Source organism: Clostridium sp. AF21-20LB, from assembly GCF_003478795.1.
Lineage (GTDB): Bacteria > Bacillota > Clostridia > Lachnospirales > Lachnospiraceae > Otoolea > Otoolea fessa.
This window is the reverse complement of sequence record NZ_QUGD01000019.1, coordinates 1-53,619: the sequence shown is the minus strand read 5'-3', so window position 1 is coordinate 53,619 and position 53,619 is coordinate 1. Positions and strand designations below refer to the sequence as shown.

Annotated in this window: 54 protein-coding genes, 5 tRNA genes, 1 rRNA gene and 2 pseudogenes; 8 read left to right on the top strand and 54 right to left on the bottom strand. The window is 49.0% G+C overall.

Annotated features, from left to right (window positions below; translation table 11 throughout):
* Nucleotides 1-155: 155 nt before the first annotated feature.
* The 5 genes and pseudogenes from DWX76_RS10245 to DWX76_RS10225 form a co-directional block, all read right to left on the bottom strand.
* On the bottom strand, nucleotides 156-476 hold the full coding sequence (locus DWX76_RS10245; protein WP_118570604.1) for a hypothetical protein: 321 nt from the start codon (nucleotides 474-476) through the stop codon (nucleotides 156-158).
* A gap of 203 nt (nucleotides 477-679) precedes the next feature.
* Nucleotides 680-865, bottom strand: coding sequence for a hypothetical protein (locus tag DWX76_RS14505; protein ID WP_243022533.1), 186 nt, complete (start codon nucleotides 863-865; stop codon nucleotides 680-682).
* Between the two features lie 65 nt (nucleotides 866-930).
* Nucleotides 931-1,935, bottom strand: a complete 1,005-nt coding sequence (locus DWX76_RS10235; protein ID WP_022358522.1) for a PDDEXK nuclease domain-containing protein — start codon at nucleotides 1,933-1,935, stop codon at nucleotides 931-933.
* 110 nt (nucleotides 1,936-2,045) lie between these two features.
* Complete coding sequence (locus DWX76_RS10230; protein ID WP_243022532.1) at nucleotides 2,046-2,681, bottom strand: type IV toxin-antitoxin system AbiEi family antitoxin domain-containing protein; 636 nt, start codon at nucleotides 2,679-2,681, stop codon at nucleotides 2,046-2,048.
* Between the two features lie 212 nt (nucleotides 2,682-2,893).
* Nucleotides 2,894-3,256, bottom strand: a pseudogene (locus DWX76_RS10225) (TnpV protein).
* Here DWX76_RS10225 and DWX76_RS10220 point away from each other — a divergent pair.
* Entirely contained in the window at nucleotides 3,143-3,739 is a 597-nt protein-coding gene (locus DWX76_RS10220) for a LysR family transcriptional regulator substrate-binding protein (protein WP_118570605.1), read from the top strand. The pseudogene DWX76_RS10225 and the gene DWX76_RS10220 overlap by 114 nt on opposite strands.
* Before the next feature lie 27 nt (nucleotides 3,740-3,766).
* Here DWX76_RS10220 and DWX76_RS10215 read toward each other — a convergent pair whose 3' ends face one another.
* Nucleotides 3,767-6,610, bottom strand: a complete 2,844-nt coding sequence (locus DWX76_RS10215) for a translation factor GTPase family protein (protein ID WP_118570603.1) — start codon at nucleotides 6,608-6,610, stop codon at nucleotides 3,767-3,769.
* A 333-nt stretch (nucleotides 6,611-6,943) separates the two neighbouring features.
* Between DWX76_RS10215 and DWX76_RS10210 the strand changes: the two genes are divergently transcribed.
* The gene (locus DWX76_RS10210) at nucleotides 6,944-8,314 is read left to right on the top strand and encodes an MATE family efflux transporter (RefSeq protein ID WP_118570602.1); all 1,371 of its coding nucleotides are present in this window, start codon (nucleotides 6,944-6,946) and stop codon (nucleotides 8,312-8,314) included.
* Between the two features lie 192 nt (nucleotides 8,315-8,506).
* On the opposite strand, the gene DWX76_RS10205 is transcribed toward DWX76_RS10210, so the two are convergent.
* The 5 genes from DWX76_RS10205 to DWX76_RS10190 form a co-directional block, all read right to left on the bottom strand.
* A complete protein-coding gene (locus DWX76_RS10205; protein WP_182429130.1) occupies nucleotides 8,507-9,073 on the bottom strand; it encodes a DUF975 family protein in 567 nt (188 codons plus the stop codon).
* Nucleotides 9,074-9,102: 29 nt separating this feature from the next.
* Entirely contained in the window at nucleotides 9,103-9,348 is a 246-nt protein-coding gene (locus DWX76_RS10200) for a hypothetical protein (RefSeq protein WP_147353559.1), read from the bottom strand.
* A 276-nt stretch (nucleotides 9,349-9,624) separates the two neighbouring features.
* Nucleotides 9,625-10,269 carry an AAA family ATPase gene (locus tag DWX76_RS10195; protein ID WP_118473028.1) on the bottom strand — a complete coding sequence of 215 codons (645 nt, stop codon included), beginning with the start codon at nucleotides 10,267-10,269 and terminating at the stop codon, nucleotides 9,625-9,627.
* Nucleotides 10,270-10,299: 30 nt separating this feature from the next.
* The gene (locus DWX76_RS15145) at nucleotides 10,300-10,605 is read right to left on the bottom strand and encodes a hypothetical protein (protein ID WP_412694047.1); all 306 of its coding nucleotides are present in this window, start codon (nucleotides 10,603-10,605) and stop codon (nucleotides 10,300-10,302) included.
* 13 nt (nucleotides 10,606-10,618) lie between these two features.
* Nucleotides 10,619-11,587 (bottom strand): galactokinase family protein, encoded by a 969-nt coding sequence (locus DWX76_RS10190; protein ID WP_412694046.1) that lies wholly within the window; start codon nucleotides 11,585-11,587, stop codon nucleotides 10,619-10,621.
* Between the two features lie 545 nt (nucleotides 11,588-12,132).
* Here DWX76_RS10190 and DWX76_RS10185 point away from each other — a divergent pair.
* Nucleotides 12,133-13,071, top strand: a complete 939-nt coding sequence (locus tag DWX76_RS10185) for a TIGR01212 family radical SAM protein (protein ID WP_118492487.1) — start codon at nucleotides 12,133-12,135, stop codon at nucleotides 13,069-13,071.
* 2 nt (nucleotides 13,072-13,073) lie between these two features.
* Here the strand turns inward: DWX76_RS10185 and DWX76_RS10180 are convergent, their stop codons facing one another.
* The 5 genes from DWX76_RS10180 to htpG all read right to left on the bottom strand — a co-directional run bounded on the left by DWX76_RS10180 (nucleotide 13,074) and on the right by htpG (nucleotide 19,103).
* Entirely contained in the window at nucleotides 13,074-14,333 is a 1,260-nt protein-coding gene (locus DWX76_RS10180) for a CapA family protein (protein ID WP_243022531.1), read from the bottom strand.
* A gap of 69 nt (nucleotides 14,334-14,402) precedes the next feature.
* Nucleotides 14,403-15,245 carry a DegV family protein gene (locus DWX76_RS10175; protein ID WP_118570600.1) on the bottom strand — a complete coding sequence of 281 codons (843 nt, stop codon included), beginning with the start codon at nucleotides 15,243-15,245 and terminating at the stop codon, nucleotides 14,403-14,405.
* Between the two features lie 261 nt (nucleotides 15,246-15,506).
* A complete protein-coding gene (locus tag DWX76_RS10170; RefSeq protein ID WP_182429770.1) occupies nucleotides 15,507-16,574 on the bottom strand; it encodes a type II CAAX endopeptidase family protein in 1,068 nt (355 codons plus the stop codon).
* A 48-nt stretch (nucleotides 16,575-16,622) separates the two neighbouring features.
* Entirely contained in the window at nucleotides 16,623-16,889 is a 267-nt protein-coding gene (locus DWX76_RS10165) for a hypothetical protein (RefSeq protein ID WP_117796879.1), read from the bottom strand.
* Nucleotides 16,890-17,099: 210 nt separating this feature from the next.
* The gene (htpG, locus tag DWX76_RS10160) at nucleotides 17,100-19,103 is read right to left on the bottom strand and encodes a molecular chaperone HtpG (protein WP_118492490.1); all 2,004 of its coding nucleotides are present in this window, start codon (nucleotides 19,101-19,103) and stop codon (nucleotides 17,100-17,102) included.
* A 355-nt stretch (nucleotides 19,104-19,458) separates the two neighbouring features.
* Here htpG and DWX76_RS10155 point away from each other — a divergent pair, with 355 nt between their 5' ends.
* Entirely contained in the window at nucleotides 19,459-19,953 is a 495-nt protein-coding gene (locus tag DWX76_RS10155) for a DUF5721 family protein (RefSeq protein ID WP_107001332.1), read from the top strand.
* Between the two features lie 43 nt (nucleotides 19,954-19,996).
* Here DWX76_RS10155 and DWX76_RS10150 read toward each other — a convergent pair whose 3' ends face one another.
* Together DWX76_RS10150 and DWX76_RS10145 are read right to left on the bottom strand one after the other, a co-directional pair.
* Complete coding sequence (locus DWX76_RS10150; protein WP_147353853.1) at nucleotides 19,997-20,527, bottom strand: MurR/RpiR family transcriptional regulator; 531 nt, start codon at nucleotides 20,525-20,527, stop codon at nucleotides 19,997-19,999.
* Entirely contained in the window at nucleotides 20,467-20,862 is a 396-nt protein-coding gene (locus DWX76_RS10145) for a MurR/RpiR family transcriptional regulator (RefSeq protein ID WP_118492494.1), read from the bottom strand. Before DWX76_RS10145 ends, DWX76_RS10150 begins: the two co-directional genes overlap by 61 nt.
* A gap of 254 nt (nucleotides 20,863-21,116) precedes the next feature.
* Between DWX76_RS10145 and DWX76_RS10140 the strand changes: the two genes are divergently transcribed.
* The 3 genes from DWX76_RS10140 (at nucleotide 21,117) to DWX76_RS10130 (ending at nucleotide 24,729) form a co-directional block, all read left to right on the top strand.
* Nucleotides 21,117-21,959: a carbon-nitrogen hydrolase family protein gene (locus tag DWX76_RS10140; protein ID WP_233430262.1), complete on the top strand. Its 843-nt coding sequence runs from the start codon at nucleotides 21,117-21,119 to the stop codon at nucleotides 21,957-21,959.
* The gene (locus DWX76_RS10135) at nucleotides 21,960-23,528 is read left to right on the top strand and encodes a BCCT family transporter (protein WP_107001330.1); all 1,569 of its coding nucleotides are present in this window, start codon (nucleotides 21,960-21,962) and stop codon (nucleotides 23,526-23,528) included.
* A gap of 250 nt (nucleotides 23,529-23,778) precedes the next feature.
* Nucleotides 23,779-24,729, top strand: coding sequence for a DMT family transporter (locus DWX76_RS10130; protein WP_118492498.1), 951 nt, complete (start codon nucleotides 23,779-23,781; stop codon nucleotides 24,727-24,729).
* A gap of 88 nt (nucleotides 24,730-24,817) precedes the next feature.
* Here DWX76_RS10130 and DWX76_RS10125 read toward each other — a convergent pair whose 3' ends face one another.
* The 16 genes and pseudogenes from DWX76_RS10125 to DWX76_RS10045 all read right to left on the bottom strand — a co-directional run bounded on the left by DWX76_RS10125 (nucleotide 24,818) and on the right by DWX76_RS10045 (nucleotide 39,396).
* Entirely contained in the window at nucleotides 24,818-26,200 is a 1,383-nt protein-coding gene (locus tag DWX76_RS10125) for a sodium/glutamate symporter (RefSeq protein ID WP_107001328.1), read from the bottom strand.
* Nucleotides 26,201-26,346: 146 nt separating this feature from the next.
* Nucleotides 26,347-27,174 (bottom strand): DUF6282 family protein, encoded by an 828-nt coding sequence (locus DWX76_RS10120; protein ID WP_270228527.1) that lies wholly within the window; start codon nucleotides 27,172-27,174, stop codon nucleotides 26,347-26,349.
* A 33-nt stretch (nucleotides 27,175-27,207) separates the two neighbouring features.
* A complete protein-coding gene (locus DWX76_RS10115; protein WP_107001326.1) occupies nucleotides 27,208-28,173 on the bottom strand; it encodes an alpha/beta hydrolase in 966 nt (321 codons plus the stop codon).
* 259 nt (nucleotides 28,174-28,432) lie between these two features.
* Nucleotides 28,433-29,605: a M14 family zinc carboxypeptidase gene (locus DWX76_RS10110; protein ID WP_107001325.1), complete on the bottom strand. Its 1,173-nt coding sequence runs from the start codon at nucleotides 29,603-29,605 to the stop codon at nucleotides 28,433-28,435.
* A 347-nt stretch (nucleotides 29,606-29,952) separates the two neighbouring features.
* A complete protein-coding gene (locus DWX76_RS10105; RefSeq protein WP_118570597.1) occupies nucleotides 29,953-31,089 on the bottom strand; it encodes a sodium ion-translocating decarboxylase subunit beta in 1,137 nt (378 codons plus the stop codon).
* Between the two features lie 518 nt (nucleotides 31,090-31,607).
* On the bottom strand, nucleotides 31,608-31,997 hold the full coding sequence (locus DWX76_RS10095; protein ID WP_118468531.1) for an Asp23/Gls24 family envelope stress response protein: 390 nt from the start codon (nucleotides 31,995-31,997) through the stop codon (nucleotides 31,608-31,610).
* A gap of 307 nt (nucleotides 31,998-32,304) precedes the next feature.
* Complete coding sequence (locus tag DWX76_RS15140; RefSeq protein WP_412693878.1) at nucleotides 32,305-32,598, bottom strand: SpoIIIAH-like family protein; 294 nt, start codon at nucleotides 32,596-32,598, stop codon at nucleotides 32,305-32,307.
* A complete protein-coding gene (locus DWX76_RS15135) occupies nucleotides 32,595-33,035 on the bottom strand; it encodes a SpoIIIAH-like family protein (protein WP_412693875.1) in 441 nt (146 codons plus the stop codon). The genes DWX76_RS15140 and DWX76_RS15135 overlap by 4 nt, the downstream gene beginning before the upstream one ends.
* Nucleotides 33,036-33,049: 14 nt before the next feature.
* Complete coding sequence (locus DWX76_RS10085) at nucleotides 33,050-33,730, bottom strand: stage III sporulation protein AG (protein WP_118570595.1); 681 nt, start codon at nucleotides 33,728-33,730, stop codon at nucleotides 33,050-33,052.
* Entirely contained in the window at nucleotides 33,705-34,361 is a 657-nt protein-coding gene (locus DWX76_RS10080) for a stage III sporulation protein AF (RefSeq protein WP_118570594.1), read from the bottom strand. The genes DWX76_RS10085 and DWX76_RS10080 overlap by 26 nt, the downstream gene beginning before the upstream one ends.
* 3 nt (nucleotides 34,362-34,364) lie before the next feature.
* A pseudogene (locus DWX76_RS14500) lies at nucleotides 34,365-35,290 on the bottom strand (stage III sporulation protein AE).
* Between the two features lie 330 nt (nucleotides 35,291-35,620).
* The gene (locus DWX76_RS10065) at nucleotides 35,621-36,007 is read right to left on the bottom strand and encodes a SpoIIIAC/SpoIIIAD family protein (protein ID WP_118570591.1); all 387 of its coding nucleotides are present in this window, start codon (nucleotides 36,005-36,007) and stop codon (nucleotides 35,621-35,623) included.
* Nucleotides 36,008-36,179: 172 nt separating this feature from the next.
* Entirely contained in the window at nucleotides 36,180-36,374 is a 195-nt protein-coding gene (gene spoIIIAC / locus DWX76_RS10060; RefSeq protein WP_022359269.1) for a stage III sporulation protein AC, read from the bottom strand.
* A 13-nt stretch (nucleotides 36,375-36,387) separates the two neighbouring features.
* Nucleotides 36,388-36,909 carry a stage III sporulation protein AB gene (locus tag DWX76_RS10055; RefSeq protein WP_118570590.1) on the bottom strand — a complete coding sequence of 174 codons (522 nt, stop codon included), beginning with the start codon at nucleotides 36,907-36,909 and terminating at the stop codon, nucleotides 36,388-36,390.
* A complete protein-coding gene (locus DWX76_RS10050) occupies nucleotides 36,900-37,955 on the bottom strand; it encodes a stage III sporulation protein AA (RefSeq protein ID WP_118570589.1) in 1,056 nt (351 codons plus the stop codon). The genes DWX76_RS10055 and DWX76_RS10050 overlap by 10 nt, the downstream gene beginning before the upstream one ends.
* Before the next feature lie 55 nt (nucleotides 37,956-38,010).
* Nucleotides 38,011-39,396, bottom strand: a complete 1,386-nt coding sequence (locus DWX76_RS10045) for an MATE family efflux transporter (protein ID WP_117796871.1) — start codon at nucleotides 39,394-39,396, stop codon at nucleotides 38,011-38,013.
* Between the two features lie 138 nt (nucleotides 39,397-39,534).
* Between DWX76_RS10045 and DWX76_RS10040 the strand changes: the two genes are divergently transcribed.
* On the top strand, nucleotides 39,535-39,756 hold the full coding sequence (locus DWX76_RS10040) for a hypothetical protein (RefSeq protein ID WP_107001315.1): 222 nt from the start codon (nucleotides 39,535-39,537) through the stop codon (nucleotides 39,754-39,756).
* A gap of 27 nt (nucleotides 39,757-39,783) precedes the next feature.
* Here DWX76_RS10040 and rlmH read toward each other — a convergent pair whose 3' ends face one another.
* From rlmH to DWX76_RS09940, 20 genes are all read right to left on the bottom strand, one after another.
* Nucleotides 39,784-40,263, bottom strand: a complete 480-nt coding sequence (rlmH, locus tag DWX76_RS10035; RefSeq protein WP_118524089.1) for a 23S rRNA (pseudouridine(1915)-N(3))-methyltransferase RlmH — start codon at nucleotides 40,261-40,263, stop codon at nucleotides 39,784-39,786.
* A complete protein-coding gene (locus DWX76_RS10030) occupies nucleotides 40,260-41,288 on the bottom strand; it encodes an alpha/beta hydrolase (protein WP_107001314.1) in 1,029 nt (342 codons plus the stop codon). Before DWX76_RS10030 ends, rlmH begins: the two co-directional genes overlap by 4 nt.
* A gap of 83 nt (nucleotides 41,289-41,371) precedes the next feature.
* A complete protein-coding gene (locus DWX76_RS10025; protein WP_243022530.1) occupies nucleotides 41,372-43,348 on the bottom strand; it encodes a DUF6320 domain-containing protein in 1,977 nt (658 codons plus the stop codon).
* Between the two features lie 91 nt (nucleotides 43,349-43,439).
* Entirely contained in the window at nucleotides 43,440-44,141 is a 702-nt protein-coding gene (locus tag DWX76_RS10020; protein ID WP_022359279.1) for a response regulator transcription factor, read from the bottom strand.
* Nucleotides 44,142-44,172: 31 nt separating this feature from the next.
* Nucleotides 44,173-44,952, bottom strand: coding sequence for a helix-hairpin-helix domain-containing protein (locus DWX76_RS10015; protein WP_118524088.1), 780 nt, complete (start codon nucleotides 44,950-44,952; stop codon nucleotides 44,173-44,175).
* A gap of 85 nt (nucleotides 44,953-45,037) precedes the next feature.
* On the bottom strand, nucleotides 45,038-45,469 hold the full coding sequence (locus tag DWX76_RS10010; protein ID WP_022359281.1) for a DMT family transporter: 432 nt from the start codon (nucleotides 45,467-45,469) through the stop codon (nucleotides 45,038-45,040).
* Nucleotides 45,470-45,651: 182 nt separating this feature from the next.
* The gene (locus DWX76_RS10005; protein WP_118570588.1) at nucleotides 45,652-46,467 is read right to left on the bottom strand and encodes an SIMPL domain-containing protein; all 816 of its coding nucleotides are present in this window, start codon (nucleotides 46,465-46,467) and stop codon (nucleotides 45,652-45,654) included.
* 112 nt (nucleotides 46,468-46,579) lie between these two features.
* Complete coding sequence (locus tag DWX76_RS10000) at nucleotides 46,580-47,434, bottom strand: bifunctional 5,10-methylenetetrahydrofolate dehydrogenase/5,10-methenyltetrahydrofolate cyclohydrolase (RefSeq protein ID WP_118570587.1); 855 nt, start codon at nucleotides 47,432-47,434, stop codon at nucleotides 46,580-46,582.
* A gap of 72 nt (nucleotides 47,435-47,506) precedes the next feature.
* Nucleotides 47,507-47,839, bottom strand: a complete 333-nt coding sequence (locus DWX76_RS09995) for an AzlD domain-containing protein (RefSeq protein WP_118524759.1) — start codon at nucleotides 47,837-47,839, stop codon at nucleotides 47,507-47,509.
* Between the two features lie 41 nt (nucleotides 47,840-47,880).
* A complete protein-coding gene (locus tag DWX76_RS09990; protein ID WP_117796867.1) occupies nucleotides 47,881-48,627 on the bottom strand; it encodes an AzlC family ABC transporter permease in 747 nt (248 codons plus the stop codon).
* Between the two features lie 34 nt (nucleotides 48,628-48,661).
* On the bottom strand, nucleotides 48,662-48,970 hold the full coding sequence (locus tag DWX76_RS09985) for a hypothetical protein (RefSeq protein WP_118570586.1): 309 nt from the start codon (nucleotides 48,968-48,970) through the stop codon (nucleotides 48,662-48,664).
* A 5-nt stretch (nucleotides 48,971-48,975) separates the two neighbouring features.
* Nucleotides 48,976-50,688 carry a single-stranded-DNA-specific exonuclease RecJ gene (gene recJ / locus DWX76_RS09980; protein WP_118492520.1) on the bottom strand — a complete coding sequence of 571 codons (1,713 nt, stop codon included), beginning with the start codon at nucleotides 50,686-50,688 and terminating at the stop codon, nucleotides 48,976-48,978.
* Nucleotides 50,689-50,724: 36 nt separating this feature from the next.
* Nucleotides 50,725-51,303, bottom strand: a complete 579-nt coding sequence (locus DWX76_RS09975) for a M48 family metallopeptidase (RefSeq protein WP_333491457.1) — start codon at nucleotides 51,301-51,303, stop codon at nucleotides 50,725-50,727.
* Nucleotides 51,266-51,691, bottom strand: coding sequence for a hypothetical protein (locus tag DWX76_RS09970; protein ID WP_022358685.1), 426 nt, complete (start codon nucleotides 51,689-51,691; stop codon nucleotides 51,266-51,268). Before DWX76_RS09970 ends, DWX76_RS09975 begins: the two co-directional genes overlap by 38 nt.
* Nucleotides 51,692-52,312: 621 nt before the next feature.
* Nucleotides 52,313-52,386: transfer RNA gene (locus tag DWX76_RS09965), tRNA-Arg, on the bottom strand.
* A 156-nt stretch (nucleotides 52,387-52,542) separates the two neighbouring features.
* Nucleotides 52,543-52,615 (bottom strand) — tRNA-Val (locus tag DWX76_RS09960).
* A 61-nt stretch (nucleotides 52,616-52,676) separates the two neighbouring features.
* Nucleotides 52,677-52,750 (bottom strand) — tRNA-Asp (locus DWX76_RS09955).
* Nucleotides 52,751-52,788: 38 nt separating this feature from the next.
* Nucleotides 52,789-52,862 (bottom strand) — tRNA-Ile (locus DWX76_RS09950).
* A 22-nt stretch (nucleotides 52,863-52,884) separates the two neighbouring features.
* Nucleotides 52,885-52,957, bottom strand: a tRNA-Asn gene (locus tag DWX76_RS09945).
* A gap of 502 nt (nucleotides 52,958-53,459) precedes the next feature.
* Nucleotides 53,460-53,619 (bottom strand): 23S ribosomal RNA (locus tag DWX76_RS09940); the annotation flags it as partial.

Here is a 53,619-nt window from a genome sequence, read left to right as displayed (position 1 = left end):
AGTCTTGAATAGTTTCATATATATTATGTACTACTTCACTCGGATAGCTATATTGATTTTGTTTTACACTTCTATAATATTATATTTTTCCGAATAACTACTTCCCGCAAAAATAATTTTCAGTACTTTTGTTTTTAACTTGTCTTCCATGATGCTCAAAACAAGAGGACTAGGTCTAAATTCTTTCTGAGGAAACTCAACTCAAATAAATATGGTAAATCATCCGGTTCATCATCCTCTAAACAGTGTCTTGTATCATTCTCATTTTGTAAATCAATTATGACCACACTATATTCATGCAAATTACTTATCATACTATATTCTAGATCAACATATCTCTTATTCACATATTCTTCGTACTCAACAGTTTTAGCCACTCCCAGATCACCAGTTGCAACAATATAATTCTGACTCAACCTTTCTGTTATTTCTTTGTTATTAACTATATATATTTGTGGTTCTTTATACTTTTCCATTTATCTTTCATCTCCAATCATAAGAAAGTATTATTCACATTCGTTTGTCTCTTTATATTTTAATCTAAGCAAATACAACATTGCATAAGCACGATTATACAAGTATTCGATAAACAGTGAATCATTTAACGCCTCTCTCTTTTCTTTTGCCGCATTCAAATAATCATTGTGTCTTACATCAAAATACTCATTAGACAATTTCATTAATTCTTCCAACTCTTTTTTACAACAGCATAAACTTTGCCATCCATATTATCACTCACACTCAAAGCCAATGTTTTATACTGCTCATTTCTACTGTCTCCTTGAGTAGATATAAGATATTGCAGTGCATTAATAATAAAATCTAACGCACTTTTCTTTTCCATCAAATCTTTGCTATTAATCATATCTTCCGAAAACTGTATTTTACGCTCAAACATCCTATAATTAATAATTTTATCAATTCTTATGTTTATTTAATCCGTTTCTGAATATCTTCAACAGATGGCAGCTGCTTTTCCAGATTATCCGGCAAACTACTAGTTATTTTGTATTCGCTTACACCAATCGGCTTTGAAATATCTTTGAGCGAATATTCTGCGACCACATTATTTTTGCTTTTGCACAGAAGCAAACCAATGGACGGATTATCCTGCTCTTTTTTCAAAATGCCGTCCACGGCTGACAGATAAAAGTTTAGCTGACCAGCATATTCCGGCTTGAAATCACCGGTTTTCAATTCGATAACTACATAACAGCGAAGATTCAGGTTATAGAACAACAAATCAATGTAAAAATCATCGCCGCCTACATTCAGGTGATACTGGTTTCCCAGAAATGCAAACCCTGTTCCAAGCTCCAGAAGGAGCTTGGTGACATCCCTAACAAGTGCCTGCTCAATATCCCGTTCGAGCATATCTTCCCGGAAAGGAATAAAATCAAATACATATGGGTCTTTCATTGTCTGCACCGCAAGTTCACTTTGCGGAGACGGTAAGCGGTGATCAAAATTTGTAACTTTATCTGCCAGAACCTGTCTCTGATACAAGTTGCTTTCAATCTGATGAACAAGAACATTTCGAGACCAGCCGTTTTCCGCTGACTTTTTAATATACCATTTACGTTCATCCATATCAGCGACCTTATCCAGAAGAACTATATTGTGACCCCATGGAATTTGTGCAACAACCTGTTGCACAAATTCTCGGTCTGGATAAATCTCTGCGAATTTTGCCATATACTTCAAATTACGAACAGAATATCCTTTGCTTTCTGGAAAAGCAATTCGAATATCTGCTGCAAGGTTATCAATAAACTTGTTTCCCCATGATTTATGTTCATTGATTACGCAACCAATATCATAATAGAGAAGCAGCATATCTGCATTCACATGAACTGCCGCACGATATTGTGCCGCAGTAATTTCACTCTTAATATTTTCGATAATGGAAAGATACTCAGCCGTATTCATTAACATACTCATCGCCTCACTTTCACATAATTCCTATCATTATTTTCTCTATATAAGATGCTCATATACAATTTTTAAATAATTCAGGTAATCACATGAGCACAGATACAACCATATTAGCCATTCAGCAGCACCGACATCAATTCGTTGACCTTCTTGTACACCCTTAGCTTTTTCGCATATATGGAAAGATTTTGCAGATTCTTCTTCTCATCCTTTACATAAGCATTCAATGCCTTGCTAAATATTTCATGATCAAGCCTTGAACGATATTTGAAGCAATCACAAATTGTGCGCTCCCGATCATATACGGAAAGCTTAATCCCTGAAAAATCATCCGTTACTCTCCCCAGTTCATATATTTCTGGTTGAACATAATACGTTTGCAAAGCCAGTGCATCTACTTCCAGTTTTGTCCGGGACATAGATCTCGGTACAGCAATAGACCATTTACGAGGTGCAAAGTCACTATAGCCATAATGAAAAAGAGCCGATTCCACACAAATAATTGCCTTTGGAATCAATGCTGCAATGAGTTGTTCTTCAGAAGATGTATCCGCCTCAGCAAGTTGATAATATCCGTGTCGAATGCGATCAAGGTATCCGGCATTGCACATGTTTACTACATCAGCAGCATGAATTCCTGCCTGAACAAAATCTGCTGCTTTGGCAATGCCATCCTTTTCTATAATAACTTGTTTTGCTATCGTTCTAATATCCACGTGTTCACCAACTTTCGTTTTTAAAATCACTCACATTTGTTTTCTTTCTGTGTATGTATTTATTATAACAGATGTGCTTTAATAAGCAATAATTTTACGCACATTTATTCAAGATTTGTAAGTGAAATTTTGCATTAATTCGCATTAAAATATTTCACATACAAAAAAGTAAGCTTTTTTCAAAAAAGACTGGATGCAATCTCTCGTAGAATAACATCCAGTCTTGCTTATTTTACTCTTTATTACAGAACCAACTCATGAATCACAATCTCTTCTGCCCGGTTGTAACTGTTGTTCATAGCTTGTACCCATGCCATCTGATTCTGTTCTTTCAATTCGTCCGTTACATTCTCCGTTTCCTGCATCTGCTTAATAATAAACTGTAATCAGTTCTCTGCCTGCTCGTTCAAATCGGCAAGGTAAGTCCAGAGCTGGCAGTCCAGAACCAAATCATTGAACATCATTGAATTGTGCTCCTTCAGATACTCTCGGTGCATCCACCCATAATTCCCGATAGGGCATTCCTCATTGGGAAGCTTCCGATCCGGGATGTAGCAATCTCCAACCAATATGTATTCGATATTGTTGATACTCTTAGCTCCCATCTGTGCAGCCTGCTTCAGGAACAGGCGCTTAATTTCTGTATCATCAGCCGCCGCGATGGGATCGATACCTTCATTCCACTCTGTGAGGACACAATCTGCATCTGGGTTCCGCAGTCACACCCGGCGGTTGAGATGGGCATTTATCCGCTTCAGGATCTTGCCAATGAAAATTATATTTCCATTCACCCCAACATGGAAACAGATAATTCCCGGCTTCTGGCGAAGCACCACATCACGCCCCATATCTGCGCCTCGACTTCCGATGTCCCGGCTGCATGGACGATGGTCGCCGCAGGAATGGGCGTTACCCTGATCAACCGCATTTTATCCCGACAATGGGATGGACCGGTTGTGACACTGCCGCTCGACACTTCCCCGTCCTTTGAGATCGGCATCGCCGCCCCCGTACGGGAAATGCAGTCGCCTGCGGCAGCAGAACTGATGAAATTTATGCAGAAAGATCTGATTCATGCCTTCGAGTAATCTATACGAACATCCGCTTTTTATACATTATTCGTCCTTCTTCACCTGCCGCAGCACCTCTTCCGGCACCGAATCCAGCAGATAATTTTTATGTCCGCTATGCGGTCGGTTGGTATGCTCACGTGTCTGATTCTTCACACGGTCTACCTCTTCCTCAAAATCCCGCGCCGAATACAGCCCGCAGCCCTGCCCACGGATGATGATCTGTTCCAGACGGTCGGAGGTCGCTACCATCACCGTATATTTCCGCCCATTTTCATGGGCAAATTTCTCGATGTACTGGTCAGCTGTCTCCGCCTCTTTCGTAAAGACTACATGAATGTTGTGGTAATCCGTCACCTCCGTCCGGTGTCCCTGCACCCGGTAAGCATCGAACACCGCTATCACCTCGATACCGCGGCTTCCCTGATAATCGCATAGAATATCCAGCAGCTTACCACGGGCGCTGTCAATGTTGATCTTTGCCAGCTCATTTAACTCGTCCCAGGAGAAAATAATGTTGTAGCCATCTACCAGCAGATATTCCCGAACCGCTGATTCCATTTTTTCTTTGGAGCTGCCAGTTCTGCTGCCCTGTCTGCCACTTTCCGGCGCTTTCCCTGCATGCTCAAATCCCCCTGCATTTCCAGCCACGGATCCTCCTGATTTTCCCACATTTCCAAATGTCGAAACTCCAGCTGTCCCGGCTTTCGAATCGCTCTTCTGTCTCACCGCTTCCTGTCTCCGCGCCGTCTCTCCATACACGCCCGCGCCGTACTGCTGCACTGGTCGTTTACTGGTTCCGCCCCAGCGGCGTTTTCCGCCGTCTTCCTTTTTATTGGCATGATAGGTGCGCGCCAGAATCGCATCGACCTCATCCGTTCCAATCCACATTTCCTCGACAGAACCTCCGCCCTGTCCGTCGGAGGAACGTGCGCCTGCCTCAATCGCCTCCATCCGCCGCTTTCCATTGGACGCACCCAGGCAGCTTTCCAGATGCATGTAATCTTTGACCTCGTCCCAGTTGACGACAAATCCGGCTCCGTGCGTACAGAAAACAGATCCGCTCGGGTTTGCCAAATCCGCATCCGGATCATACCCAGCTGCCGCAATGATTTCTTCTTCATTGTGGCATGGTCCGTAGCCATCAAGCGTGCAGATCATCTGTCCCAATCCGCCCGTGTACGCCGTCACCTCCGTCTGATATCCATCGAGTGCCGATACCGGGGCACGTCCGGTTAATATTGCCTGCCCGTCCTCCAGCGCCGGTCCCTCAAAGACGGCAAACCGCCGCTCCAGATCGGTCATTGCACGTCCCACCATCTTGTCCGGTATCGTCAGGTGAAAGGCATAAAATGGTTCCAACAGCACCGAATGCGCCTGCATCAGTCCCTGACGGACCGCCCGGTACACGGACTGTCGAAAATCGCCGCCTTCTGTATGTTTCACATGGGCGCGTCCCGATTTCAGTGTAATTTTCATATCCGTGATCGGCGCCCCAATCAGAACACCCCGGTGTACCTTTTCTTCCAGATGCGTCAGCACCAACCGCTGCCAGTTTTTACTTAAAATATCTTCACTGCAATCGGTATCAAATACCAGCCCGCTGCCCGGTTCTCCCGGCTCCAGAAGCAGATGTACCTCCGCATAATGGCGGAGCGGCTCAAAATGCCCGACACCCTCGACCGTATCGGTGATCGTTTCTTTATATACAATGCTGCGCCCGCCAAACCGGACATTTACCCCAAAACGCTCTGCAATCAGGCTTTTCAGAATCTCCATCTGGATCTCGCCCATGATCTGGGCGTGAATCTCTTTCTTTTCTTCCTCCCAGACAATATGAAGCTCCGGCTCTTCTTCCTCTAATTGAAGCAGTTTCGGCAGCATCGCCGCCGCATCCACGTCCTCCGGAAGCTCGACGCGATACGTCAAAACCGGCTCCAACACCGGTTCCGCGCCCATTTCACAGACTCCAAGCCCCTCGCCCGGTTTCGTGTGCAAAAGTCCCGTTGCCGCACAAATCATACCCGCCGGTGCCTCGCTCACCGCCTCATACTTATCGCCTGAATACAGGCGGAGCTGATTTACCTTTTCCTCGCCGATCCGGTCTTTGACATGCAGCACGCCGCCCGTGATCTTCATATAAGTCAGGCGTTCGCCCTGGTTGTCGCGCACAATTTTAAATATTTTCGCCCCAAATTCGTCCGGATACACTGGTTCCAGCGTATATTCTTCCAAACCGCGCATAAATTCTTCCACGCCCATATTTTTGAGCGCCGAACCAAAATAACACGGAAACAGATCCCGGCTGGCAATCCGGCTGCGGATCGCATCTTTAGACACCTGTCCCGTCTCCAGAAATTCCTCCAATTCCGCTTCGCCGCTGACTGCTGCCTCTTCATAGAAACTTTCCGTCCCGTCCGCACCAAAATCAACGAAGTTGCCGCCCAGCGACTCTTTTAGGTCGCGCAGGACCTCCTGTTCCCGTCCCGGCGCCAGATCCATTTTATTGATAAAAAGGAACGCCGGAATCTGGTAGCGCGCCAACAGCCGCCACAGCGTCCTTGTATGTCCCTGCACGCCGTCTGAACCGCTGATGACCAGCACCGCATAGTCCAGCACCTGAAGCACCCGCTCCATTTCCGCTGAAAAATCCACATGTCCCGGCGTGTCCAAGAGCGTCACATCCATATCATCCCATGCAAGCCGCGCCTGCTTGGAAAAAATCGTGATTCCGCGCTTTTTCTCCAATTCATATGTGTCCAGGAACGCATCGCCCTTGTCCACCCGCCCCAGATGGCGGATCATGCCGCCCGCATAGAGCATCGCCTCTGATAATGTTGTCTTCCCCGCATCTACGTGCGCCAGGATTCCCACCGCCAGTCTCTTCATGTATGTTACCCTCATTTCCGTTCTATATAAAAATCACTCTATCTGTTATGATACCATGTATGTCACTGATTGTAAAATACCGCGTGCTAACCAGCTCGCAGCTTCTTCACAATTCCGTTACTGTTCACGCATGTGTGCTCAGTAACACAATTCATACATTCCATTCTCTACTCAGAAAGCTGCTATCCGCAGACACTCCTCTCTTCTATATCACAAAAAAAGTGCCTCTATTTTACTTTTTTTCGTGATTTTTCGGATTGCCAATTTTATGTATTTCTTATAAAATCTACTCTCAGAGTTTTATAATCGTTTTTTAGAAAGGATGGTTTTTCCATGAGCCGCTCTTCGCAACGCTCTACCATAAAAGATATGACAAACGGGAGCCCGGCAAAGCTGATTCTGGGCTTTGCGGTTCCGATGCTGATGGGACTTCTGTTCCAGCAGTTTTACAGCATGGTCGATACGATCATTGTTGGAAAATTTCTCGGTGTCGATGCACTGGCTTCGGTCGGTTCCACCTCCGCCATCAACTTTATGATTAACGGTTTCGTCATCGGCGTCTGCACCGGGTTTTCCATTCCGGTTGCACAGCGGTTCGGCGCACAGGATTACAAGGACATGCGCCGTTTCGTCGCTAATGCCGGATGGATCGCCTCCTGTTTTGCCGTGGTCATGACCGTGATCGTCTGCCTGATGACACGCCAGATTCTCGTCTGGATGCAGACGCCGGACAATATCATTGACGGCGCGTACAGCTACATTTTCTTCGTATTCGCCGGTATTCCGGCAACCTACCTGTACAATACGCTGGCGGGCATCATCCGTGCGCTCGGCGACTCCAAAACGCCGGTCTATTTCCTGATTTTATCCAGCCTTTTAAACATTGCGCTGGATCTGCTTTTCATCGTACAGATCGGAACCGGCACCGCCGGAGCTGCCTATGCAACTGTTATCTCTCAGGCAGTATCCGGTATTCTCTGCCTGATCTATATGAAGAAAAAATTTGAAATCCTGCATATGCACCATGAGGAAACGCGCATCAGCGGCAGACACATTTACATTCTCTGCAAAATGGGTGTGCCGATGGGACTCCAGTATTCGATTACCGCGATCGGCTCGGTTGTCATCCAGACTGCCATCAACTCCTTAGGTTCCATCGCGGTTGCCTCCGTCACCGCAGGTCAGAAGATCGGCATGTTCTTCTGCTGCCCGTTTGACGCGCTGGGCGGCACGATGGCAACCTACGCCGGACAGAACGCCGGTGCCGGAAAGGTAGACCGCATCCGCCAGGGCGTCCGGTCCGCGACTCTCATCGGCGGCATCTACTCCATTGCGGCGTGCATCGTGCTGACCGTGTTTGGCGGCGTGATTCCGCTTCTCTTCGTCGATGCCTCGGAAACAGTTGTAATCCATCAGGCGCACCAGTTCCTGACCTTCAACTCCCTGTTCTACATACCTCTGACAATCGTCAATGTATGGCGTTTCACGATTCAGGGAATGGGCTACAGCCTGTTCGCCATCCTGGCAGGTGTCTGCGAAATGATCGCCCGCGCCATGGTCGGCTTCCTGCTGGTACCGATCTTTGGCTACATCATCATCTGTTTTGCCTCGCCGCTTGCATGGCTGCTCGCCGATGCATTTCTGATTCCGGCATTCTTCTATTGCCAGAAACATTTGCTGTCTGAGAAAGCACGGATGGACTAAAACAAAATAAATAATACAACTCAAAAAAACTCCTCAGAAAGCTTTCATTTTGACCACTTTCTGAGGAAATTTTTGATTACAGATTCTTATTTTGGCTTTCGCCAATTTGATTTTCAAAGATTTTTATTGTTCCGTCTATCCTTACACAAGCACAGTTCTATGCAAATGATTTCATTTTTGTACAGACAGAGTTCACGCATTTTCACTTTTCTCCGGCTCATTCTCACTCCACTTATCCCGCATTTCTATCTCTTCTATTTCCCTCTTCTCATCCCGCACGTCCCTATAAAATGCCGCAAATGCCGCCTCCTCATATGGGCGCAGAAACAGATAGCCAATATTGAGCGGTCCCATCAGCCCTACCAGAAACAGCACGGTCACACCGCTGAGCCTTCCCTGTGTATACAAAAGAACCGCTGGTATTATATATTGAATGCTGCAGATCAGCCGCCAGCCGATAAAGCTAAAGGTCAGGCAGAATAAATTCCATTTTTTCCCATCCATCAGGCGGCGCGACTCGGTGATCGCCTCGTTGGCGGAATATTCTGGATGTTCCATCAGCACATATGGTGTCATCGCATAGCTGTACGTCTTTATGAAACCCGGAACGAAAAACAGGCAGGTCCAGCAAAATATATAAAAGCCGCGCACAAATACCATCGCCACGCCATCTGTGATCCGCGAAAACTGGGAAAATAAATCAGAAAAGGATGCTTCCTTTTTCTCTGCCAGATTCAGATGGAAACGGGCGTATCCCATCTGCCCCGCACCTCCAATAATAACCACCATCAAGCCCCAGATAAGCAAAAGCACCAAGGCAGAAGCATGCTGCGCATCAGAAATACCTGCGTCAGCACATTCTTCACTTCCGGTCGTGCCTGTATCACTTTTTGCAGCTCTGATATTCCATTTGGCGCCGTATCGGCAATCTCCGCACCAATCAGGGACGCTGCTAATCCCGTTCCCATCGCAAGTTTCCAGTTTCCGCGCAGTGTCTCACGCGCCATTTGCCTAAATTCAGATGCACTTCTCATGCTTTTGCCCCCTTTCTTTCTGAAATCATTGTATCATTTTTCCATTTTAACCGTCAATATGCCACTTCAAACCGTAAATAATTTGTAATACGGTCGTAATGATTCTACTGTCGTCAAAGGAAAATTCAGAATGCCGGAATCACTCTCCCAGCATTCTGGGAGCTGATTGAGCTGGCGATCCGCTGGCACTTCTCATCTTCCAAATCTGCCCTGCTTCCCGCAATCTTCAACTGAAATTTTTAGCCTGCATCACAGACAGGTTGTTTTCATTTACCCCTACTTCATATACCCGCGCAGCTTCACATATTCCTTGATCAGCTCCGCCGTCTCGTCCAGTCCGAGGCGGGTCGTATTGATCGGAAGATCGTAGTTCTTCATATTTTTCCAGTCATTTCCGGTAAAATATTTATAATAATTCTTCCGCTCATTCTCAATCTTCCGGATGCGCTTCTTCGCTCTTTCTTCACTGATGCAGTCTACTTCCATAACGCGCTGCACGCGGCGCACACGGTCGGCATAGACAAAGATGCGGACCAGATTTTCGATCTCCTCGTCCTGATCCAGCACATAGCCAGCCGCACGGCCTACAAATACGCACGGTTCCTGTTCTGCCAGCTCCCGCATCACCATCGCCTGGAATTTAAACAGGTTATCCGGCGATGTCACATCGCCTTTCAGGGACGGCTTTCCGAACACATCTGCCTTCTTCGCGCCAGTCAGACGGTGAAGCAGGTTGTTTCCCGCTTTCTCATCCGCTAAACGGAAAAATTCCTCTCCGACCGCACTCTTCTCCGACGCCATCTTTAAGATCTCATCGTCGTAGAAATGAAGCCCCAGCTCCTCTGCCAGCTTGCGTCCCACAATACGTCCTCCGCTTCCGTACTCCCTCTCGATTGTGATAATCAGATTTTTATTTCCCATAAATTCCACCGCCTTTCCAGGTCCCAATTTTTAGATGCGCTCGCTCACGCAGATCGCGCCGTGCGGGCGGATGCTCATGCGGTATACATTGCCCTCTCCGATCGCATTTTCAATATATTCTGTATACTCGTCCACCAGATCGTTCGGAATCATCGCCATGATAACACCGGCAAAGCCGCCGCCATGAACCCGGCACGCGCCGCGTCCTTTTTTCGCGATAAACAATTCCGTCAGCGCCAGTGCAATGCTGATGCCCTGCTCCTGCACGTCTGCAGTCGTGTATACATTCTGAAGCCATTTCCAGGAAGAATTGCCCGAAGCTGTGATTCCCTCCAAAAAGGCAGCAAAATCATTTTCCCGAAGCCTTTACTTCCTGCTCCACTCTCTTATTTTCCTCAAAGAAATGGAACGCACGCATCACGGAACGATCTCCCGCAAATGCACGCACTTTCGCCAGGTTTGCGATCACCTCTTCCTCGAAAATCTCCGCGCAGACCTCTTTGCCAAAGTACTGCGCTACTTTTTTCATCTCGTTTGGAACGGAAGAATAATCTGCGCTCAGATCCGCGTGGCCTTTTCCCGTATTTACAATCATCAGGCTGTGATCCTGCGCGCCGAAATCAAAATCAATCTTCTCCACAACCGGCGCTTCCGGATTTTTAAAATCGATCGTAATCAGACCGCCGACCGCGCATGCCATCTGATCGAGCAGACCCGACGCCTTGTTCCAGAACTTGTTTTCTGCATATTTTCCGATGTGGGCGTAGGTGACAACATCCATCTTTCCCTCGTTAAACATCGTATTTAACATAGAGCAGATCAGCATCTCATAGGAAGCCGAAGAGCTGACGCCCGCCGCGCTGATAACATTGCTGGTAATGTATGCGTCAAATCCGCCGACCTTGTATCCTCTCTCCTCAAAGCCCTTTAAAATGCCCTTTGTCAGGTCGATGGTGCCGCTCATACCCGTGCTCGGTTTCAGATCGCTTAAATGGATGCTGAAATTTTGATGAAATGTCTCACTTAATATGCGGATCGTGTCGGTTCCGTTCGGTGCCGCCGCGCCGACACAGTCCAGGTTGATGCTGCCCGCCAGCACCTTGCCATGATTGTGATCGGTGTGGTTGCCGCTGATCTCCGTCCGTCCCGGGGAAGTAAACAGCTTGATATCACGTTCCCCATATGTTTTCTCAAAGCGCTCTGCCACGTAGCGGTAACGCGCCCGGTTCTCCTCCGCTTTCTCTGCCCCGTATAATTCTGCCATCAGTACTTTCGTTTTCTCAGATTCCAGCTGTTTCAGTGTTTCTTTGACTGACATATCCCTTCTCCTTTTCCCCAAATTGTTTGTTATTGTTCACGCATACGTGCCCAGTAACGGAATTTGCCGTGGCTTCGCATTTTAATACGGCAAATTCCTGCTGCCACCACATTTTCTTACGGCACTTTCGGTTCCAAAAGTGCCTACCCGGGAACATTAACAATTGTTCCCTTTATATGATTATGATTTCAGATATTTTGATTCAATCTGACTTCTTGTATGTATTATATCATAACTCACGAACCCGCGCTATCGCGCTCTACCGCCCTGCTTCGCATGGCTGTTCGTTCGTTAATGGCGCAAGAAAAGAATATGTCTGCTTCGCAGCCGCATTCTTTTCTTCTGCGCTCATTATATCATTTTCCTCAAAATGCCTCAATACGATATTCTTTCGTGTATTTACAAAATGCTGTGGTTCTGGTAAGCTTTCATTTATATAGTAAAACACAGGAGTCCGTATGAAGCAAACCACTCAAACATACCTATCATTACCCGAAACATTCCATCCTGCATCCACCACCTCCGGCAAACAGCCGGATTCCTCCATGCCCCGCTGCTACTCCGACGGTCGTCCCTACTATTCGTTAAACGCATGGCTGAAAGACCAATTTGGGCAGAAAATCTACAAGCTGGCGCTCGACGGCGGCATGACCTGTCCCAACCGGGACGGTACGCTGGGAACGGGCGGCTGTATCTTCTGCAGCCACGGCGGTTCCGGCGATTTTGCAGAGCCGGCTCACACTTCCGTGACCGAACAGATCGAAGCGGCAAAGGCGCATGTCGCAAATAAAATAAAGGGTGGAAAATATGTCGCATATTTCCAGTCCTACACAAATACCTATGCGCCTGTCTCCTATCTGGAGCCGCTTTTTTCCGAAGCAATCGCCCACCCGGACGTGGCTGCCCTGTCCATCGGAACCCGCCCGGACTGCCTGCCGCCGGATGTCCTGGAGCTTCTCGCCCGCTTAAACCGCCGAAAACCGGTCTGGGTGGAACTGGGACTTCAGACCATCCATGAGGAAAGTGCTGCGCGCATCCAGCGCGGTTATTCCCTCCCAGTCTTTGAAAATGCCGTCCGTGAACTGAAATCCGCCGGTCTGACCGTCATCGTCCATGTCATTCTGGGGCTGCCTGATGAAACGAAAGCTCAGATGCTCGATACCGTCCGCTATCTGGCCGATTTCCAGCCTGCTATCGACGGCATCAAACTTCAGCTTCTCCACATTTTACGCGGCACGAAGCTGGCAGAGCTCTACGAACAGGCACCTTTTCCGGTCTTTTCAATGGACGAATACATTGAGCTGCTGATCGAATGTATCCGCCTGCTGCCGCCCGATATGGTCATCCACCGGATCAGTGGCGATGGACCGAAAAAATTGCTGGTCGCACCGGAATGGAGTGGAAATAAGCGGGCGTTTTTGAATACGTTTTCCAAGGCACTGCGGGAAAGCGGGTGTTTTCAGGGGCAGGATTTCACGAATTGATTTTACTGCACCTGCACTTTTCCATTCTCATCAATCTGCACGCCGTCCGAAAGCCCCTGTATCTTCTGGTAAAACGCCTCTTTCTTCCCCACATCCAGCTCTCTCGTATATCCGGCAGATGAAGTTGCAGGCACAATCGAAAGCGCCGTCTCTCCCTGTGCATCTAGCGACGCCTGCACCAGCATTGTCTCCGGAATCGAACTTCCGAACACAAAATTTCCCAGACTGTACAGAATCCATTTTCCATGATACAGCTCAATCCCCTGCAGCACATGTGGATGGCTGCCAACCACCAGATCAGCGCCCGCGTCGATGTACTGATGTCCCATCTCCCGCTGGTACGCCTCTGGCTGCGTGTTCCGCTCGATACCCCAGTGGACATAGACAACCAGATAATCACACTCTTTCTTTACCTTCTGGATCTCCTGCACGACCGAAGCCGTGTCATACGCCGAAAACATGCCCGGATGCGACGATCCTGCCGCCCATCCGCCCGTCGGAAAGACGCGCGACGCGCCCAGAAAACCAATCTTTTTTCCATTTTTCTCAATGATCTGCGGCTGTTTCGCCTCTTCCAGATTTTTTCCCGCCCCAACATGCAAAATCCCGGCACTGTCCAGCGTATCGCACGTGTCCAGCAGTGCGTCCGTGCCGTAATCTAGCGCATGGTTGTTCGCCACCGTCACGATGTCTGGTCCGATCTCCTGTAAAATAGACACGCGGGACGGCGATACCCGGAACGTAAACTGTTTATCCGCCGCCTGTGTTCCCCGGTCGCTGAACGGAAATTCCAGGTTTGCCATAAAAATATCAGACTCCGCGATCGTCTCCCGCAAGCTCTCTCCGAGGACGCCACCGATACCTCCCACACGGTCGTAGGCATTTAAAACATGGTTGGAAAAATAGATATCTCCGGCAAACAGAAGCGAACACTCATTTGAATCATTTTCTCCCGGTTCTGACTCAAGTTTGCCGGATTCACCCTGCCCCTGCATTTCCACCCTCAGTTCCGCGCCATCTACCTGTTCTGACTCCACCTGCCCGTCTATATCTGTTTCCGGATCAAGCGTTTCTTCCGATACCGTTTTGTCTTTTGGCTCCAATGAGATTGTCTCTTTCCATATGGAACCTCCCGCCTGGCATCCGCCAAGCAAAAGCGTCATTCCTGCCAAAATTGTCAAATTTCCAATTCTGGATAAAAGAAATGCCGTCCGGTATCTGAACGGCATTTTCGTGCATTTACTAAAAAATGTATGCTTCATTTTTCCTCAATCAATCGCAGCTGTCCGGCGTTTTCCACCTTTCCAGCTGTCATCACCCACTCTTTCTCCCTACAGTGTCATAATGATTCCGCCGTCGCCCGCATATACGGTTGCAACGCCAGCCGTATTCGTGATCACTACCTCACGGAAGTTTGCCCGTTTACACATGATCTCTTTCACGTGCTCAGCACGTTCCGGGTTATTACAGTGTGCGATCACCAGACGTTTGCTTGTGGTATCGCCGCCCTCTTTGCACGCAATCTCCGCCATCCGGTCGAGCGCCCGGGTCATGCCGCGCGCCTGATCAAGCTTGATGATCGTACCGCTGTCCGCGCCCATAACCGGCTTGATATTCAGCGCCGACGCGATAAAAGCCGTCAAACCGGTCAGACGACCATTTTTCTTTAAGAAATCAAGTGTCTCAATGACGAAATACGTGTTCATCGAATCCCGATATGCCTCCGTCTGCCTGCAGATCTCCTCAAACGGAAGACCTTTCTCGCACAGATCCCGGATGAACAGCGCAATATTTAACTCGCCCGCCGACGCCGACAGGGAATCAATGACTGCAATCTTCTTCCCGTCCGTTCCGTTCTCTTCCTCATAAAGGCGTTTTGCCAAAGCCGCCGAGTTGTAGCAGCCGCTCAGATGGTTCGAAAGCGTTACCACGAAAATATATTCTGCCTCGCCCTCAAATGCTTCCTTGAATCTCTCCGGTGAAGGGCACGCCGTCTTCGGGCACTCGGGACTTGCCTTTACCTTTGCCAGAAACTCCTTCTGGTTAAATGTCTCATCATCCGTTACCTTGTAATCCCCTATCTGCAGGGTCAGCGGAATCATCTGAAAATGCGGATCCAATTTCAGTTCCTCCGTCAAATCCATGCAGCTGTCACCAATAATTTTATATAACATAACGTCCTCCCGTTACGCAATTCACATCACGTAGTATTCATTACTATTTATTATAGTAATCACACAGTAGGAAGTCAAGCATAATCCAGTGAAATACACGACAAACACGTGAACAGCGTTACTGTTCACGCACACGTGCCCAGTAACAGATTTTACCGTGGCTTCGCATTTAAATACAACTAATTCCTGCTGCCACCACGTTATCTTACGGCACTTTCACTTCCAAAAGTGCCTGCTTGTGAACAGCAACTGACCACCACATCATCTCGACAAGAAAAACGCCATCGTAATCAAACTTACCAGAATAAATGCCACTGTCCCGAGATTCCCATACATTGCCCCACATATATTGCGGAATTTCACACCCTCTGGGAGTGCCCCATCGGACAGCCGGATTTTCCGGAAATTGAAAATCAGCAGAACAAACGCCCCGATGATCGTGCAGCCCATAAACCCGGTCATCAGAAACGTGATAAACAGCGGCAGCAGCGTATCCTGTGTTCCAAGCATCGCTATCACTAACGACCAGCTGTTGATCAGAATATGCAGCAGACAGTTATAACGCATCCGTCCCGTCTTCACCGCCACATATCCCAGAACCACGCCAATCACCGCCGCATAGAGAAACTGCGTCACATTTCCGTGCATCAGACCAAACATCAGCGCCGTGTAGGTGATAGCCGCCTTATCGCCAAAACGGCGCAATCGGTTTAAGAGTTTCCATCGAAAGATATATTCCTCAATAATGGGTCCTAAAAACCCTACATATAAAATCATTACCGGCGAGAGCGAATCCAGCATCTCGTTGACCGGGTTCATCGCGGATGCATCGCCGCCGCTACTTGCCGCCACCGCATCATTGATTGCATTTCCCAGCAGGTTAAAGATAGTTCCAAATCCCTGTGCCAAAATAAAAAACATACAGAACTGCAGGAAACTAATCTTCATTTTCTCTGCCCGTTCTTCCGGGACAAGGCGCAGAATTAAAAATACGAATGGAAGAACCAGCGCATATATGACCAGCGTGCTTCCGCCGTCCTCATACCACGCTGCATTTACCATCCGGTTCAAAAACGTACTGATCACGCCTCCGTCCGCCCATACGTTGCCAGCCACTTCCAGAAGTATGCTGACAAGCACCGTCATCACGCTGAAAAATGCCAGCGCCCAGCCGAGGGCATTGCAGACACGGCGCACCTCGCGGCGGCAGGTTTTTCGGATTTGTTTCGGATTCTGAACCGCATTCTGCAGCTCAGGTTCCGTTTGCAGACCATTTTCTTCTGCCTCCCGCTGCCAAAGATCCGATTCATTCCATTTTCCCTCTCCCATTTTCTCTCCTTCGTCATTCAGGTCTTTCATTCCCAGAAAATACCTGTTTTATCTTCCGGCGCTTTCTATCACACGGCGCGCCTTTTCCTCCTCTGCTTTCTGCACATAAAACAGATATTCCCGTTCCGATGCCGCATTTTCTCCCGCACTTCCCAGCCTCGCCCGCTGATTGCCGGAAAGCACGCCCGCTTTCAGACGGTTCTGCACCTTGACCTGATACTCAATTCCCGCCTGTTCCAGCTGCTCCCGGATCGCCGCCTGCCGTTTCATATCAAACGTCGCGCCAACCTGTTTCCATCCTCCGATTCCAAACATACACGCACCTCCCCGTCAAATCTGAAAAAACCTTGCTAAGTGCTCCTATTCTATCATAAATACTAAATTCGTGAAATAGTGAATCCCATTTGCTCTCTTACGACAGGTAATAAAAGAGCTGCCACATTTACGTGCAGCAGCTCCGTTATCATATCATATATGATATTTTAACATATTTTCCTATATAAAACAGTCCTAAACCAGACGCCCTTAGTTCAGCATCATACCCATAATCTCATTCGACCGTGCGATAAACTTCGTCATGCGCTCCGGTGTCAGGGAACCGTGGCTGAGCTGTGCCAGGTCGTAGAGCTGTTCGCAGATCTTCGGCGTATTCTCGCCATCCGTGTGCTCTAAGACGTACTGAACGAGCTTGTTGTTCGCGTTGAGTACCAGCACCTGACCGCTGCCGCCGAACATCGACGCGTCCATGCCCATGTTGTACATCTTCATCATATCCTGCATACGGCGTGTTTCCTCCGACAGGGTGATCATCGAAGAAATCTCAGCATCCTTCAGCTTCTCAACCTTTACCTGCAGCTTATCATCGCCCAGTGCTTTCTTGAAGGTCTCTGTCAGCGTCTCTTCCTGTTTCTTGAGCGCTTCCTTGTCCTCTTCCTTCACTTCCTCGCGCAGCGTGTCATTGACATCGGCATCAATACGCAGGAATTTCAGGTTCTCATGCTTCTGCTCTTCCTGGCTGATGAATGGATTATCAATGCTGTGAGACATGATGATCGCATCCTGTCCGTTTGCCTTGAACATGTTGATGTACTGGCTCTGCTCTTTCTCATTTGTTACATAGTAGATCTGGTTCTCATGACCTTCCTCTTTCGCCTTATCCATGCAGTCTTTCAGCGTCAGATATTTTCCGTCCAGGTTCTTGTAGATGATGTAATCATCCATCTTCTCAGCAAATTTCTGATCCTTTAAGCAGCCAAATTTGATAAATGGAGCGATATCGTCCCAATATTTCTCATAGGTCTCACGGTCTGTCTTGCACATACCGGTCAGCTTGTCCGCTACCTTCTTGGTGATGTAATCGGAAATCTTCTTTACAAATCCATCATTCTGCAGCGCACTTCTCGATACATTCAACGGCAGATCCGGGCAGTCGATCACACCCTTTAAGAGCATCAGGAACTCCGGAATGACCTCCTTGATATTATCCGCGATAAATACCTGGTTATTGTACAGCTTGATGGTGCCCTCGATGCTCTCATACTCCATGTTGATCTTCGGGAAGTACAGGATTCCTTTCAGGTTGAACGGATAATCCATGTTCAGGTGAATCCAGAACAGCGGTTCCTTGTAATCCATAAATACCTTGCGGTAAAATTCTTTGTACTCTTCCTCGGTGCACTCGTTCGGATGCTTGTTCCACAGCGGGTGAATGTCATTCAGTGCCACCGGACGTTTCAGGATCTTATATTTCTCGGTTCTCGGAGATACCTCCACGGTCTCTTTCGTGCCGTCCTCTTTCTCCTTTTCCTCGGTCTTTGCTTCCTCGACCACCGTCTCAACGATGGTGTCCTTATCGGTCAGCTGATCCTTCTCGATCGTCTCATACTCCGGCTCTGCCGTTGCATTTTTCAGGTAAATCTCAACCGGCATGAAAGAGCAGTACTTCTGGATGACTTCACGTGCGCGATACTCATTGCAGAACTCAGTGCTGTCTTCATTTAAATAAAGGACAATCTTGGTACCATTGCCTTCCTTATCGCCCTTATCCATCGCAAACTCAGTGCCGCCCTCAGACTCCCAGTGAACCGGCTCTGCGTCTTTCTTATAAGAAAGAGTATCGATCGTAACCTTGTCCGCTACCATGAATGCAGAATAGAAACCTAAACCGAAATGACCGATGATCTGGTCTTCGTTTGCTTTGTCCTTATATTTTGCCAGGAAATCCTGTGCACCGGAAAATGCGATCTGGTTAATGTACTCTTCCACTTCCTCGGCAGTCATACCGATACCATTATCCTCGACGGTAATCGTCTTGTCCTCGGAATTGACGGTAACCTGAATCTTATACTCCGTCTCCCCCGGCTCCTCATACTCGCCCATCAGCGCCAGCTTTTTCAGCTTCGTGATCGCGTCGCATCCGTTGGAAATCAGCTCACGATAGAAAATATCATGATCGGAATAAAGCCATTTCTTAATGATCGGGAAAATATTCTCGCTGTTGATTGATAAACTTCCTGTTTTTGCTGCCATATCTATACACTCCTTTTGATTGCAAAATACAGTGGATATCCGCTCCCGGAAATGGAGTCTGGCAGTTTCACTCTGCCGCGTCCAATCCTGCTATCCAGCTACATAAATATACGCTTGTAAAATTCTTTTTTTGTGATTTTCCATCACCGTGACTCTTATTTTAATACCAGCGTTCCAAGATGTCAATAGAAAATTAGCACTCATTTTTGTTGAGTGCTAATAAATTTTAAAATTCTCCGTCTTGCCAATAAGAAGTCACTTGCGTCCCCCTCCCGCCTGCGATAAAATAGAATCTACGTTATTGTTTCTACATTACACAGAAAATAACGAATTTACCATCTCAGCGAGGACACATATGATTGCCTGCAATATCTGTGATATAAAATTATTTACCAAGAAACTGTTCATCGGAGAGACATTTGACCGCTTTCTGCTCAAGGAAGCGGAGATCGTAACGTTCAACACCTTCTCCATCGACGGACGCGTCCATAAAAGCTTTTATTCCGAAGAAGAGCGTGCCGAGGGGCAGATTGAAGAATATTCAACCTGGAAAACTCTGCGCCCGTTCTGTTTTTCCCTCATAAAAGGAAAAAAGCTTCCGGAGCGCTTCTCCATCATTTTGAAGCTTCCGAAAGCTGCCACCGAACAGTTTCTGACCGCCCGCAAAAGCCAATGGCTCCCGGAGCAGGTCGGCGGACTGTTCTTAAATATTCATTATGAAAACCAGCATTTAAGCTGTGTCACCGGGCTGTCGCTCAACCAATTTACGTTAGACAAGACGCTGGAACGCGAGTGGGACGAGTCGATCCGGACATTTTTGCGAAAAGAAGAGCTGCCGTTTGAGGAATAACGGCAGCCCTGTTTTATCGGAATTTCCAGTTACACATCTTCGATTAATTCTCCCAGAGAATCAGTCCATTGTCATTCAATGCCTGTTCGATCTTTTCAATATTCTTCATGGATTCCGGTGCGGTCCGTCTTCCCAGTTCACTCATGAGCGCCTCCGTTACCAGCATCAAAGCAGTATCACCGCTCGGATGGTTCACAGAATTCGTATCAATCACTACATCTGCGATCTTTACCAATGGATTTAAGCTTGTATTTGTGATCAGTATCATCGGGATTCCCAGGTTATGTGCTAACTCTGCCACACGAATCGTCTTTTTCGTACATGGCCAGACCGAATACACTAAAAGCACATCCTTCGGCGTCGTATTGATTGCAATCCGGTCATAGACAAACTCTTCCTCCCGGCTGAGCTGGCGGATATGCGGATAAAAGCGCTCTGCCACATATTCAAAATACAGCGCCAGCGCCTTGCTGGAACGCATTCCCAATATATAGAGCTGATCTGATTCCAGCATCAGCTGGATTGCCGCCTCAAACTGGGAAATGTTTGACGGCGTACAGAGATTTTCAAGCACCTGGATTCCGTCCGCGATCGCATATGGAACGTATCCCGGCTCGCCGTCTCCGAGGTACGGGAAAATTCTTGCCGCAGGCTACGGTACGGCGTTGTATTTTTCAAAAGCGATTCCTGTGCCAATGCTTTCTTAAATGTAGTGTAGCTGTCAAAGCCCAGAAGCTGTACCAGACGCATGACCGTCGTGCTTCCCACACCCGCATTTTCCGCCAGTTCCGCCACCGTCATCACGCCGATCTTTTCATAATTCAGCGCCAGATAATTGCAGAGAATTCTCTGTTTTTTCGGTACGGCGTCCTTGATTTTTATGATCTGTTCCAATACTTCATTGCCCATCGTTTATCCTCATTCATTCCAAGATTCTCACTCGATTTTCGTTTGGTTTTATTATATACTTTCCTTACAAATTCGTCAATTTGACATTTGTTTTTCGTCAAAGCAGACAAATTTCGGAGGATTTCTTTGTAAAAAAGGTAAATTTTATTCTTTATTATTGTATTTTGGTTGATTTATTCCTTTACAAATTCTATAATCATATCATAAATGTCGTTTATGGAATAAATATTCTATTTTAGGAAAGGGATACTCAAATGCAACAAACTCGATCACCTTACCAAATCGCCATGCTCCAGATGAACTGCGATTTGTTCCATGTTTCTAATAATCTTGACAAAGCAGAGAAACAGATCCGGGAAGCAGCCGCTCACGGGGCAAAATTGATTTGTCTGCCAGAGGTATTTAATGTCGGCTATCTCGGCACCTGCATCCCAGATATGATGAAGCTCGCCGAAATCGAAGATGGACCTTCCTTGACACGGATGCGTAGTCTGGCAAAGGAACTTTCAGTCTTTATTCTGGCTCCGATTCTTTTTTCCACCCCATCTGGAGTCGAAAACTCTGCTTTTTTGATCGATGATACCGGCACGATTCTCGGGCATTATTCAAAAACGCATCCCGTCGGAGACGAACGAACTTATCTGCAGCGCGGCACCCAGTACCCGGTCTTTGAGACAAAACTCGGAAAGATCGGCGTCGTCATCTGCTACGACGTATGCTTTCCAGAAACCGTCCGCCTGCTGACACTGGCCGGTGCCGAACTGGTTTTAGTCCCGGCCGCATGGCGCGCCAGCTACTATTTCAAAGAATGGTGGGATTTAAACCTTGCGTGCCGTGCCCTGGACAATCTTGTATACATAGCCGCAGTCAACCGCTGTGGATTGTCCGGCGATGAGATCTTCGCAGGAAAAAGCCAGCTGGTAAGTCCTATTGGAGAACGGATTGACAGCTGCGGCGTCCAGGAAGAAGCTATTTTATATGGAAGCGTTGATTTAAACCGGATTGCAAAAGAACGTGATTTTAATACCGTTCTGACCGACCGCCACCCGGAGGACTATCGTCCTATCTGGGATACACCCTACAAGGAGGAATCATAAATGACTGATAAAAATGCTAAAAATGAAAACTCAAAAATTCGCATCATGACCTTTTTCCCGCCATTTATTATTCTGGTCGCGTTCCTTGTTTTAAGCCTTGTCGATCAGGAAACTTTTCTGGGAGTCATCAATAATATCAACAACTGGATCATCAAAAATCTCGGCTGGGCTGCCAGCATTCTCGCCCTTGCAATCGTAATCGTCGCCGTTGTTGCCATGTTTTCCAAATTTGGCGATGTACGAATCGGCGGTGAGGACGCCAAACCAGAACTGAGCAATTTTTCCTGGTTTACTATCGCCCTTACAACGACCATGGCAGCCGGTGTCCTCTTCTGGGGACCAGGAGAACCGATCGCACATTACGCGTATCCGCCGACCGAATTATACGGCGTTGAACCTTCTACCAGCGGTTCCCTGAAATTTGCCATGGAAACCATGTTCCTTCACTGGACGATCGTTCCGTATTGTATGTATACGGTTCCGGCTGTTGTATTTGCTTTCATGTATTATAACGCAAAAAAGCCGTATTCCATCGCCAGTGAAGTTTCCCCTCTTCTGGGCGACCGCTGCTACCATCCTCGCTGGATGCAAACCATCGACGCAATCACCTTATTTGCCATCGGCGCCGGTATGGCTGGTTCCGTCGCACAGGCATTCATGAATATTTCCGGCGGTATCTCTAAAATATTCGGTCTTCCGTCTAATGCCCGACTCTGGTTTATGGTTGGCATCGTGGTTGCAGCCGTTACCGTTGCAACTGCTGTTTCCGGTATCCAGAAAGCCATGAAGCACGTTTCCAATATCAATGTATACGGCTTTGCCATTTTCCTGATTTTCCTGCTGGTATTTTCAAATGCCTCCTTCCTGTTCAACCTCTCTACCGAGGCATTGGGTGGTTTCGCAGGTACCTTTATTGAACGTATCTTAATCACCGGTGAATCCGTTGGAACCCAGTGGCCGCAGTGGTGGACCACGTTCTACTGGTTCAGTTGGATGGCATGGGCACCGACCTCCGGAGCTTTCATGGGACAGATCGCTTATGGACGCAAGGTAAAACACGTTCTTGGATTATATGTAGGTCTTTGTGCTTCTGTCAGTGCTATCTGGATGGTTTTAGTCAGCGGTACTTCCCTGTGGGTACAGACCTCCGGACTGTTCGACCTCGTTGCATCTTATGACCGCGGTGTTGAAAATGTTCCTTATGATATGTTAGGCGCACTTCCACTTGGAAATCTGATCATCCCGTTATTCGTGGTTCTGATCTTCCTCAGCACCATTACCGCCTGCAACTCCAACTGCATCGCCATGGCTGGTATCTCTACACAGGGCATCAACCCAGACTCCCCGGACTCCCCGATGTGGTTAAAGCTTGTATGGTGTGTCGTTCCGATGGCAGTCGGCTATATCATGATCGCAACCGTTGGTGTCAATGGTGTCAAGATCATCGCAAACTTCGGCGGAATGTTCGCCGCCCTCATCATGATCGGCGCAACCGCCAGTCTGGGAATTCTGATTAAAAATTATAAGAAATTTGACAAAACAGACGCTGGCAGTTCTGATAAGGCATAGCCTTTCAAATTAAAAACATTCACATAAAATTTAAAAACATAAAAAATAAAGAAACCTCTGCAATTCTTCCTTGATTACAGAGGTTTCTTTAACATATATTTCCTATATTGAACCATTTATCATTATATCATAAGTACTAAATTCAGCTTTCGCCTTTGGCTCGGCTTCATTAAGTGCTTAGATATGACTCGCACTAAGTTCGAAAACACCTCACTAAGTGCTCATATTATATCATATTGAAAGGGATGTCATGAAATTTGCACAAACTAATCCAATCTTGGGAGCTATCCTATACAATTTCTTATTCGGTATCTCTTATTTACCGCTAAAAATCTTAACTGCACGCCTAAATGGAGATACTGCACTACTAATTGCGCTTCGTTTTGCAATCTGTCTTGTGATACTTTACGCCTTAAAACATACCGGACGAATTCATCTGCGTTCTCTTCGTGATATGGGCATATCTATTCTTCCTATCTGTATTTTCCAGCTGCTTAATGGCTTTTTTGAAACCACCGGCATGTGCTTCTATCCTTCTGGGAAAGCAAGTGTGGTTCTGGCATTAATCCCGCTAATTACCACCTTACTTGCCATTCCGTTTTTCCATGAAAAGCCCTCTGCAGGACAATTTTTCTTTATTCTTCTTAGCTTTTTAGGTGTTTTCATTGTTGCCGGAAATTCTGAGGATAAAGCTGCAACCGTATGGGGCTTTTTCCTGTTGTTGATGGCTGCCTTTATGTCCTCCTCCTTAAATCTCTGTATCCGGAAGCTCGGAAACCATCTGACACCTCTGGACATTACCTATGCCATGAGCTTCGCTATGTTTGCTATTTATGGAAGTATTTCTCTGATAAAGCACCTGGTTTCTAACGAGCTCACCGAATTATTTCGTCCGCTCTCGGATCCTGTTATCATCGGCTGCCTTCTTGCCTTATCCATTGGCTCCTCACTTTATGCATCAGCACTGCGGAATGTAATTTTTACCCATATGACCATGGCTACTGCATCCAGCTTCAGCGGCATCTCCACTGCTACAGCTGTACTTACAGGCGTTATTATTCTGAGAGAGCCTTTCGGCTTCCGTGAATTCTTTGGTCTTGTACTCGTACTTCTGGGGATCTGGGTGTCAATGCACTTCACCATAAAAATGGGAGATTTTCTTCCTCCCATCATTCTCCTTTATTTCACCTACATTAAATAAACTTCCGAGGCGAATTTTCTATCAATAAAAAATGTGTGGCTATTCATTTTCATGTCCAACCACACATTTTTTCATAATATACGAAAGCTTATTTACTCATAACTTCTGCTTCGCCTTCCCGAAGCTCATTCATCTTCTCCTTATGTACACCAAAGCATTTTGCACATATCAGGAAAAGTACCACCGCTATTCCCGTCTCAATCGCACCAACTGCAATACATCCCATGGAAACCGCCAAAATTGGTGTAAATGCAATGATAAACACCTCAATCACGGACTGAAGCGTGTACGAATATCCATAATCATTTAACGTTCCGCTCTTTCCTTCCGGGTCTACAATTCGAAGCAGCGTAACACCAATTGCCACAACACCCGTTGTCCATCCAAATACAAAAATAGAACGCTCAAACCAGAAATTTCGGAACAGCTTCTGTCCAACTACAAATACTAAAAACAGGGAGGTCAGCAGTCCTAATACACATAAAAGTAAAATCGGACCTGCAAATTCGAGTACAACAGAAATAGAAATAGATGCCACACCAAAGCCAACCAGATAATCGGTTACCATCGAACCAATCCGTCCTTCCACATGCTCATCAATACTGTCTTTAAAACGAGTATGCCCTATAATCGTGTTAATAATGACACCAAATATCATTGCCAGGCACATAACCGGTAATTCTACATTCGGTAAGAACTGTTTATAAAAATCGTAGAACTTATAACCACACAGTGTTGCAGTCAGCGTGAGTGCAAGATGAAATGCCAACGGATCCATACTCATTGGATTGATGGTTTCTTCTCCCATCGAATTTCTCTTACCTACTGGAACGATTCCTGTGCGGCACTCTTCCGGAAGAGATTCCGCTTTTTCTACCAGACGTGTTCCTCCATGTCTGGTTGCATAGTTAATACAGGCAATTCCTACAAACAAACCAACTAACAGGCCCACGGTTGCAAACGTCTGCCCCAGTACAACGCCATCTTCACGTCCCAGTGAATTGTTAAGTGCCGTTCCAATCGTTGAAGCATAGCCATGTCCACCGCAAAATCCAGATGGCATCAGCAGGGCAATTTCTGTAAATACATTTGGAAACAAAATTTTCATCAGTGCGCCGCCTACCAGCAGTGCAATACCAAAACAGAAAAATTCAGCTCCCATATTGACACAAAAGGAATCGCCCACCTTTGTCAGAATCTGTTTTACATTGGTTTTATCTTTTTTCCCCAGGAACAAACCGCCAAATAATACACATACCAGCATATAAGCATAACTTCCTATTTTACCGCTCCACGGAATCACGTTTAAAAACTGCGGTCCCAGGACAAGTCCCATCAGACCTGCCAGAACAGACGCTGGAATATAAAACATCTGCAAAAATTTTATACGGGAACGCAGGAACTGGGCTATAATCAGCAGCAGCGACATAAATGCAAAATCATATAGAAACGACATATTGGTATATTCCATAGATATCCTCCTTCCAGTACACTATATTATCCCTTACCTTCTTAAAAGTACTTCTCGAAAGAAATAAAAAGGTCAAGAATTCTTATAAGTAAACTTATAATTGATTTCTGACCTTTTTATTTTTTCATATTCAATTATCAAATTTACTATAACTCTCCCAGCACCTTCCGGGGCACCGTATGCGTCATCACATAAATCTCATCTTCCGTGATTCCCTCATCCAGCAATGTCTGCATAAACAACTTCATCGCTTCCACCGGGTGTTCTCTTGAAGTCTGCCCCCGATCCGTTACCATAAAACAGTGTTCTGCTCCGACTACCCGGATATGGTCTGCCATCTCCTGCGCCGTGCATTCCTTTTCTGCCACATTATACCAGCATTTTTCAATATAAACGCCCAGAGCTGCCAGCTGTTTCTGCGTTTTTACATCGACACGCGTCCGCGGAAATTCTGGATGTGTCAGAACCATACGGTTTCCCTGCCGGATTCCCTCCTGACACAGGAGAATACTTTCCTCCGGGCTGATGTGCCCGGTCGCGACTGCCGCATCATACTTTCTGGCAATCCTCAAAATCTCCAAAACCTCCGCCCTCAGCTCCCCTGTTTCGGTCAGGATAGAGATTCCAGAGCGGTCAAAGAAATCTCCCGGCATATTCCCGGAACACAAAGAGTTCTTTGCGTCCCGGGTCGGCATCCACACGATACGGCATCCGCGCTTCATCGCATTTTCAACCGCATATGGATTGAGTCCTCCGACTGGCCAGTTTAACACCAGACCGCCATAGGCTTTCGTACACGAAGCACAGTGGATATTAGCCAGAATTGCCCGCGCAATCGTGGACTCATAGTGAGATTTCAGCATAATTCCTGCCATTCCGGCTCTCCCGGCTTCTTCTAACAGCCCGTAATCATCCAAAACTCGATGAAAGGGGGACGGGGCTGCGTGCATATGGAGGTCATACGCTCCCTGCATTAAATATGCAATCTCTTTTTCTCTGTCCATAGATTATTTCTGTAAACCAAACTGGAATGCTTTCAGATTCTCCTTGTAGAATGCTGCCAGCGCGTCAGCCAGTGCCTGGAACTTCGGATCGTCGTCGAACATCCACTCATTGTGCTTGCCATCTACATAGTATAACTGCTTCGGCTCCTGTGCCAGACGGTATGCTTCTTCCGCCTCTACACGCTGATGCAGCTCGTTATAATAGCCATGACCTACAAAGACAGCACGCGGTGCGATTCTCGGAAGCAGGTCTTCTACGTTGAAACGGATGAAGCTCTCGCCGATTGCGGTGCTCATCGGGGTCGGGAACTCCTCGCCGTTATCCTTGTTGACAGAATCGCCGATACCGCCGTTGATCTCTTTTAATACATGGTCTGTATAGAAATCGCCGCTCTCTGTGATGTTCGGATAATCGGTGTACGGATGCATCAGAACCGGATCGTTGGTTGTAATTCTCTTGATACGGTCTTCTCTGAGGCGTGCAACGCTCTTTCCAAACTTATCATTTCCCATGCCGTCACGCATCCAGCGCTCGCCATTTACAAAGCTGTTCAGGGTTGCAATCGCTTTTACTTCCTTGTCACGCGCTGCAACGGTTACGCATACAGCACCGCCGACACCCCATCCAAGAAGTCCGCAGCGTTCCGGATCTACTTCCGGCTGAATCTGCATAAAGGTAAATGCGTTTGCCACGTCTTCAACCTCTGTCTCAAGGGTTGTGTACTTCGGCAGGCATGGATGAACATTCTCACTCGGCTTAAATCCTCTGTAATCGAAGCCCATGCATACAAATCCTCTTGCTGTTAAAGCTCTTGCAAACAGTGCCGGATAGCACTTATTAACGCCGGTCCATCCAGAGTTACACAGAACTGCTGGTCTCTTCTCGCCCTCTTTGTAATCATCCGGGAGATAAATATCTCCTACCATCTTTGCGCCTTCGCTGTAGAATACAACTTCTCTTGTTTTCATGTTGAAATCCTCCATTTCATTTAATTTGTTCTTTTTTGTCGTTTATGGAATTTTTGTTCCTTTTGTGATTTTATATTAGATCATGTTGCAGAATTTGTCAACCATATTTTCGAAAAAAGAATGTATTTTCCATTTTGTATAGTTTTAGCTTCCTGTTTTTGTTGATTCGTTCCAAATCTTGAAACAAAAAAGGATGCACGACCACTTCCAACTCCAGTCGCACATCCTTTTTCTATCTAATCTTCATTTTATTCCATCATCAATGTGTCGCCACATAATATCCCAGCGTTGCCGGGACTGCCTTATTCTGGTTCCAGATCGCCGGATATTCCGAGAAAGATACCGGGCAAGTGGAACGTCCTACCTCGATCGTGATACCAGGGATGCCTGCTGCCTGCTGCAGCCAGTCCTTCAAGCCGCCGACGCCCTTGCTTCCAAGAACGGAATAACCATTCAAGGCATGAACAGCGTTTGCCAGCGCCTTGGACTCTGCCGCTTTCTGGTTGTTCTGCGTATCCCAGTAAATCACATTTCCCATCGCATGATAGTTGATAACCGCATTGAATCCCGTTCCCTGAATCAAGTTCGCGATTGCCTGGCTCTCCGGCTCTGACAGTGGGTTGGTTCCCTTATAACCATTTGCAGACGGATGGGTTAAAGACACATTGATTCCCTCCCAGTTTGCCGCAAAGTTATAGTTCAGATCGACACCGCGTGCATTCGCCTTCCAGCGTCTCATATACTCTTCATAGCTGACCGTTGTCCGGCTGGATGCCTTGTCCGCCGCGTACGCCGCCTGCATCGTCTGGCGCAGTTCCTCCGACTGGATACCATTCTCGCCCATCTGGCTGATCGTGACTCCATCCGGATTCAGCATCGGCACAAAATGAAATGCCACCTGTCCCAATATGTTAGAAAGCGGCTGCGTCATATAGGTACCATTATTCGTAAATCCAGCTGCCAGATACTCGAGCTGCTGCATCATCAGCGGTACAACGATATACTCTCTGGCATGAATCGCCCCCTGGAACAAAATCTTCTTGGATGCGTTCGGATTGCCGACAATCACATCGTAGATATCACGTCCGTCCGCCGATTTTCCAATCGATTTCACGGTCACTGTTCCCGGATAACGGCTTGCCAGCGCCGAAATATCGTTTACCATCTGGCTATAGGAATACTTATCCACCGGATTGACAACCGGATTGGATAACGTCTGATTATAATAGGAATTATCCGCCTGCTGTCCCGCATTCGCGTTCGTGGTTCCCGGACCGCCCGGTCCGATCACTGGTGCTGCCGCTGCCGGATCATCCGCCGGTCCTGCATACGCTGTAACTGCCGATAAGCTGCTGCACACAACTGACAGGGATAAACAAGTTGCCAAAGCGCCTTTTCGCAGCAGGCGCTGAATTTTATTTCGTTGACTCATTCTCATGTCTCCTTCTAGCCCTTTCAAACTCTTACAAACAATGTTTCTATTATAGATTTACCTCTGTCGAATGTCAACGAACTGCACAAAACTGAAAGAAAAAAGAAAGATACTTTTTCCAATTTATATTTTACTTTAACTTACCTAAAATCAGCACCACTGCCGTAATAATCAGGACAACGACGAAAATTCCCGCCATTCCTTTTCCCATAATTGCCAGCGAAATCAAAAAATTATTCCACATCCGATATTTTCCTCCATCTCAATCAGTGCAATGGCTGTCTCTTGATTTTTCATCATTCAAGTGCAGCCTTCCTTTTCCATTTTATCTGCCCGACAGACCTATATTACAAATACTGGCTTACCAGCTTAATGACCAGTCCGCCCGCGATGACCGAGGCGATCTGCCCCGATACATTGGCGCCGACCGCATGCATCAGGATAATATTTCCCTTTTCCTCCTCCATCGCCAGCTTCTGCACCACGCGTGAGGACATCGGGAATGCGGAAATGCCCGCCGCACCGATCATCGGATTGATTTTCGTCTTCAAAAACAGGTTCATAAATTTAGCAAACAGCACACCGCCGATCGTATCAAAGATAAATGCAATCAGACCGATTCCCATAATCAGAAGCGTGTCAATCCGCACAAACGCGTCCGCACGCATGCTGAACGAAATCGTGATGCCAAGCAGCAGGGTAATCAGGTTTGCCAGCTCGTTCTGTGCCGTCTGGGAAAGTGCCGGAAGCACGCCGCACTCACGGATCAGGTTTCCAAACATCAGAAATCCGACCAGCGCCACCGATGCTGGAGAAATCAGTCCGACAATGATAGTAACCACAATCGGAAATACGATCTTGGTCGTTTTGGACACATTTTTCGGACTGTAGGTCATGTGAATCTGGCGTTCTTTTTTCGTCGTCACCAGACGGATCGCAAATGGCTGGATGATTGGCACCAGCGCCATGTAGGAGTACGCCGCCACCGCGATTGCGCCCACATAGTTGGAATGCATGATCTGGGAAACCAGAATGGAAGTCGGTCCATCCGCCGCACCGATGATTCCGATCGACGCCGCATCCCTGAGTTCGAATCCCATCAGCGATGCCGCACAGATCGCAAAGAAAATGCCAAACTGCGCCGCCGCACCAAATAAAAACATGATCGGCTGTGACAGAAGCGGTCCAAAGTCAATCATTGCCCCGATTCCGATAAAGAGCAGAATCGGAAGCGCCTCCGACGCGCCGATCGTCGTCTCAAACAGCCACTGTATGATACCCGGTGTCTCCCCGATGCCCTCCGTCACCTGATTAATGACGCCGGATAATGGCAGGTTTACCATGATCGCGCCGAATCCCATCGGCAGAAGCAGCGCCGGTTCGTATTCCTTTTTGACCGCCAGCCAGATCAAAAGCCCGCCGATCAGATACATCACAAACTGCTGCGGCGTGATCGCCATGACGCCTTCCCATAAAAATTCCATGTTGTTCCTCCTGTTAATTTTGTTTTCCTTCATAAATATTCTGTTTCCTGGAGCCCCTTGCCAAGATACACCTGCTCTGGCAGCTGTCTTGCTTCGCGCCAGACATGCATCCATAAAAGAATGTGCCTTGGCACATTCTCGCGCCGAGCGCGGTCGCTTGCGACATGTTTCTGCTTCGCGCGAGTGCGCATCCTCGCGGAGCGCTTTTTTGTTTCATAGAACTCAATTTCCTATGAAAACAAAAAGACTTTCAGCATACGTTTCATCCACATATGCTAAAAGTCTTGTTCCTCACATTTGAATCATACGGCACACGCTTTTTGTTACAAAAGCACACTGCCATCTGACTTACACAAGGCATGTAACCATGAGGTTTACTATCCTCAGGGTCTGTTGGTTACATGGTTATAACTACTCCCTTTTAACGCGATCATCATATCATACGGTTTTTTCCCCGTCAAGGTCAAACTGAGTATTTTGTGTTAAGAAAATGAAAAGCTACGAAAACACGAAACCTGCTATGCTTCCGCCGGCATATTGACACCCGCGATCTTAATATTAACTTCCAGAACCATCAGACCGGTCATATTTTCAATCGCTGTCTTTACTTTGTCCTGCACCTTTTCACTGACTGCCGGGATGCTGTAGCCATATTTCATATTTAAGGACAGATCCACAACCACATGATCCTCGGTTACGGTCACTTTCACGCCCTTGCTCAAATTTTTCATGCCGAGCTTTCCGACCAGTTCATTTGTGATATTGCCAGCCATCGAATCGACACCGTCTACCTCGGTCGCTGCCAGACCTGCGATGATCGCCACTACCTCATCGGCAATTTTCACTTCTCCAATGCGGTCCTTTTCATATACGATATGTGTGCTTCTATCTTCTGCTTCTCTCGCCATTCCAAATCCCTCCTGACCACTTCCATGTACGCCCGGAATCTTCTCTTCCCACAAAAAACAGATGCTCGAATACTTCCAGAAATACATTTCAATTAAGTGTTTTTATTATACCAAAAATACAGGAGTTTGCAAAGGCATTTCCGGTTCGAATCTCATCCGAGTTACTGTTCACGCATACGTGCCCAGTAACGGAATTTGCCGTGGCTTCGCATTTTAATACGGCAAATTCCTGCTGCCACCACGTTTTCTTACGGCACTTTCGGTTCCAAAAGTGCCTACCCGTGAACATTAACTCATCCGAACTTCCTCAATCTCCCAGGTTTAAAAGGGAAATCACGATATTTTCCGCCGATATCTCGGTTTTCCGTTTTACAATATCCTCGATCTGCGCGCGCTGCGGATCTGTGATGGACGGCGCGTTGACAACGACATCCACTTTTCCATCCGTGATGCTGACAACCGGATCGGCAAATCCTTTCGCCATCAGAAGCGTTTCCGCTGCATTTTCCTTCTCCGCTATCGCATTGAGTGCCAGCATATCCTGAACGGCTGCCTCTTTTGCCGACGCATCCAGATTTTCATTGTTAATCAGGGCATTCAGCGCTTCGCGGTTCTTGGCGCGGATCTGTTCACGGCTGAGCTGTACATTGCTATGTACTCTGCCACGCCGGTTCCGCCTGTCAAAACCGCCTCGCCCGGGTTATCGACTGCCGGATTGTCCGCAGATGCCTCCTCTCCGTCCGCCGCTCCCTGCGCTGTGCCCTCCTCACTGCCTGCTGCCAGCGGATCGCCCTCTCCCGGATCGTCAAGACTTGCAATCTCCTCATATTCACCGTCCGCCACGCTTCCAGACACCGCCTGATTTTCCGAATATATATCGCTATCTGAAATCTTGGTCGCCCCCGCTTCATATGTATCCGCCCCCGGCAGATCAGATTTTCCCGCATAGTTGAGATACCCCGCCGCCGCAATCATGATCGCCAGCGTCGTGATGATGATTTGATTTCTCCTGAAAACGCGTTTCATCTTCATTCTCATATTTGCATACTCCTTTATTCCACCCGCTTTAATACTTTTATTTTATGTGCCGGCAGTCCGAATAATGCCTGCATCGCTTCCGAAATTTCCTTCTGTACCGACGCATTTCCTCCTCCCTGTGCGCTGATCACGATACCGGAAATCTCCGGTGCCAGCTCTTTTTCAACTACCGGTTCCCCGCTGCCTGAACTTCCCGCCAGCACGGTGCTCTCCCGCAGCGATTCATCCGCCTGCTGCCGCGTACCACCCGAAGAATCCGTCTCCGAGGTGGCCGACCGGCTTCTCTCCTTATCCACCCGCAGCACCTTTTCCGAAGAAGAAAACAGAGTCAGCATCACATCCACCTCACCCACGCCGTCCACCTTCTTTAAAACGTCCCGGATCCGCTGCTCCAGGCGAAGCTCGTAGATGCGGTTCGTGTCCTGCCTGGATGCAGTGCCTGACAGACCTGTTTCGACATCCGAACCACTCTCTTCTGAACTTCCATTTTTGTCCTGCCCTGCTCTATTCCCAGAGTTTGTTCCTGTTCCACTCTCCGCCCATCTTTCCCCTGACTGCCAGACTCCCGTCTCACTCGTCTTCTTCCCAAACGGCGCATATAAGATCAGAATTGCCAGCCCAAGCACCAGCAAAATCAGCCATTTTTCATTTCGTTTGACCCATTCCCTGTCAAGGTTCCATCCTGACTTCCACATGATCCGCCTCCACCTGATAAAACGATGCCAGCCGCTGCTGAAGCTCCCAAATCTTTTCCCCATTCATCCAAGAAACTGCCTGCGCGGCGGCGGGTTCTCCCTGCTTCTGCTCCTGTTCAAGTGAAATTTCAATCGGGGAAATTTTTTCTATTTCAATCATCGAACTCGGATCCTCCCGTTCCGCCGCTTCCATCCCCGCCTCACTTCCCGCCACATACACCGTCACACTCCGCACCGAGGCAAATTGCTCCGACTCCGGATCTTTTTCCAGCTCTACGTCCGCCTTTTCCACGGAAAATCCCGCTTCCGCTGCCACCCGCACTGCCTCCTTGGACGCTTCCGCCTCATACTGGCTCAAAACCATATTTCTACGCCGCACCTCTATCTCATCCATCTCACTTTTCAGCTCGCCCGCTTCATTTTCAAACGAAAGAGATGTAAACAGATAATTCAGCCGCTCCTCCAGACGCAGCCCGTCCGTCAGCGGCTTCAGCACAATCAGAAGCAGGATACAGCCCGCAAACAGACGGATATATTTTTCATACTTATGTGCGGGCAAAAGCCCGGTCAGAACGGTCAGAAACACTAGATAACTGACGATATTCCCCGCCCAGTGAGTAATTACTTCCATCTTCTACCCCGCAAAATAAGCCGCGTTCGTGCTCGCACACACCACCGCGATCGAAAGCGCAAATAACACCACCGCCGAACCAGCTACTGCCAGCAAAAAATAAAATCCTTTCGCCACTGCGCCGACTGCCTCCACCACCCGGCTGTCACTGACCGGCTGCAAAAGCGCCGCGCTTCCCTGGCACCCCAGATAGAGGATTAAAAGTTTCAAAAGCGGCAGAAGCGACACCGCCGCCAGCACAAGCACTCCCCCGATGCCCACCGTATTCCGGATCAGGACGCTGCTTCCAAGAAGTACCTGCGACACTGCCGCCGCGCCCTGTCCGATTCCCGGTATCAGGCTGACCGCCCGCCGCAGCGCCGTCTGGCGCACCGAATCTGTATACGGCGCAATCATTCCCTGCAGCACATGAAAGCCAGCACCACTCCCAAAAGCGCCTTGCTGCCCCAGCGCATCCCCTGTTCCAGCAATTCCAACGCTTTTGAAAACAAATCCTTCGAGCTTAAATGTCCCGCCAGCGACAGCAGGACATACAACTGGGTGCATGGCAGAAACAACTGTAAAAACACCCATTCCGCCACATTGACAGAAGCAAGTGTCCATGCATATCCGGCTGCTGCCGAGGTACTTCCCCCGGAAAAGGAAACAGCCAGAAAAAAAGCAGGAACCAGCACCCGGACAAATTCAAAGAGCTGCTCCAACAGTGTCCGCGTGATCCGCACCCCATTCAAAAAACTGGCGGCAAGCAGTGTAAAAATCAGAAGATACGTGACATAAAAGCCCATCTCCGATACCTGACTGTCGGCAAAGAGACCCGAAAAGCTGGCGAACACCGCCCCTAAAATTCCCAGAAGGATGACCTGCCCCATCCATCTGCCATTTTCTGAAATTTCCCGAAATAGGGCTGTCCGGCAGAAATCCATCAGCATCCGAACCACACTCTGATAATTGCCAGAGAGAAGCATCGAAAGGATTTCCCGGAATGAAAACCCCGGGACTGCCGAACCTCCCGCTTCCCTTAAAAATGCTTCGATTCTGCTTAAATCCAGTGAGTTCAGAAGAGAATCCATGTTCTCTCCAGAAACACTGAAATCCGAATCTTCAGATATCTTTTCACCATTTGCCGCCGACACCGTTAAATGATTTCCTGCCATCAAATATACACTCAAGAATATAACGCTCACTGCCCGCACAACCATCTTTGTTCCCACCGTCACCTGCTCTCACCATCTCTCCGCTTTTCTGCACTTACCACTTCCCTACGCCAAAAACTGCTTCACCGTCTCCAACAATGCCAGCAGAATCGGCATACTGACCGCCAGAATGGACAGCTTCGCAAATATCTCAATCTGTGTTCCCAGCGAACCGTACCCGGCATCCTTGCAAATCCCGGAGGCAAATTCGGCAATATAAGTGATTCCCGCCATTTTCAAAAGCGCCGACAAATACACTGGACTGATCCCGATGCAGGATTCCATCGTCCGAAGTGTTTTCAGAATCACTTCCAGCTTTCCCGCCGCATAGAAAAAGAGACACAACCCCGCCGCCATCACAATGTACGTCCCATACTCGCTGTCTTTTCCCTTGAGCTGGACTGCCAGAAGAACTGCCGTGATCCCAAGAACCGATACGGTTAAAATTGACATTTTTTACCGTCCTTCCCTGCAATGTACTCTCGGAGTCTTTCCCGCACTCGCTTTTTCGGCTGATTTTTCGCCAGCTGCACCCGAATTTCATCAACATACGCCTCAGAAATTTGGGCTAAACTGACAAAAAATCATCTCACAAAATCAAGCATAGAAGGATTCCGAGAGTACATTACAACGCAAACAATTCCTTCATCGTCTCAAACAATTGATAAATATACGGCACCATCCAGAACAGTACCAAAAGAAGACCCGCAAGACTTGTGAGAAATGCCTGTTCCTCCCGCCCGCTGTGTTTGAGAATCTGGCAGAGGACGGAAACCAGGATACCGACTGCCGCAATCCGAAATATTAGATTAACTCCCATTTTCTTCCCCCACTTACATCAACAACACTGCCAGAAACAGCCCGCCTAGTATCCCAAGCCCCCAGCACAGCCGTTTCTTCTCCGGCTCTTCCCGCCGCAGCTGCTCAATCGCCCGTTCCAATTCTTCCAGATACAGTGCCAGCGTCTTTTGCTGCATTTCCAGATCGAGATATCCGATGCTGTTTCCAAACCGGCACATCAGCTCCCATTCCTCTGTTCCTAACATCGGACGAATCCCCTGCTCTTCCAGAACCGCTTCCCAGATACTCCCAAACGGACACTCTGGATTCGCTTCCAGCCGCTCTCCTGCCACCAAAAATAGTTTTCCCGCTTTTCCATCCCCGCGTGCCCCCGCCCGGCACAGTGCCAGAGGAAGAACTGCCTGTGTATACCCAATCTCTCCCTGCAGTCCCGCGGCAATCCGTTTTACTTCCTCCAAAAAACGCCTCCGGCCAATCAGGCGCAATGCCTCACCCCCGCCAATCCCCGCACACGATACACATACAAGGCAGATTCCAAGCAATTTTATCCACATATGAGCTCCTCGCCAGCTGCATCATATACCGCCTCCACCGTTCCCGGTCCGCGTCTATTTCCCAGCACCACATACCGCTCAAACCGTTTTTCTTGCAAAAAAGAGGACAAGCCCGGTTTTTCCCGGATGTCCTCCATCGAATTTCCATGTACGGTTGCCAGAATCCTGCAGCCACAGTTCATCACATAGCGAAGCGCCTCCAAATCATTCTCACCGCCGATCTCGTCCACCGCGACCACCTCCGGTGCCATCGAGCGGATCAACATCATCATTCCCTCCGCCTTGGGGCAGGCATCCAGCACATCTGTCCGGCAGCCAACATCATTTTGCGGGATTCCCTGATAGCAGGCGGCAATCTCCGAACGTTCATCCACCACCCCGACCGTCTGCGCCCTCACTTTTCCACCATGCTGCTTCCTCATCTCCACCATTTTTCCAGCTTTATTTTCATGTCCTGCACCTGCCTTAGACCGTTCAAAGCTCCCCCTCAAAGCAGAGCCCCTATCCTTTCCCTCTTCTCCATCTGATACCATCCGGATCAGATCCCGCAGAAGTGTTGTTTTTCCGCATCTCGGCGGTGCAATCAGAAGCGTATTCCGGATACTTCCCGTCCCTGGATCCGTCAAAATCGACCGTATTTTTGCTGCACATCCTATCATCTGATGCGAAAAACGGACATTTAAAAAGGTTATCGGATGAATCGCCTTTATATGTCCGTTTTCCAGTATCGTCCTTCCAGCCACGCCAATCCGGTGTCCGCCCTGCACGGTCAGAAACCCCTGCCGGATTTCCTCCCCGTAAGCATAGAGGGAAGAACGAGCCGCGCATTGCAGCGTCTCGTCCACATCCTCCCGGCTGACCCGGAATCCACTTCCGGCTGTGTACTCTTTATTTTTATATATGTAATACAGCGGCGCGCTAACCCGCAGCCGTACCTCTTCCATTCCATCCGCCTCAAGCGGAAGCGCCAGAAGCTGCTCCCGGATATTCCGGGAGAAAAAATGAAACAGCGCCCTCACATCCTGCTTTGATTGTTCCTCCTTCATCAGCCCGTCCTCCTTACCTCAATATATGAAGGACTGGCTAAAATATACCATCCGCCTATGCATGCACGGACGCACTTTCCATCCGCCGCAGCCGTCTCACCTCCACGCCTGCCATCGCAAGAGCCACCACGCCCGCCACAAAATCCGCGATCGGTCCGGCATACATGATGCCGTCAATGCCGATAAACAGTGGCAGAATCACAATCAGCGGCAGCAAAAAGAGAATCTGGCGCGTCAGGGACAGGAAAATACCCTTTTTCGGTTTTCCAATCGCCGTAAACAGGTTCGACGCAATCGGCTGCACACAGTTTAAGAACGTGAAAAACAGGTAAATCCGGAAATATTTTTCCGCAAACTGGAAATACATCTCCGATCCTTCCCCGAACAGCCCGATGATCGGACGCGGAATCAACTGGAAACACGCAAAGGACACCGCCGACACCGCAAATCCCCACCTGAGCGCCAACCCATACACCTGCCGCACGCGCGCATAATTTTTCGCGCCATAATTGAAACTTGCGATCGGCTGCATGCCCTGCGAAAGACCGATGACGATCGAAAAAAACACCTGATTGACCTTCGTGATAATGCCGGCACACGCCAGCGGAATCGATTCCCCATAGTCCGAATGCGCACCGTAGTAGGTCAAGGATTTATTTAACACGATCTGCACCACCAGCATCGCAAGCTGGTTGAAAAATGCCGCTGCCCCCAATGAGGTAATCATGCTTACATATGTTCTCTGGGGTCGAAGATGCGCCGCTGTCAGCCGTCCGTTTTTGTAACGGCGCAGATACCGGATAATCAGGATTCCTGAAAAAATCTGTCCAATGATCGTCGCCAGCGCAGCACCCGCCATTCCCATATGTAATCCAAAAATAAACAGCGGATCGAGCACTGTATTGATCAGCGCCCCGGATAAATTGTAAAGCATCGCATTAAGCGGGCTTCCGTCCGCCCTCACCAGATGCCCGCCGCCGTTGGTCAGAATCAGAAATGGAAATCCCAGAGCCGTGATACCCGTATACGTTTTGGCATACGCCAGCACATTGTCCGGCGAACCGAAAAAGCGCAGCATCGGCGTCAGGCAAAAAAGCGCCACAGTCCCCAGAATCACACCGCTTCCAAACAGAAGCGTCGCCGCATTTCCAATATAAAATAACGCCTTTTCCCGATCGCCGCCTCCCAGCGTCAGGTTAAAGGACGCCGCACCGCCGATTCCAAACAGAAGCGCCAGCGCCACACAGGAGATCGTCAACGGAAACGCCACGTTCGTCGCTGCATTCCCCAGCTCCCCCACGCTTCTTCCGATAAAAAACTGATCGACGATATTATAAAGGGCGCCTACCAGCATCGCGATAATACTTGGCACCGCAAACTGCCGCAAAAGCCCGCCGATCGGCTCCGTGCCTAGTATATTTTTCTTCTGTACCTGTTCCATGAATCTTGATTCTCCTGTCTACGTTACTGCGAACAATTATCAGTCTACCTCTCGTTACTGATAATTTTTCCTCTTTACATGCCTTCCCCGCGCATGATACACTACCATCAGTTATTAAAACGGAAAGGACTTAATCACATGAATCTTTCATCCTTACTGCAATTTCGGGACGAGTGGGCGCGTTTCAAAGCCCGCCACCCTAAATTTTCCCCTTTTCTGAAAGCCGCCTACACCCGCGCGCTGCGCGAGGACAGCGTCATTTCCCTAAAAGTGACCGCCCCGGACGGAACCGAGGTGGCATCTAACTTAAAGGTCAAAAAAGAGGATCTCGAACTGCTCTCGCGCATTATGAATAGCTAATTTTTAATCACCCATCATGCATTATGTCTACTTATGATACGGTTCTCCTTTTATAATCCGGAAACTCCGGTAAATCTGTTCCAGCAAAATCACGCGCATCAGCTGGTGTGGGAAAGTCAGGCGCGAAAAGCTGATCTTCGTGTCCGCACGGTTTAACACAGCCTGCGACAGCCCCAGCGAACCACCGATGATAAACTGCAGATGGCTCTCACCTCGCACGCCCAGGTCTTCCATCCACGCCGCCATCTCCTCCGAGGAACGCTGCTTTCCATCGATCGCAAGCGCAATCACATACGCGTCCTCCTTGATATGCGCCAGAATCCGCTCGCCTTCCTTGTCGCGGATCTGCGTTTCCTGCAGCTCACTCGCCTTATCCGGCGTTTTTTCATCCGCCACCTGCACGATCTCCAGACGGCAGTAACGCCCCAGCCGCTTGCTGTACTCCGCGATCGCCGCCTCCAGATATTTTTCCTTAATTTTTCCTACTGTCACTAACGTAATCTTCACTTTTTAAGCTCCCGTTTTAAAAATGCCAACAGATTCAGCCGCGCCCGGTCTTCCGTCTCTTTGCGTCTCGTTTTTACCTTTTTCACGACCGTTCCCTCCGGCTCCCGATGAATCCGGTAGATGATCCGTAGATATTCCGCGACCTCTTCCCATGCCTCGCGGCTCTCCGGAATCAGGTCGAGTCCCATCTGAAATACATGGAACATCCCGTCATAGACCGAGCAGCGCACCTTGACGCCCTCGGCGCGCGCCTTTTTCGCTGCCGCCCTCGTATCATCTAAAAGCACCTCATACGCGCCCACCTGCATCAGCATCGGCGGAAATCCTTCAAAATCTCCAAACAGCGGCGACAGATACGGATTTTTCGGATTGGCATTCCCGATGTAGCTGCACTGGTACAACATATTTTCCTTCGAATTACCAAACAGTGGATCGATCGTATAATTTTCCTCATACGATGCCCCGCTCAGACTTACATCCGTCCACGGCGACATCGTGATAATGCCCGCAGGAAGCGGCAGCCCGTGATCTTTCGCATACAGACAGAGCGCCAGCGCCAGGCCGCCGCCCGCCGAATCCCCGGCTACCACGATCTGGGACGGCTGGTATTTCTTCTCTTCCAGAAGCCATCGGTACGCGTACACCGCATCCTCCAGCGCCGCCGGATACGGATGCTCCGGCGCCACCCGGTAGTCCGGCGTCAGAACATCCGCGCCGAAGCTGATCTGCGAATACTTAACCGCAAACCGCCGGTAAATATTTTTCATCGGACCGATATACCCGCCGCCGTGCAGCTGCAAAATGACGCGCCCCGTCACCGCCTGCTTCGGCTTTAAATATTCCATCACAAACTGTTCTGTTTTTACCAGCTCATAAATATATTCCGCCGGACATCTCCACGCCGGTTCGACCGGATTTTTCCGGAATTCGCCGGTCTGGATCGGCTTCTTTAACGATGTCTCCATCACGTCACTCATCATATCACGCGTCAGATTGCCTATCATGCTGACTGTTTTCCGACTCATGCTTCTTCCCTTTCTTTCATCCAAATTTTCAATCTTCGTATTTTTATAGATCGTTCCTTTACTGTGACCGATTTTCCTGCCATCTACACATGAAACCGCCTCTTCAATTCCCGCTTCACACTCCGGTCGCCCAGAATCACCGTCGCCGCCAGCGCTGCCACCGACACACCTGCTGCCAGCACCGTCAGACGCGGATGATGCGTCCACCCGATTTTCCAGAAAATCAACGGCACAAAGCTCAGAAATGTAATTGTGATCTGATACATAAAATAGCTCTGCCAGTTCATCCGGTTGACTAGCATCATCAGAAGAACCGCCGCCACCTCAAACAGTGCGACGCATGGGATCGCGTAGTCCACCGACCACCCCCGAAGCCCTGTAAGCGCGTCAATCAGAAGCAAAATTGCCTGAATTCCCAGGGACTGCCGCACCAGCGTTCCTGCCAGGCTCGCATGCCTCATGACCGAAAACCGCAGCGTCATCGCCACATACGCCGCCGCGCCCGCCGTCAGAAGCGACCATTTAAACGGAATCCGATGATAAGTCGCCAGATTCGTAAGCCCCGCCAGAAGCGATACGAGCACCAATGACACATAAAATCCCCGCACCGCACGGCGCACGCGCTCTCGATCCTGGGCAATCACTGGATAACGTCCTTTATCATGCTTCGTATCCGTGATTCCATTGCTCTCTCGCTCTACCCGGATGCCCTTTTCCTCCAAAAAGTGAAAGAAAAACTCCGGAAGCCGGTTCTCTGCCATCGCGCTCGTAAACGACAGGCATAATTTCCCGTCATACGCCACCGCCCCGCATTTCATCCGCTGCTTCGGCGATGCGCCGACAAGAAGCTGAAAGCCCTCGATCGAATCTTTCAGTTCCTCCCGAACCTGCGCCGGTCCGATGTTGGAAAATGTCATCGTGTGGGCGCGGCTGGTGTGCAGAAAAATCAACTGCATCGCCAGATGTTTGACAAATAGCGGGATCGCCCGCACATACCATTTTTTCTCATTCGACACATTGTAGGAGATCGTCTCCTCCAGCCGCTCCTTCACGATCTGCTCATCCATCTGGCGGCTCACAGACGCAATCACTTCTTCCAATGCCTCCGGTGCCTTTCCCGCCGCCCACGAAATATTCACGACAGCAAAGAAGTTTGCCAGCGTCTCCGACTCAAAAAAACTCCGTAGGTTCACCGGAAGATTGAGCGCCACCGGACGTTTCAGCGTTTTCCCATCCGTCTCCGTCTGGATGATCGCCCAGAGAAGCACCGCCGCCAGATATTTGGTGATGCTGACCCCCACCTTCCTGCATTCCGTCTTCAGTGCCGACACCTCAATCGTCCCCTGCAGCACTGCCATCTGATCAAATGGGAGAAATTCCCCCTGAATCGCAATCGCCGGTCTGCTGTTATAATGCCGATGCGGCAGTTTCCGGTAATGTCGCAGATAATCGTCCTCCCGGAGCGGCGAAAACTCCCGCTCCTGCACCATAACCGGCAATTTTTTCACCAGTTCCAGATAATGTTCTGTAAGACGTGAAGCAAACCGCAGCGCCCCCAGTCCGTCCGTCAACCCGTGAAACACTTCAAAATTGATCCTGCATCCATAGTAGCTCACACGGAACGGGAACCGCGCGCCCCGGTGCGGATCAATGAAACGGCACGGTGCACTCTGTTCTTCTTCCACGCCCGGATTCCGGTTGTTCGTCTCAAAATAATACCAGAAAAATCCCTTCCGCAGCTTCACCCGGAAATTTTCAAACTCCGGAAGTGTCCGCACAAGCGCCCTTTGCAAAAGCTCCGGATCTACTTTTTCTTTCAGAACCGCCGAGATCCGGAATACACTGCTTAAATCCTCGCCCGACACCGCCGCAAAGAGCTTCGCCGTGTTATCCAGCCGCCTCCATGCGGCGCCCTGGATGCGGAGACGCTTTTTCTTTGGTTTTTCCTCTCGTTTCTTCTCCACTTTTTCTGAAACTATCTGTCCCGGCTCTTCCTGCTTCCCTGCAATTTCATCCTTCTGATCCTGTTTTTGGTTTTCCTCGTTCATTCTCTGCCCCATCTGCCTTTGCCACCTAAAGAAAAAGAGCAGCTGCCGGGATACACACTCCCCTGCAGCGCCCCTTTCATCCTCTTCTGAGTTCTTTTCTACATTACCGAATCCGGAAGTAGTACCCCACGCCCCATTTCGTATGTACATATTTCGGATCACTCGGACTCGGCTCGATCTTCTCGCGCAGCCGCCGCACATGAACGTCTACGGTGCGAACATCGCCGCCCGCCGCCGCCCGGTTGCCCCAGACAAAGCGCAGCAGCTCCTCGCGGCTGTAAACCTTGCCCGGATTGCACACCAGGAGCTCCAGAAGGTCAAATTCCTTCGCGGTCAGATTGATCTCGCGGGAAGCGATAAAGACCCGGCGGCTGTCCGAATCCAGCGTCAGATCGCCCGCCTCGATGACTTTCTTTGTCTGCTGCGGCTCCTGTCTCGATTTCTTGGAATTGCGGCGCAGGATCGCCTTGATGCGCGCCTTTACTTCCAAAATGTTAAATGGCTTCGTGATATAATCATCGGCGCCGTATTCCAGCCCCAGAATCTTATCCATATCGTCGCCTTTTGCGGTCAGCATAATGATCGGCATCTCGGAGAACTCCCGGATTGCCTGGCAGACTTCAAATCCGTTCAGCTTCGGCAGCATCACATCCAGAAGAACCATATCATACTCCGTCTCCTTTGCCATCTGAAGCGCTTCCTCCCCGTCATAGGCGCAGGCAACTTCAAATCCATCCTGTTCCAGACTGAAACGGATTCCTTTTACTATTAATTTTTCATCATCTACCACTAATACCTTCGCCATTCTCCACCTCAACCACTATGCTTCTATCTCTCTATACTGTAATCTTATCTTTTATCTTCTGAAATGCCGCGTTCTTGATGCCAGGCACCTTCATAATATCCTCAATCGTCCGGAAACCGCCCTTCTGCTCCCGGTAAGAAAGAATCGCTTCCGCCCGCGCCGCGCCGATACCATTTAAAGTCATCAACTCTTCTTTGGAAGCTGTGTTTAAATTAATCAATGCTGCACTGCTTCCGGATTTCTGCGAAGCTGACTCGCTGCCATTCCCAGCAGCGCCTCCGGCTCCCAGAAGCCCGGAGACATCCTTCCCTGTTTCCTGATATTTCCGAATCTCTTCCCGGCTCGGAATCCGAAGCTGCTGTCCATCCTCGATCGCCTGCGCCAGATTTACAGATTCCTGCGCCGCCTCCGACGTCATCCCGCCCGCCTTTTCAACCGCCTCATACATACGGCTGCCCGCCGGAAGCTCATAGACGCCCGGTGCGGCTACCTCGCCGCAGACGTGGATATATAGGATTCTCGGTTCCGGCGTTTCGGGATTTTCTTTTGATTGCTCCTCAGGCGCAGCGTTCTCTGCTGCTTCATTATCCCCATCCACTGCCCCGCCGTTTGACCGTTTTGCTGGACGTTCGGAGCTTTCCTGCGAATCATCCACTTCTTTTGAAAAACTATTCTGCGTCCCCAGCACCACCGTCTGCTTCTCTCGCCGGCTCTGCACACCAAAACACAAAACAGCCGCCAAAAATACCACGCCGACTGCCCCTGTTCGCATCCATCGTTTCCGATTTACTGTTTGATTTGTCTGTTTCATCTTCTGCACCCCTCTTTTTCCGAGGCGCGTTTTGTCCGTAATTCTATTCTAACCAAAACCCCCTTTAAACACAAGCAGAAAATTTTTATTCCCATCTGAAAATCACAATCCCCGCAATCGCAACCGCCGCCCCGATCGCCTTGCGCCACTCAAATCCCGCTTTCTCCACACCGAACCAGCCAAACACCTCAATCAGGTACGCCACCAGGATCTGCGCCACGACGATCAGAAGCGCTGATTTTGCCGGTCCCAGCGCGTCAAAGCTCTTGATGACCGTGTACGTGATAAATGCCCCGATCACGCCGCCGGTCAGCATATACCGCGGTTCGATCTGCCAAAGCTCCGATACCGCGCCGCGCCCCGTAAAAAGCCACATCAGCAGGCAAACCACAAATGCACTTATCTGCACCCAGCCAGCCGATACCCACATGCTGGTCTGCTTCATCACGGCAGAATTAAACACGCCCTGTATACTCATGAGTGCGCCGGAAACCAGCGCGGTTATCATTCCCCACATAAAAAATAAACCTCCGCATTCTGTTCTACATTCTCATGAAACAGCAGCCGTTTCCGACCATTCATTTCACACTGTTAGTATCCCAGATATGCGAAGGTTTATACAATTTGTGTTTATTCCCTTTTCCTGTTTAAAATCCGATTTTTCCTCCAAAACCAGACAACCTTTCATGCAGCTGATCCCTATTGAATGGAAAACGTAGCCGACACCTCTGCCTCAACATCCACCTGCCCCGGCATCAGGTTTCTGCCTGCACCCGCATCTTCCATCGCCATTTCCTTCATCGCCATGCCGCTGCTGTAAGAAGTGTCATAATAGCGCGCCTGCTGCCCGCTGCTGTACTCCTGCACATTCGTCATCGTTCCCAGCTTGCAGCCGCCTGCCTCCGCCATCGCTTCGGCTTTCACGCGCGCCGACTCAATGGCTTTTTTGAGCGCTTCCTGATAAATCTCATCAAAATTGCTGCACTGGTACTGGACCGAATCGATCGAATTGATACCCGCATTGACCGAATCGCTGATGATCGCCCCTGCATCCTCAATCGCAACATCCGATACAACCACCTCCGTCGTCATCTCATAACCAGTGATCTTCTTGCCATTGTCCCAGTCATAGATCGGATTCAGCCCCAGACCGCTCGTCTGCACCGAGGTATCTGCAATTCCCTTTTCCTTCAAAAGCGCCAGAACCGCATCCAAATCCGTCTGATTCTCCGACTGGCAGGTGCTCGCATCCGCCGCCTGTGAATAGACACTGTAGGTAATTTCCGCAATATCCGGCTCCGCTTGATTTTCTCCTGGCTCGTCACCGTGATCCCCGTATTTTCCGCCGACTGCACCGTCACCGATGCCGGTGCGGACGTACAACCTGCCAAACCTGCCGCCGACGTCATTGTCATCGTGCCTGCTGCCAGCAGAAATGTCATCCTGTTTCGCATCATCCCCATTTTTCTCATAAAAAAATTCCTCCCGTTTTTCTGTTTCATCCGTGAGTTCCAACCCACAATGGGTTCAGACCTTCCGGAGCAACAACTGGTACACTGTCATTCTTACTATAGTTATACCTGAAAACGAGAGGAAATGTATTGCTTTTCTCTTAACTTTCTTTCGCTTATTTATTACTATTTTTTTCCTGTTTCATCCATGCCGCGCGCACCAGATGCTGTGCCAGAACCGCCGTCGTCACGCCGCCGACACCGCCCGGAACCGGGGTTGCCGCCGAAGCAGTTCCTTCCAGATCGGAAAAATCCACATCGCCGCAGAGTTTTCCATTTTCATCTACATTGATCCCAACGTCAATGACAACCGCATCCTTTTTTACATAGGTGTGGTTGATCATCGCTGCTTTTCCCACGCAGGCAGTCAGAATATCCGCCTCCCGGCATACCTCCGGCAGGCTGGCAGTTCTCGAGTGGCAGATGGTCACGGTCGCATTTTCATGCAGAAGCAGCATCGAAAGCGGGCGTCCCACAACCATGCTTCTTCCTACGACTGCCACCCGTTTGCCAGAAAGCGCGATATCGTTCATTTTCAGCATGCATACCACTGCCTCCGCCGTACACGGCGCAAAACCGCTCGTATCGCCGCTGAACACCTTTGCGATATTGACTGGGGAAATACCGTCCAGATCCTTCGCCGGATCGATCATTTTTTCAATATCCTGCTCGTTGATCTGCTTTGGAAGCGGGCGCAGCATTAAAATACCGTCCACCGACGCATCCGCATTGATCGCCGCAAACTCCTTCTTAAATGCCTCGTCCGAGATATCTCCCGGAAATACCTTCGATTCCACCTCAAGCCCGAACGATGTCAGCTTCTTCGTCGCGCCTTTCTCATAGGAAATATCATCCGGATTCTCGCCCACCCGGATAATCGTCAGTTTCGGCACCCATGTCAGGGTTTCCAGCCCTTTTTCCACCTGCTCTTTCAGCTTTGCCGAAACAGCGGCTCCCTTCATTGTAATCATCTTGTCTGCACCTTTCGTTTTTATTTATGATGAATTTCCCGCGCTTTCGCGCATATTCATTTTAAATTTTTCTTAAAATGAAAGCGACGCCAAAAGACCGGCTCCGCCTGCCATCTCAAGCAGGTAAACCGTCACAATCGCCGCGATCGCCACTACCACCAGGCTCTTTCCCTTATATCCCAAAATCACCGCTACGATCGTTCCTCCGACCGCCGAATAGAGATGTCCTGTGGAGGTAAATACATCCGGAAATGTCAGTGCTCCCAGCACTGCATACGGCGTATAATCTAAGAAAGCTCGGATAAACTTCGAACGGATCTGTTTCCGGAAAATCGTAACCGGAAGAACACGTGGAATATATGTAACCAGTGCCATCAAAAGGACACAGGTCAGCACGTATTTCATATCGAGTGTTCCGGCTGCTCCTGCTGCCTCTGCTGTATTCATCATTCTGCCCCCTCTTTCTGACTCTCGTCCTGACCGGCTTCTTTACCGTCCGGATCATGCGGGAATTTCCATGCACCGAACGCCGATGCCGCGATCGTAACCAGAATCACCCGGAAACCGGAGGAAATACCGGCAAAAACCGGAACATATTTTAAAATGCACACCATCACAACTGCCAGAATGATGACGCAGCACACCGACCGCGATTTGCGTGCCGCCGGCAGAATCAGTGCAATAAACATCGCGTACAGGGCAATTCCCATCGCATTCTGCAGCGCCTGCGGCAGAACCGCCGAGATCGCGCCTCCCAGCCAGGTTCCAAGATTCCACCCCAGAATCGGCATCGTGATAAGTCCCAGCATATACGACGCTTTCAAAATGCCCGGATGCAGGGAACTGACGACAAACGTCTCATCCGTGATGCCGAATGCCAGTGCCAGGCGCGCCCCGGTTCCCGTCTTTTCATCGAGCTTCTGGGACAGGGACAGTGACATCAGCATATAGCGCAGGTTGATGACAAACGTCGTCAATGCCACCTCAAAGTACCCAGCCCCCGCCAGAATCAGGTTTGTCCCTGCGAACTGTCCGGCGCTCGTTAAGTTCGTCAGCGATATAAAAACTGCTACCCAGACCGGCAGACCGCCCGACACCGCCAGGAAGCCAAACGTAAAGGAGACCGGCAGATACCCCAGTCCAATGGGGATACCGCTCTTTAGCCCCTCATAAAATGTCTTTTTCCAACTCATTCTACTTTTTCACTCTTTCTGTTCACGCAACCGTCTATTTTTCAGGCTTCACATACCGCGCATGCTGCCCGTTCAGCCACTCTACCCCGCTCACAATTCCTTCTTCCGAAAATGGAAATTCCTCGCGGGTCTTCTCCTCTTCCGGCGTTGCGTCGTATCCATATGGTTCCGGCCACGATGTCACAGTCAGGACTGTCTCCTCGACCGTCTCGCCATCTGCGCCGTCTTCTTTCGGTACTTCGCGCTTTGTCATATCCATCCGGTAGCGCATCCCGGTATCACTTCCGGTAAATTTTTCTTTTTTCAGGAAATTGACCGGCATCACATCTTTTCTCGTTATCATGCCATTTACCCCCGGAATTTATAACGGCGGATCACCGCCTGCAGCGTTTTTCTTCCATTGTACTCATTGATGTCCGGATAATACACGACGTCGATCTCCCGCCGTCCGGCGCGCTCTTCCTCAAACGCCGTTCCGTCACCGAAATATAGCGCCTCGATCGCGTGTCCGTCTGTCTCTTCCAGCGTCATTTTTACGACATTCCGGTTGCGCCCCAGTACGCGACTCGCCCGGATGCGGAGTGATTTCTCTGCAAACAGCGGCTTTTCGTTGCCCTGTCCAAACGGTTCGAGACAGGAAAGCTCCCTCACAAGGCGTTCTGTCACATATCCCACCGGCATCGGCACATCGATCCAGACTTTCGCTTTAAAATCTTCCTCCGTCAGCCCCGCATTTTCATTCAGTCTGCGCCGGAACTCGTCAATGTTCTTCTCTTCCAGCGAAAGCCCGGCTGCCAGCGGATGCCCGCCAAATTTGAGCAGCAGATCGCTGACCTCTGTCAGCTTTTTAAACATATGGTACTCGTCAATGGAACGTCCCGAGCCTTTGACCGCCTCCTCGCCGCGCGTCAGCACGATCGCCGGCTTCTGATAATATTCCCTCAGGCGCCCTGCAATAATGCCCGCCAGCGATTCATGGCATTCCGGCAGAAAGACCACCAGCACCTTGTCCTTCTGGTACCAGCTCTCTACCTGCAGCTTCGCCGCCTCAGTCCCCTGCTCAGTCATATCCTTGCGGGTATCATTTAATTCCTTAAGTTCCTCTGCCAGGCGTTCTGCCTCTTCCTCACTCTGCGCCCGCAGAAGCGCCAGCGCTTCCTTTGCCGTTTTTAATCGTCCGCCCGCATTCAGGCACGGTCCAATGACAAATCCGATATGGTATGCTGTGATCGCCCCCAGATCAAGATTATTTTTCTCCGCCAGTCTGCGAAGCCCTAGATTTTTGGTCTGCGCCATCTTTTTAAGACCGTATTTTACCAGAATCCGGTTCTCATCCTGCAGCTTCATCACATCACCGACCGTCGCAATCGCGGCAAATTCAAGCAAATCCAGCCATTCCATCTGCGGCACGCCCCGGCGGGCATATAAAACCTGCACCAGCTTGTACGCCACCACTGCTCCGCAGATCTCCGGAAATGGGTACGGACAGTCTGCCTGTTTCGGATCGATCACCGCATCCGCCGGTGGAATCTTCTCTTTTTCCCCATCTAAGGGCACCTCATGATGATCCGTGATGACAACCGTCATGCCATATTTCTTCGCCAGCTCCACCTGATGGAACGCGGAAATACCATTGTCACAAGTCAGAATCACCTCCACGCCGTCCGCGTGCGCCTGTTCGATGATCGATTCATTGATTCCGTAGCCATCCTTGATGCGATCCGGTATCTCAAAATCTACATCACTGCCCAGCCGTTCAAATGCCTGCAATAATATGTACGTCGAACAGACGCCGTCAATATCATAATCACCGACGATCCGTATCTTCTTTCCAGTATCCACAGCCTCGCACAGGATGGAAACGGCACGCTCCATATCTTTTAACAGCATCGGATCATACAGATCATCCAGCGTGCCATTTAAATAGCGGTCGATCGCCGCCTCTCCTTCGATCCCACGGTTCCGGATAATACGCGCCGTAACCGGATCGATCCGAAACCGCGCCCCGATCTGCTTAAAATCTGCTTTCTTGGTCTGAAGCATCCAGACTTCTTCTGCCATTTTGTTCCTCCTATTATCTATGTCTGTGCTTCTTTTCTATATCACATACTCCCTAAGCCGCCTGCGCCGTTCCCGCCAGTCCGGCAGTATATTCTCCACCTGCGTCCAGAAACGCGCGGAATGGTTCATTTCCAGCCGGTGTGCCAGCTCATGGACAATCACATAATTCATCAGATCCTCCGGCAAAAGTGCCAACCGCCAGTTAAAATTTAGGTTTCCAGCTGCGCTGCAGCTTCCCCAACGCGTTTTCTGGTTCCGGATTGTGATTTTTCCATAGGTTACGCCCATGCACGCCGCATATAAAGCAACCCGGTGCATGAGCACCGGGCGCAGCTTTTCTGTGAAATTTCGGATTTCTTCCGCTCCATATGTTTTCCGGTTCCTCTGGCGTTCCACCGCTTCTTTATAATGGACTTCTATCCAGTCGCGGTGCTCCTCGGCAAACCGCATCGCAGCCTGCACCGAAGCCCTCCTCGGAATCCGGAGTACCAGGCGTCCTTCCGCCGTGATCTGGATGGCGATCGTCTTCCGGGAAGACCGAACCACCTCACACGGAATCAATCCTTCTTCCGGCTCATCAGATAACGGAGAATGCCATGGGTTTTGTATCCTCAAGTATTGCATACAATTTCCCGTCTCTTTCATCGATTGTGCGCGCTGCATCTTCCAGTGCGCGTTCCAGACGTTTTTCCAGTTCTTTCTTCTCATCATCCGCCGCTTCATCCCGGATTACTTCCAGGCAGTAATCATCTGCCAGGCGGGCAGCCAGCATCTGTACCAGACCATCCAATGTCTTCTCCGGTGTCTCCAGAATTTTCTTAAACTCCGGATCCTCCGGCTGTTCTTCTGTATCCATCTCATACGGATCCCGCTCGTTCATCTCAATCACATTCATCCATTCCGGTTTTTCATCGGCATTGGTAAAATTCATCTGACCGACCAGGCAGTCGTAAATCTCTGCCTCGCTCGATATCTGCTTCATATCTAACTGAACTAACTGCATCTCTTCTCCTTTCCGCTGTGTCAGAATCCGTGATGCATCTCCCAGCTTCTTCCCAGCCTTTCTATTTTATTCTGCCCACTTAAAACCTACGCGTTCAGCAGCGCCACCGCTGCAAAAAACGGCACCAGCCATTTCGCGACAGAACCAATTTTTATCAGATATTCTGTTTTCATAATTCCTCCACGCGGTCTTTCATAGAAACCGCAAAGCTATCTGCCTTGATAGGGACAGCCCTATTATTATATCGGTCATGCGGTAAAAAGTCAATTCCAGGCTGTCGTAAACGGAATAAAGAATGTGCTCAGGGTTACGGTTCGCACACGTGTGCCCATCAACGGGATTTTGCCGATACTGCACATTCCAAATCGACAAAATCTGCTGCCAGAACTGTATCGTAGGGAATTTTCAGTTCAGAAAATTCCTACCTGTGAACAGTTGTTGCCTTGACACATTCTCGCGCCGAGCGCGTCGCTTGCGACAACCTGCATCTTCGCGCGAGTGCACATCATTGGCACGTTAGTGCCTTTTTGTGTAATAGGAAATTCCTTGGAATTCCCTATTACACAAAAAAAAGCACCCTCAAAAGGATGCTTTTTGCTCTCTGACAACCAGAGAAATCGACGTGCGTGAGAAGATTCGAACTCCCGACACCTTGGTCCGTAGCCAAGTGCTCTATCCAGCTGAGCTACACACACATACTTTTTATTCTTAACGAACAAGTCATATTATACAACTCATTCTGAAGAATGTCAACTGTTTTTTAGATTTTTTTAAATTTCTTTTATTGTTGATTTATTTCAAATTATATCGATATATCAACCAAAAATTCTTCTTACTTTCCAACAATTAAATGGGGCCTACAGGGCTCGAACCTGTGACCCTCTGCTTGTAAGGCAGATGCTCTCCCAGCTGAGCTAAGACCCCATTACGATACTCTGTCCCTCAATCCGCTTACGCGAACCAATTTATAACAGTCGTATCAAAACGACCCGGATGGGGTTCGAACCCACGACCTCCGCCGTGACAGGGCGGCGCTCTAACCAGCTGAGCCACCGGGCCAAATATTAAATTATTTATTTACCTCATATTGGGTAGAGTGGACCTTCGGGGACTCGAACCCGGGACCGACCGGTTATGAGCCGGTTGCTCTAACCAACTGAGCTAAAGGTCCATAAAGTATATGGATCAAAAAACTCCCCGAGTAGGACTCGAACCTACGACAGCGCGGTTAACAGCCGCGTGCTCTACCGACTGAGCTATCGAGGAATATTGCTTTCCAACAACGTAGATAAGTATAACCGATTATATTTTAAATGTCAACTACTTTTTCAAAAAAATCGAAAAATCTATTCTTTTCATCGGATGTTACCGTCTTCTCGCTACATGAGCAGCATGACGCATCCTTAACTTTCGGGTTCAGAACTCATATAATCTTGGCAAAAATAGAAAGAGATAGTCTTTCTGACGACGCAGAAACAGCACAGCACTCAAAAAGAGATGTGCAAAACACCAGATACCTCCGCGGCTATAAAAAGCAGAAAACAATAAGTTTTCTGTCAACGCATACGTGCGCATCATTGGCACGTTAGTGCCTTTTTGTGTAATAGGGACTTCCAAGGAATTTCCTATTACACAAAAAACCGTCATACATTTCTGTACAACGGTCTTCTTTATATATCTTCAAAACTGCACACTGAATTTCTTCTACTCTCTATCTTTCCATCCTTTAGGAAATAACTTCCTCTTACCTATCCTTAACCATAACCTTTTGGTTAAGCCCTCGACCGATTAGTAACAGTCAGCTTCACGTATTACTACGCTTCCACCTCTGCCCTATCTACCTCGTCGTCTTCAAGGGGTCTTACTACTTGCGTATGGGATATCTCATCTTGAGGGGGGCTTCACGCTTAGATGCCTTCAGCGTTTAT

Coding starts and splice junctions, on each gene's coding strand:
- DWX76_RS10245 (WP_118570604.1), bottom strand. CDS start 476: ATGGAAAAGTATAAAGAACCACAAATATATATAGTTAATAACAAAGAA.
- DWX76_RS14505 (WP_243022533.1), bottom strand. CDS start 865: ATGATTAATAGCAAAGATTTGATGGAAAAGAAAAGTGCGTTAGATTTT.
- DWX76_RS10235 (WP_022358522.1), bottom strand. CDS start 1,935: ATGTTAATGAATACGGCTGAGTATCTTTCCATTATCGAAAATATTAAG.
- DWX76_RS10215 (WP_118570603.1), bottom strand. CDS start 6,610: ATGAAGAGACTGGCGGTGGGAATCCTGGCGCACGTAGATGCGGGGAAG.
- DWX76_RS10210 (WP_118570602.1), top strand. CDS start 6,944: ATGAGCCGCTCTTCGCAACGCTCTACCATAAAAGATATGACAAACGGG.
- DWX76_RS10205 (WP_182429130.1), bottom strand. CDS start 9,073: ATGGGATACGCCCGTTTCCATCTGAATCTGGCAGAGAAAAAGGAAGCA.
- DWX76_RS10200 (WP_147353559.1), bottom strand. CDS start 9,348: ATGAGAAGTGCATCTGAATTTAGGCAAATGGCGCGTGAGACACTGCGC.
- DWX76_RS10195 (WP_118473028.1), bottom strand. CDS start 10,269: ATGGGAAATAAAAATCTGATTATCACAATCGAGAGGGAGTACGGAAGC.
- DWX76_RS10190 (WP_412694046.1), bottom strand. CDS start 11,587: ATGTCAGTCAAAGAAACACTGAAACAGCTGGAATCTGAGAAAACGAAA.
- DWX76_RS10185 (WP_118492487.1), top strand. CDS start 12,133: ATGCCCCGCTGCTACTCCGACGGTCGTCCCTACTATTCGTTAAACGCA.
- DWX76_RS10180 (WP_243022531.1), bottom strand. CDS start 14,333: ATGAAGCATACATTTTTTAGTAAATGCACGAAAATGCCGTTCAGATAC.
- DWX76_RS10175 (WP_118570600.1), bottom strand. CDS start 15,245: ATGTTATATAAAATTATTGGTGACAGCTGCATGGATTTGACGGAGGAA.
- DWX76_RS10170 (WP_182429770.1), bottom strand. CDS start 16,574: ATGGGAGAGGGAAAATGGAATGAATCGGATCTTTGGCAGCGGGAGGCA.
- DWX76_RS10165 (WP_117796879.1), bottom strand. CDS start 16,889: ATGTTTGGAATCGGAGGATGGAAACAGGTTGGCGCGACGTTTGATATG.
- htpG (WP_118492490.1), bottom strand. CDS start 19,103: ATGGCAGCAAAAACAGGAAGTTTATCAATCAACAGCGAGAATATTTTC.
- DWX76_RS10155 (WP_107001332.1), top strand. CDS start 19,459: ATGATTGCCTGCAATATCTGTGATATAAAATTATTTACCAAGAAACTG.
- DWX76_RS10145 (WP_118492494.1), bottom strand. CDS start 20,862: ATGGGCAATGAAGTATTGGAACAGATCATAAAAATCAAGGACGCCGTA.
- DWX76_RS10140 (WP_233430262.1), top strand. CDS start 21,117: ATGCAACAAACTCGATCACCTTACCAAATCGCCATGCTCCAGATGAAC.
- DWX76_RS10135 (WP_107001330.1), top strand. CDS start 21,960: ATGACTGATAAAAATGCTAAAAATGAAAACTCAAAAATTCGCATCATG.
- DWX76_RS10130 (WP_118492498.1), top strand. CDS start 23,779: ATGAAATTTGCACAAACTAATCCAATCTTGGGAGCTATCCTATACAAT.
- DWX76_RS10125 (WP_107001328.1), bottom strand. CDS start 26,200: ATGGAATATACCAATATGTCGTTTCTATATGATTTTGCATTTATGTCG.
- DWX76_RS10120 (WP_270228527.1), bottom strand. CDS start 27,174: ATGCAGGGAGCGTATGACCTCCATATGCACGCAGCCCCGTCCCCCTTT.
- DWX76_RS10115 (WP_107001326.1), bottom strand. CDS start 28,173: ATGAAAACAAGAGAAGTTGTATTCTACAGCGAAGGCGCAAAGATGGTA.
- DWX76_RS10110 (WP_107001325.1), bottom strand. CDS start 29,605: ATGAGTCAACGAAATAAAATTCAGCGCCTGCTGCGAAAAGGCGCTTTG.
- DWX76_RS10105 (WP_118570597.1), bottom strand. CDS start 31,089: ATGGAATTTTTATGGGAAGGCGTCATGGCGATCACGCCGCAGCAGTTT.
- DWX76_RS10095 (WP_118468531.1), bottom strand. CDS start 31,997: ATGGCGAGAGAAGCAGAAGATAGAAGCACACATATCGTATATGAAAAG.
- DWX76_RS15135 (WP_412693875.1), bottom strand. CDS start 33,035: ATGAGAATGAAGATGAAACGCGTTTTCAGGAGAAATCAAATCATCATC.
- DWX76_RS10085 (WP_118570595.1), bottom strand. CDS start 33,730: ATGTGGAAGTCAGGATGGAACCTTGACAGGGAATGGGTCAAACGAAAT.
- DWX76_RS10080 (WP_118570594.1), bottom strand. CDS start 34,361: ATGGAAGTAATTACTCACTGGGCGGGGAATATCGTCAGTTATCTAGTG.
- DWX76_RS10065 (WP_118570591.1), bottom strand. CDS start 36,007: ATGTCAATTTTAACCGTATCGGTTCTTGGGATCACGGCAGTTCTTCTG.
- spoIIIAC (WP_022359269.1), bottom strand. CDS start 36,374: ATGGGAGTTAATCTAATATTTCGGATTGCGGCAGTCGGTATCCTGGTT.
- DWX76_RS10055 (WP_118570590.1), bottom strand. CDS start 36,909: ATGTGGATAAAATTGCTTGGAATCTGCCTTGTATGTGTATCGTGTGCG.
- DWX76_RS10050 (WP_118570589.1), bottom strand. CDS start 37,955: ATGAAGGAGGAACAATCAAAGCAGGATGTGAGGGCGCTGTTTCATTTT.
- DWX76_RS10045 (WP_117796871.1), bottom strand. CDS start 39,396: ATGGAACAGGTACAGAAGAAAAATATACTAGGCACGGAGCCGATCGGC.
- DWX76_RS10040 (WP_107001315.1), top strand. CDS start 39,535: ATGAATCTTTCATCCTTACTGCAATTTCGGGACGAGTGGGCGCGTTTC.
- DWX76_RS10030 (WP_107001314.1), bottom strand. CDS start 41,288: ATGAGTCGGAAAACAGTCAGCATGATAGGCAATCTGACGCGTGATATG.
- DWX76_RS10025 (WP_243022530.1), bottom strand. CDS start 43,348: ATGGGGCAGAGAATGAACGAGGAAAACCAAAAACAGGATCAGAAGGAT.
- DWX76_RS10020 (WP_022359279.1), bottom strand. CDS start 44,141: ATGGCGAAGGTATTAGTGGTAGATGATGAAAAATTAATAGTAAAAGGA.
- DWX76_RS10015 (WP_118524088.1), bottom strand. CDS start 44,952: ATGAAACAGACAAATCAAACAGTAAATCGGAAACGATGGATGCGAACA.
- DWX76_RS10010 (WP_022359281.1), bottom strand. CDS start 45,469: ATGTGGGGAATGATAACCGCGCTGGTTTCCGGCGCACTCATGAGTATA.
- DWX76_RS10000 (WP_118570587.1), bottom strand. CDS start 47,434: ATGATTACAATGAAGGGAGCCGCTGTTTCGGCAAAGCTGAAAGAGCAG.
- DWX76_RS09995 (WP_118524759.1), bottom strand. CDS start 47,839: ATGAAATACGTGCTGACCTGTGTCCTTTTGATGGCACTGGTTACATAT.
- DWX76_RS09990 (WP_117796867.1), bottom strand. CDS start 48,627: ATGAGTTGGAAAAAGACATTTTATGAGGGGCTAAAGAGCGGTATCCCC.
- DWX76_RS09985 (WP_118570586.1), bottom strand. CDS start 48,970: ATGATAACGAGAAAAGATGTGATGCCGGTCAATTTCCTGAAAAAAGAA.
- recJ (WP_118492520.1), bottom strand. CDS start 50,688: ATGGCAGAAGAAGTCTGGATGCTTCAGACCAAGAAAGCAGATTTTAAG.
- DWX76_RS09970 (WP_022358685.1), bottom strand. CDS start 51,691: ATGCAGTTAGTTCAGTTAGATATGAAGCAGATATCGAGCGAGGCAGAG.